The sequence below is a fragment of the Pseudomonas sp. WS 5011 genome (assembly GCF_012985775.1).
GTDB classification, from domain to species: domain Bacteria; phylum Pseudomonadota; class Gammaproteobacteria; order Pseudomonadales; family Pseudomonadaceae; genus Aquipseudomonas; species Aquipseudomonas peli.
Genome location: NZ_JAAQXA010000023.1, coordinates 1 through 48,158, shown reverse-complemented (window position 1 = coordinate 48,158; position 48,158 = coordinate 1). Strand labels below are relative to the sequence as shown.

General features: G+C 57.7%; 43 protein-coding genes and 3 pseudogenes. 25 read left to right on the top strand and 21 right to left on the bottom strand.

Going from position 1 to position 48,158, the window contains the following annotated elements; genetic code table 11:
- Positions 1 to 282: 282 nt before the first annotated feature.
- Entirely contained in the window at positions 283 to 825 is a 543-nt protein-coding gene (locus HBN63_RS18935; protein ID WP_170050481.1) for a hypothetical protein, read from the top strand.
- Positions 826 to 833: 8 nt separating this feature from the next.
- On the opposite strand, the gene umuC is transcribed toward HBN63_RS18935, so the two are convergent.
- The 6 genes and pseudogenes from umuC to HBN63_RS18905 all read right to left on the bottom strand — a co-directional run bounded on the left by umuC (position 834) and on the right by HBN63_RS18905 (position 4,806).
- Complete coding sequence (umuC, locus tag HBN63_RS18930) at positions 834 to 2,108, bottom strand: translesion error-prone DNA polymerase V subunit UmuC (protein WP_170050480.1); 1,275 nt, start codon at positions 2,106 to 2,108, stop codon at positions 834 to 836.
- A complete protein-coding gene (umuD, locus tag HBN63_RS18925) occupies positions 2,101 to 2,538 on the bottom strand; it encodes a translesion error-prone DNA polymerase V autoproteolytic subunit (protein WP_262499031.1) in 438 nt (145 codons plus the stop codon). Before umuD ends, umuC begins: the two co-directional genes overlap by 8 nt.
- Before the next feature lie 284 nt (positions 2,539 to 2,822).
- Complete coding sequence (locus tag HBN63_RS18920; RefSeq protein ID WP_170050479.1) at positions 2,823 to 3,077, bottom strand: hypothetical protein; 255 nt, start codon at positions 3,075 to 3,077, stop codon at positions 2,823 to 2,825.
- A complete protein-coding gene (locus HBN63_RS18915; RefSeq protein ID WP_170050478.1) occupies positions 3,070 to 3,255 on the bottom strand; it encodes a hypothetical protein in 186 nt (61 codons plus the stop codon). Before HBN63_RS18915 ends, HBN63_RS18920 begins: the two co-directional genes overlap by 8 nt.
- Positions 3,256 to 3,335: 80 nt before the next feature.
- A pseudogene (locus HBN63_RS18910) lies at positions 3,336 to 3,917 on the bottom strand (plasmid pRiA4b ORF-3 family protein).
- Between the two features lie 13 nt (positions 3,918 to 3,930).
- Complete coding sequence (locus HBN63_RS18905) at positions 3,931 to 4,806, bottom strand: WYL domain-containing protein (protein WP_170050477.1); 876 nt, start codon at positions 4,804 to 4,806, stop codon at positions 3,931 to 3,933.
- 174 nt (positions 4,807 to 4,980) lie between these two features.
- Between HBN63_RS18905 and HBN63_RS18900 the strand changes: the two genes are divergently transcribed.
- The 17 genes from HBN63_RS18900 to HBN63_RS18820 all read left to right on the top strand — a co-directional run bounded on the left by HBN63_RS18900 (position 4,981) and on the right by HBN63_RS18820 (position 30,510).
- On the top strand, positions 4,981 to 6,042 hold the full coding sequence (locus HBN63_RS18900; RefSeq protein WP_170050476.1) for an ADP-ribosylglycohydrolase family protein: 1,062 nt from the start codon (positions 4,981 to 4,983) through the stop codon (positions 6,040 to 6,042).
- A 14-nt stretch (positions 6,043 to 6,056) separates the two neighbouring features.
- Entirely contained in the window at positions 6,057 to 6,434 is a 378-nt protein-coding gene (locus HBN63_RS18895) for a hypothetical protein (RefSeq protein ID WP_023127674.1), read from the top strand.
- Positions 6,435 to 6,615: 181 nt separating this feature from the next.
- Positions 6,616 to 7,512: a WYL domain-containing protein gene (locus HBN63_RS18890; protein ID WP_170050475.1), complete on the top strand. Its 897-nt coding sequence runs from the start codon at positions 6,616 to 6,618 to the stop codon at positions 7,510 to 7,512.
- Positions 7,509 to 8,279, top strand: coding sequence for a hypothetical protein (locus HBN63_RS18885; RefSeq protein ID WP_170050474.1), 771 nt, complete (start codon positions 7,509 to 7,511; stop codon positions 8,277 to 8,279). The genes HBN63_RS18890 and HBN63_RS18885 overlap by 4 nt, the downstream gene beginning before the upstream one ends.
- A complete protein-coding gene (locus HBN63_RS18880) occupies positions 8,272 to 8,817 on the top strand; it encodes a BREX protein BrxB domain-containing protein (protein ID WP_023127677.1) in 546 nt (181 codons plus the stop codon). The genes HBN63_RS18885 and HBN63_RS18880 overlap by 8 nt, the downstream gene beginning before the upstream one ends.
- 63 nt (positions 8,818 to 8,880) lie before the next feature.
- On the top strand, positions 8,881 to 12,345 hold the full coding sequence (gene brxC, locus HBN63_RS18875) for a BREX system P-loop protein BrxC (RefSeq protein ID WP_170050473.1): 3,465 nt from the start codon (positions 8,881 to 8,883) through the stop codon (positions 12,343 to 12,345).
- Complete coding sequence (locus tag HBN63_RS18870; RefSeq protein ID WP_170050472.1) at positions 12,345 to 15,854, top strand: N-6 DNA methylase; 3,510 nt, start codon at positions 12,345 to 12,347, stop codon at positions 15,852 to 15,854. Before brxC ends, HBN63_RS18870 begins: the two co-directional genes overlap by 1 nt.
- 2 nt (positions 15,855 to 15,856) lie before the next feature.
- A complete protein-coding gene (locus HBN63_RS18865; RefSeq protein ID WP_170050471.1) occupies positions 15,857 to 16,834 on the top strand; it encodes a DUF932 domain-containing protein in 978 nt (325 codons plus the stop codon).
- A complete protein-coding gene (locus tag HBN63_RS18860) occupies positions 16,831 to 18,618 on the top strand; it encodes a DUF262 domain-containing protein (RefSeq protein ID WP_170050470.1) in 1,788 nt (595 codons plus the stop codon). The genes HBN63_RS18865 and HBN63_RS18860 overlap by 4 nt, the downstream gene beginning before the upstream one ends.
- A gap of 51 nt (positions 18,619 to 18,669) precedes the next feature.
- Positions 18,670 to 19,944: an ATP-binding protein gene (locus HBN63_RS18855; RefSeq protein WP_170050469.1), complete on the top strand. Its 1,275-nt coding sequence runs from the start codon at positions 18,670 to 18,672 to the stop codon at positions 19,942 to 19,944.
- Complete coding sequence (locus HBN63_RS18850; RefSeq protein WP_170050468.1) at positions 19,944 to 20,543, top strand: hypothetical protein; 600 nt, start codon at positions 19,944 to 19,946, stop codon at positions 20,541 to 20,543. Before HBN63_RS18855 ends, HBN63_RS18850 begins: the two co-directional genes overlap by 1 nt.
- On the top strand, positions 20,540 to 22,858 hold the full coding sequence (gene pglZ / locus HBN63_RS18845) for a BREX-1 system phosphatase PglZ type B (RefSeq protein ID WP_170050467.1): 2,319 nt from the start codon (positions 20,540 to 20,542) through the stop codon (positions 22,856 to 22,858). Before HBN63_RS18850 ends, pglZ begins: the two co-directional genes overlap by 4 nt.
- 6 nt (positions 22,859 to 22,864) lie before the next feature.
- Complete coding sequence (gene brxL, locus HBN63_RS18840; RefSeq protein ID WP_178093486.1) at positions 22,865 to 24,907, top strand: protease Lon-related BREX system protein BrxL; 2,043 nt, start codon at positions 22,865 to 22,867, stop codon at positions 24,905 to 24,907.
- 113 nt (positions 24,908 to 25,020) lie between these two features.
- A complete protein-coding gene (locus HBN63_RS18835) occupies positions 25,021 to 26,160 on the top strand; it encodes a hypothetical protein (RefSeq protein WP_345940501.1) in 1,140 nt (379 codons plus the stop codon).
- A complete protein-coding gene (locus HBN63_RS18830; RefSeq protein WP_178093481.1) occupies positions 26,157 to 26,756 on the top strand; it encodes a hypothetical protein in 600 nt (199 codons plus the stop codon). The genes HBN63_RS18835 and HBN63_RS18830 overlap by 4 nt, the downstream gene beginning before the upstream one ends.
- Positions 26,753 to 29,527, top strand: a complete 2,775-nt coding sequence (locus HBN63_RS18825) for a hypothetical protein (RefSeq protein ID WP_239655475.1) — start codon at positions 26,753 to 26,755, stop codon at positions 29,525 to 29,527. The genes HBN63_RS18830 and HBN63_RS18825 overlap by 4 nt, the downstream gene beginning before the upstream one ends.
- A complete protein-coding gene (locus HBN63_RS18820; protein ID WP_170050465.1) occupies positions 29,524 to 30,510 on the top strand; it encodes a hypothetical protein in 987 nt (328 codons plus the stop codon). The genes HBN63_RS18825 and HBN63_RS18820 overlap by 4 nt, the downstream gene beginning before the upstream one ends.
- Positions 30,511 to 30,609: 99 nt before the next feature.
- Here HBN63_RS18820 and HBN63_RS18815 read toward each other — a convergent pair whose 3' ends face one another.
- The 4 genes from HBN63_RS18815 to HBN63_RS18800 form a co-directional block, all read right to left on the bottom strand.
- The gene (locus tag HBN63_RS18815; protein ID WP_170050464.1) at positions 30,610 to 30,792 is read right to left on the bottom strand and encodes a hypothetical protein; all 183 of its coding nucleotides are present in this window, start codon (positions 30,790 to 30,792) and stop codon (positions 30,610 to 30,612) included.
- 10 nt (positions 30,793 to 30,802) lie between these two features.
- Positions 30,803 to 31,300 (bottom strand): DNA repair protein RadC, encoded by a 498-nt coding sequence (gene radC, locus HBN63_RS18810; protein ID WP_126525539.1) that lies wholly within the window; start codon positions 31,298 to 31,300, stop codon positions 30,803 to 30,805.
- Complete coding sequence (locus HBN63_RS18805) at positions 31,272 to 32,222, bottom strand: hydrolase or metal-binding protein (RefSeq protein WP_170050463.1); 951 nt, start codon at positions 32,220 to 32,222, stop codon at positions 31,272 to 31,274. The genes radC and HBN63_RS18805 overlap by 29 nt, the downstream gene beginning before the upstream one ends.
- 91 nt (positions 32,223 to 32,313) lie before the next feature.
- On the bottom strand, positions 32,314 to 33,318 hold the full coding sequence (locus HBN63_RS18800; RefSeq protein WP_170050462.1) for a lambda-exonuclease family protein: 1,005 nt from the start codon (positions 33,316 to 33,318) through the stop codon (positions 32,314 to 32,316).
- A 156-nt stretch (positions 33,319 to 33,474) separates the two neighbouring features.
- Here HBN63_RS18800 and HBN63_RS18795 point away from each other — a divergent pair, with 156 nt between their 5' ends.
- Both HBN63_RS18795 and vapC read left to right on the top strand, forming a co-directional pair.
- Complete coding sequence (locus tag HBN63_RS18795) at positions 33,475 to 33,705, top strand: AbrB/MazE/SpoVT family DNA-binding domain-containing protein (protein WP_003285520.1); 231 nt, start codon at positions 33,475 to 33,477, stop codon at positions 33,703 to 33,705.
- Positions 33,705 to 34,109, top strand: a complete 405-nt coding sequence (vapC, locus tag HBN63_RS18790; RefSeq protein WP_170050461.1) for a tRNA(fMet)-specific endonuclease VapC — start codon at positions 33,705 to 33,707, stop codon at positions 34,107 to 34,109. The genes HBN63_RS18795 and vapC overlap by 1 nt, the downstream gene beginning before the upstream one ends.
- 86 nt (positions 34,110 to 34,195) lie before the next feature.
- Here vapC and HBN63_RS18785 read toward each other — a convergent pair whose 3' ends face one another.
- Together HBN63_RS18785 and HBN63_RS18780 are read right to left on the bottom strand one after the other, a co-directional pair.
- Positions 34,196 to 35,164: a DUF932 domain-containing protein gene (locus tag HBN63_RS18785; protein ID WP_017940254.1), complete on the bottom strand. Its 969-nt coding sequence runs from the start codon at positions 35,162 to 35,164 to the stop codon at positions 34,196 to 34,198.
- Between the two features lie 97 nt (positions 35,165 to 35,261).
- Positions 35,262 to 35,591 (bottom strand): hypothetical protein, encoded by a 330-nt coding sequence (locus HBN63_RS18780; protein ID WP_037005353.1) that lies wholly within the window; start codon positions 35,589 to 35,591, stop codon positions 35,262 to 35,264.
- A gap of 196 nt (positions 35,592 to 35,787) precedes the next feature.
- Between HBN63_RS18780 and HBN63_RS18775 the strand changes: the two are divergent.
- A pseudogene (locus tag HBN63_RS18775) lies at positions 35,788 to 36,110 on the top strand (transposase); the annotation flags it as partial.
- Here HBN63_RS18775 and HBN63_RS18770 read toward each other — a convergent pair.
- From HBN63_RS18770 to HBN63_RS18750, 5 genes and pseudogenes are all read right to left on the bottom strand, one after another.
- Positions 36,109 to 36,491: pseudogene (locus tag HBN63_RS18770) on the bottom strand (transposase); the annotation flags it as partial. The pseudogenes HBN63_RS18775 and HBN63_RS18770 sit on opposite strands and share 2 nt — an antisense overlap.
- Before the next feature lie 173 nt (positions 36,492 to 36,664).
- Complete coding sequence (locus HBN63_RS18765) at positions 36,665 to 38,431, bottom strand: protein-disulfide reductase DsbD (RefSeq protein ID WP_170050460.1); 1,767 nt, start codon at positions 38,429 to 38,431, stop codon at positions 36,665 to 36,667.
- Between the two features lie 152 nt (positions 38,432 to 38,583).
- A complete protein-coding gene (locus HBN63_RS18760; protein WP_096827186.1) occupies positions 38,584 to 39,042 on the bottom strand; it encodes a DUF411 domain-containing protein in 459 nt (152 codons plus the stop codon).
- 25 nt (positions 39,043 to 39,067) lie between these two features.
- Positions 39,068 to 39,340, bottom strand: coding sequence for a heavy metal-associated domain-containing protein (locus HBN63_RS18755; protein ID WP_083729378.1), 273 nt, complete (start codon positions 39,338 to 39,340; stop codon positions 39,068 to 39,070).
- A gap of 73 nt (positions 39,341 to 39,413) precedes the next feature.
- Entirely contained in the window at positions 39,414 to 41,735 is a 2,322-nt protein-coding gene (locus HBN63_RS18750) for a heavy metal translocating P-type ATPase (RefSeq protein ID WP_170050459.1), read from the bottom strand.
- Between the two features lie 89 nt (positions 41,736 to 41,824).
- On the opposite strand from HBN63_RS18750, the gene HBN63_RS18745 reads away from it, so the two are divergent.
- Positions 41,825 to 42,376 (top strand): LysR substrate-binding domain-containing protein, encoded by a 552-nt coding sequence (locus HBN63_RS18745; RefSeq protein WP_339733536.1) that lies wholly within the window; start codon positions 41,825 to 41,827, stop codon positions 42,374 to 42,376.
- A gap of 255 nt (positions 42,377 to 42,631) precedes the next feature.
- On the opposite strand, the gene HBN63_RS18740 is transcribed toward HBN63_RS18745, so the two are convergent.
- Together HBN63_RS18740 and HBN63_RS18735 are read right to left on the bottom strand one after the other, a co-directional pair.
- Positions 42,632 to 43,666 carry a GGDEF domain-containing protein gene (locus HBN63_RS18740; RefSeq protein ID WP_170050457.1) on the bottom strand — a complete coding sequence of 345 codons (1,035 nt, stop codon included), beginning with the start codon at positions 43,664 to 43,666 and terminating at the stop codon, positions 42,632 to 42,634.
- Between the two features lie 195 nt (positions 43,667 to 43,861).
- Complete coding sequence (locus HBN63_RS18735) at positions 43,862 to 44,197, bottom strand: YegP family protein (RefSeq protein WP_003118434.1); 336 nt, start codon at positions 44,195 to 44,197, stop codon at positions 43,862 to 43,864.
- Between the two features lie 487 nt (positions 44,198 to 44,684).
- Here HBN63_RS18735 and HBN63_RS18730 point away from each other — a divergent pair, with 487 nt between their 5' ends.
- The 3 genes from HBN63_RS18730 (at position 44,685) to HBN63_RS18720 (ending at position 45,610) form a co-directional block, all read left to right on the top strand.
- The gene (locus tag HBN63_RS18730) at positions 44,685 to 44,930 is read left to right on the top strand and encodes a type II toxin-antitoxin system Phd/YefM family antitoxin (RefSeq protein WP_034021179.1); all 246 of its coding nucleotides are present in this window, start codon (positions 44,685 to 44,687) and stop codon (positions 44,928 to 44,930) included.
- A 126-nt stretch (positions 44,931 to 45,056) separates the two neighbouring features.
- Entirely contained in the window at positions 45,057 to 45,329 is a 273-nt protein-coding gene (locus HBN63_RS18725) for a CopG family ribbon-helix-helix protein (protein WP_017940300.1), read from the top strand.
- Positions 45,317 to 45,610 carry a type II toxin-antitoxin system RelE/ParE family toxin gene (locus tag HBN63_RS18720; RefSeq protein WP_010953434.1) on the top strand — a complete coding sequence of 98 codons (294 nt, stop codon included), beginning with the start codon at positions 45,317 to 45,319 and terminating at the stop codon, positions 45,608 to 45,610. The genes HBN63_RS18725 and HBN63_RS18720 overlap by 13 nt, the downstream gene beginning before the upstream one ends.
- On the opposite strand, the gene HBN63_RS18715 is transcribed toward HBN63_RS18720, so the two are convergent.
- Both HBN63_RS18715 and HBN63_RS18710 read right to left on the bottom strand, forming a co-directional pair.
- Positions 45,604 to 47,013: a site-specific integrase gene (locus HBN63_RS18715; protein WP_170050456.1), complete on the bottom strand. Its 1,410-nt coding sequence runs from the start codon at positions 47,011 to 47,013 to the stop codon at positions 45,604 to 45,606. The genes HBN63_RS18720 and HBN63_RS18715 overlap by 7 nt on opposite strands.
- A gap of 633 nt (positions 47,014 to 47,646) precedes the next feature.
- Positions 47,647 to 48,158: ATP-binding protein (locus tag HBN63_RS18710; protein WP_170050455.1), on the bottom strand; the 512-nt coding region annotated here is incomplete at its 5' end.

Here is a 48,158-nt window from a genome sequence, read left to right as displayed (position 1 = left end):
TCATTTCCATACTGATCACCCTGTGTTCTCCTGCTCAAAAATTGAGCAGAAGCAGTTGAACACCTGGGTCAGTTTTCAGTCGGCAGAACAGCCTCTACTGGGTCAGTTTTCGGTCAGCGGCAACACTGCAGGGGCTCGCTGCCTGCGTAAGGGTGCTCTGAACCGTTTCAGTCGCTAGACAGCGCTGAATACAGATTGATGAGCATTAATAAGCGCTGACCTGGCTGTCGTTAGATATTGTACTTTAAACATGCCAGCAGGTCGGCGAAATTGGAGAGGGTTATGGATTCGCTGCTCAGGGAACAATTGGCGTTTGTTGCTATTAGGCGGTTGATGCAAACGATTTTGGGTGAGCGTCAGCGAGGTTTTCTGGTTGCGGATGATGACGTGGGATCAAATCCTGCACAGGTTCTGAGCAGTAACGGTGGCTTTTACGGCTGCTTTCCTGATCCCATGACTTGGAATCAGCTTTATATGCGTGGCATGGATGCATGCCCATACGTGGATGCGTTCTGGCGAGCTTGCCATGACGTAGGTCTTGAGTTCAGTCCGTTTGGCGTCATCGGCTTTGATGAGAGGCTTGAGCGGTACATGTCTTCTGAGGAGGTTTTTCAGCAGCTGGGCGCGCGAATTCATTTCCACTGGGGGCGTACCGAGTTGCCTCTTGTTGGTAACCCTTCATTTTCACCCGACAGAGTACCGAAACAGAGTTCCATAACCACGGGCTCCATGCTTATCAGTTGTGTCCCAATACTGGGTTATGTAACGGCGGCGACTCTCAGAGACTTTTCTGATTTGCACCAAGGCCGCACCATCAGATTCTGACCTGATGCTCAACGAGCTTTCGCAACCATCAGCTCAGACCAGCGAGTGGTGTATGCGGGGGAGAGCAATTCTCTGCGCATAGCCCACTCGGCTGGCTTGGCTATGCGTCCTGGCTGCAGTGTGCCGCGTCCCCAGCGATTATTTATTGCGTCCAGAGTGCTCATCAGTCGCTCGGTTTTCACGGGCTGCTCGGGGGAGAACAGATCCGGTGTGTACTCATTCTTGCGACACAGATCCAACAGCATCACCTGAGCCTTGGCGTAGCTGAAACCCTCTCTGAAGACCTGCAGCAATCCAGCCTGTACAGCCTTGATGATCAGTCGGCTGTCGTCGGTCGGGTAGGGCAGTTGGCAGAGAACGCCGTTGGCGTATTTGGCTTCAGTAGGGTTGAACATTCCGGTACGCAGGCTGACCCGAACTTGCCTGCACAGCGACCCTTGCTTGCGCAGCTTTTCAGCAGCGCGCGTCGCATAGCTGGTGACGGCCTCTTGGATAGGGGCTAGTTCACGCAAGCGCTTGCCGAATGAGCGACTACTGCAGATCTCTTGCTTGGGTTCGATTTCGTTCTCGATCTCCAGGCACGCTACCCCGCGCAGTTCGCGCACGGTTTTCTCGACCACGACATTGAAGCGCTTGCGCAGCGTCCAGGCGTCCATCTGTGCTAGATCCCAGGCGGTCTTGATTTGCATGCCTTCCAGGTGTGCACTCATCCGGGGACCAACCCCCCATACTTCCTCGACAGGCATGGCCTTGAGCAGCTTGTCACGACGAACCGGATCGCGGATGTCTACGACGCCACCAGTTTGCTTCTGCCAGCGCTTAGCAGCGTTATTGGCGAGCTTGGCCAGTGTCTTGGTGGTGGCAATGCCAATGCCGACGGGGATACCGGTCTTCTGCCTGATCTCTGCCTGCACCTGGCGGCCTATCGACTCCAGCGGCTCGGGCAGCCCGGTCATATCGGCAAAGGCCTCATCGATGCTGTAGACCTCGATGCTTGGAAAGCAGGCCTCTAGGATCGTCATCACACGCTCGCTCATGTCGCCATAGAGGGCGTAGTTGCTGCTGAAGGCGACGATCCCATGGCGCTTGAGGTCGCCCCTGATCTCGTGGAAGAGGGCGCCCATTTTCACGAACGGCTTAGCATCTGCAGAGCGAGCAATCACGCAGCCGTCGTTGTTGCTGAGCACCACGATGGGCGTGCGGAGCAGGTCGGGGCGGAATACTCGCTCGCAGCTTGCATAGAAACTGTTGCAGTCCACCAGTGCATAAACCGGCTCAGCCATGGATGAGGTGGTTCCGCAGGCTGTGAGTGACGACTCCCCAGATCATCAACTCATCGTTCTCCAGGATGTAGCGTGGGGAGTAGGCTGAATTTTCAGAGCGCAGGATGAACTGGCCTTGCTCTTGGGCCAGACGCTTCACAAAAACGTCGCCATTCAGGCATGCAACGACTACGTGGCCTTGGCGTGCCGGAAGGCCCCGGCTGACGATCAGGTGGTCACCATCGAATATGCCGGCTCCGGTCATGCTGTCGCCGCTGACCGAAACCACGTAGGTGTGGGAGACGTGCAGGTCCAGCAGGGTGTCTAGGGACAGATGCTGTTCCATGTGATCCAGCGCAGGGCTGGGAAATCCCGCTGGGACACTCGCGTTGTAGAGGGGGAGGTGCATGCTGCTGGGCTGCAGCAGTCCCACGATCATTGCATTGCTCATACGAGGGCCTCAAGCCAAAAATCTGTATATAAATACAGTATTTGGCTTTCTGGGCACTCTGCAAGCAACGCTCGTCGCCGGACGATTCGATGTGTCTAAATTGTTTACGTACGAAAAGTAGTCAGGTCGCGATCTGTGGTTGGCTTGGATAGGGTTGGCTCAACCAATAAGGAGACGCCGCCATGATCCTGCTGACATCGGTTAACGACTATCTGCCCATGATGGGCCTCGTGCTGGCCATGCTGGGCTTGGCGCGAATCGCGTATTTCGGTGATCCGGTCTAGTCAGAAGACCAGGCCTTTCTGGTCAGGCTGCCACTGGTCCATCTGCAGGGTGGCCTGCCCGATACCGAGCTTGCGCAGCCACTTGCCGCAGGCATCCAGGGTGACCCACTGGCGGATTTCGCCTTTCCCCGTGAGCAGCACCTTGCTGCCGCCTTGGATTTTAACCTCAAGGTGCAGATGGCTACCTTGACCGACGATGGTCATGCCCTTGATAGCGCCGGCTTCCAGCAGCAGCTTGAGTTGGCTCTCATTCATGCTCGGCATCCCCAAACAGCTCCGTTTGCTCCGGTATGGAAATGCCCTCGCGCTCACAGTGCTGACGGATCAGCAGCTCAATGAGGTTGGCAATGCTGCGGTGTTCTAGCAGCGCCGCGATGCGCGCCGCCTCTTTGAGGTTGGGGTCAATTCTGAGGTTGAGTGTGGCCGTTTTCATGCGTAAATCCTTGAATACATCTGCGTTACATTGAAACGCAGATGATGGCGGGTGGCCACTGCCGGTCGTCAGCTGTTGAGCTAGCCCCAGAAGTTGTTGCAGATGCGTTGCACGGCCGCGTTGGCTGCCCGGCAGTCAAACAGCTCAGGATCGAAGTGTTGACCAGTCCAGGCCGGGAACTCTCGATCGGCCTCGGTATCGGATTGCTGGATCGCTTCCAGAAGCTGCAAATAACCGGGCACGCCACCGGAGTCTTCCGGCGGGCAGGCTCTCGCGCCGTCCAGCACTTCACACCAGCTACCGGTGATGTCTGTCGGTTCGATACGCTCGACGGCGATCACATGCTGCCAGCTGTCGCCAAAGTCGTAGAGGTAGCGAAGGCGATCTGAGTCTTTCAGTACTCGACGTAGCTTGGTCCTGCGGTCATCCAGGGCGTTGTCGTACATGTGCATGAACTCAGCATCCAGCGGCAGCTAGCGGTTCAGACCTTTTTCAAACTCATGCAGATGGCTGCTGCTCCAGCCAAAAGCGGCCTGGATGAAGTGGTGCAGCTTGCGCAGGGTGCAATCACCACTCACCCGGATGCGTCGCCAGATCGGAGGATTGAAATGCAGCGGCTCCAGCTGGATATGCAGGGTGTACAGTTGAGGCTGAGTAGCCATGGGAACTCCGCGTTCAGTGGTACAGCCAGGGCTGCAGTTCATCGAGGTTGGCGACGACGATCTGCTGTGCGGTGGCTTTGGCATGTACCTTGGTCGGGTCAATCTGATAGCGCTGCAGCATGTATTGTACCAGCGCACCACGCGTATCGATCACCAGCCTGCCATGCTGCATGCCGTAGTCGGTCTCGATGATGGCTTGCTGTTCGGGCTTGAGGCGCGAGTCCGGCGCGATGATCACCTGCACCGGGGTGTTCCAGCCGCTATCGGCATCCCGCGCGTGTGTAGAGCGGTCATCCATTAGGTCGGGAACGCCGCGAAAGCGACTCAGCACAAAGTCGCGGTAGTCGGCATTGCGCTCGCAATAGGCGCGCACATGCCAGCGCGTGCCGGTGAAGATCAGCGTATGCGGCGCGATCAGGCGGGTTTCGCCGTCCGGCGTCGTGAAGGACACATACTCGCACTCCAGTCGCAGCCCATCGCGGCAGGCCTTCAGCAGTGGGCGCAGCACCTCAGGGCGCACTGAGCGATCCGGCACATCCAGTACCTCAGTGTGTGCATAGGCCAGAGCCAGTCCCTCGACATACGGTGAGCGGTCGTGATTCTGGTTGAGCAGGTGCAGGTAGGCGCTGGCGCTGTCATCGATAAACAGCGGTTTGAAGTGCCGGCTCGGCACATAACCCTTCAAATGCTTGTCGTATTCGAGGTTCTTCGGCGCGTAGTCGGTGATGTAGGAATTGATGTCCTTCGACGCCTGCTGGCGGCTGATGCCGAAGCTCTGCATCAGATGGCCCGTGGTTAACCGGCCTTCCCACCAGGCTACCGTCTCAATCAAACGGTAGCGCAGCGCCAGATCCCAGCGAACCGACGTGATTTCCTGCTTACGCTTCATAGCCTCTCCATCTGCTCGAAAACTTTACCTGTACGGGCAAACACCGTAGATACGTCGCTCAAAACTACATATCGTGATAGCCAGAGACAAGCAGGCCGATGTCAGTTAGTTCGGGGCTGTAGCTAGTCCAGTACACAAGTTGGATGTGCGGTTCCTGATTGGAGGGGCGTGAAGATGAATCAACTGGATCGAATTCGCGGTTGCCTGCTTGCCGGTGCGGCTGGTGATGCACTGGGCGCGGCGGTGGAGTTCATGGACTGGCCGAGCATCCGGCAGAAGTTCGGTGAGTGGGGCATTCGGGATTTTGCCCCCGCATTCGGCAAGCTGGGCGCCGTCACCGACGATACCCAGATGATGTTGTTCACTGCCGAAGGCCTGTTGCGGGCCTGGGTTCGGCACAATTCACGTGGTATCTGCCATCCGCCCTCGGTTATTCATCATGCGCTGCTGCGCTGGTACATCACCCAGGGCGGCAAACCAAAGGCTGAGGTCACGCAGGATGGCTGGCTAATCGGTGTGAAAGACCTGTGGGCGAGCCGCGCGCCGGGCATGACCTGCATGAGTGCGCTGGGCGCCAGCCAGGCGTTTGGCGACAAGGCCAGCAATGACAGCAAGGGCTGCGGTGGCGTGATGCGTGTAGCACCGCATGCGTTCTTCCCGCAAGCCTTCGAGTTGGCGGTCGAAAACGCACACCTGACCCATGCCCATCCCAGTGGATATCTGGCAGCGGGCCTGTTTGCCGACATTCTGCAGCGGATCTTCGAGCAAGGTTGCGACCTGAAAGACGCCATCCGCCAGAGCCTGGCCGAACATGGCCAGAAACCGGGCATGGCGGAAACCCGTGAGATGGTCGAGTACGCCCTGCGCCAGAGTGAGGCCGGTATCGCGCCTACGCCCGAAGGGATTGCCGTGATGGGTGGCGGTTGGGTGGCCGAAGAAGCCTTGGGCATTGGCCTGTGGTGTGCCCTGATGGCAAGCAGCTTGGAGGAAGGTATCTGCTGGGCGGTCAATCACACCGGCGACAGCGACAGCACGGGTCTGATTGCCGGCAACCTGCTGGGTATCCAGTTGGGGCCTGATGCCATTCCCGAGCGCTGGCTGGAGTCGTTGGAGTTACGCGAGGTGATCGAGCAACTGGCGCATGACATCGAGTGGGTACCGCGTACCTATTGCGGGGATTACAGCTCAAATGTGGCTGAGGATGAACGCATCTGGGCGCGCTATCCCGGGTCCTGATAGGGAGCAAGACCATGAGTCGCAGAACGAAAAGTGATGCCCTGCAATGGCTGGCCGCTGGATTGGCGGTGTTCTTGCTGGTCAGTGCCCAGGCTCAGGACCGAGACCTGGATAACGACGGACTCTGGGATTACAACCGCGGCGGCATCGACCGGGATGTCGATAACGACGGCACGTGGGATTACGACAAGGGCGGCATTGACCGCGATTTGGATAACGATGGGACTTGGGATCATGGCGCCGGAGGCATTGATCGGGATGTCGACAATGATGGCAGCTGGGACCATGACGCCGGCGGGATTGATCGTGACCTCGATAACGATGGCCTGTGGGACGAGTCGGCCGACGGCATTGATAGGGATCAGGATAACGATGGAGTGTGGGATGAGTGAGTCGCTGATCATGGCTGTCTGTGCTGAATTGACGGTCGATGGGGAAAAGGGGCCATACATGCCTCAGTTGCTAATAAATGCCTGATGCGCATTGCGAAAATGCTACTGGTTCGCTGTGTCTCACTTAGTTATCATCATTTTTAGCAGGATTGCTTGACCCATTTGGAATAGGCCCCCTCGTATGCCCGATATCGCGCTAAAAGACGCTTCGCCTAATCAGCGCGAACGACTGTGGCAGATCGACTTTCTGGTGCGTTTTCGTGGGCAGGTGAGCCGGCAAGATCTGGTGCAGCGTTTTGGAATCGCACGGTCAAACGCAACACGCGATTTCACTCTTTACCGGCAGTTAGCACCGGACAATCTCGACTATGACCATCGCGAAAAGGTGTATCGGCGTACCTCGGTGTTTAAGCCGCTTTTCACCTACGACTGTGAGCACACCCTGCAAACTCTGACCCTTGGCCAAGGCGTCGGCTTAGAAGCTTGCGCTCAAGTCATTGTGGTTGACGCTGCGCCTACCCTGAATCAGCCAGATCTTGAGACGCTGGCTTCGGTATCTAGAGCCATTTATGCCGGCAAAGCGTTGAGGATCAGTTATGTGTCAGCCAGCAGCGGAGAGGCCAGCCGAGAAGTTGTTCCGCACAGTCTCGTCAATACAGGTCTGCGCTGGCATGTCAGAGCGTACTGCAGGACTCATGCGCAGTTTCGCGACTTTGTACTAACCCGCATTACCTCGAGCAATGAGGTGCCCGGCGGAATAGACGAAGCGGTTGAGGCCAGAGGGCAGGATAGAGAATGGAATCATGAAGTGGTTTTGGAGTTGGTACCTCATCCCAACGCTCGTTATGCCCGCGCCATTGAGCTGGACTATGGGGTGAAAGCTGGCCAATCCATCCATGTATCTGTACGGGCTGCTACTGCTGCCTACCTCTTGCGCCGCTGGGGCGTCGATTGCAGTCCTGATGCACGCCTGAATCCAGATGAGTACCAACTGGCACTGCGCGATCCTAACGGTGTCGCCAAGCAGGTCAACCTCGCCATTGCCCCCGGTTTTACCCTGGAGACAGTCCATTCATGACTGCACAGCAGAAGTTTGGTTTCAAATTTGGCCGCAACGGCGCGCACTCGGCACGCACCATGATGCTGGCTGAAGTGACCGAGCTGTTTCATGGCCGTGGCGTTGATGCCAGCGCAGCGCAGTACCAGGAGGATATTGAGCTCTTTAATGTCCTGCATAAGCCCACTGAAAAAGCCCGGAAATTGACGTGGCGTCATTTGGTCGATTTGTACGCCATGGATAAGGAGGTCGTGCTCTTTCGTACCTTCCGCCGCCTGTGGGAGAGCGATGAGCGTGCGCGTGCTTTATTGACCTGCCAAATGGCCCTTGCTCGCGATCCACTGCTGCGACTGTCGCAAAAAAAAATCGTGGGATTGGCCCCGGGCCAGCTGCTGCCGCGTGAAGAGATGGAGCAAGCTTTCGAAGAGCAGTTTCCTGATCGCTACAGCCCGGCCATGCTCAAGTCCTTGGCTCAGAACGTGAACGGTACCTGGACCAATGCGGGCTTCTTACAAGGTCGCAGTAAAAAACACCGTACCGAGCCCGATATTCATCCGGTCAACGTCGCCTTTGCACTGTTTCTTGGCTACCTGCAAGGCGCCAGTGGCAACCGCCTGTTCAACACCGAATGGACCAAGCTGTTTGGCTGCCGCCTGGAGCGCTTGCTAGAGCTGGCCCGTCAGGCCAGTTACAGCGGTCTGTTGAATTTCAAACACTCCAGTGAGGTCGTGGAAGTCACCTTCCCCGACTACCTGACCAAGGAAGAGGAGGGCTGGCTGCATGAGTAACCGCCTAAACCGTCTGCTGAAAAGCTACAGCAACCACATCAGCCTGCCGTGGATCAGCGGTCTGGCCAACGAGCAGCGGGTGCTTTTTGCCGTCTATCACAAGGAAGACGAGCTCAGGCTGCGTGCCCGTATCGAAGAGTTTCGGCTGGCTACCGAAAGTGCCGGCCACCCATGGCTGGAGCTGGACATCACTCGGTTGTTTCCAGACTGGATGGCACAGCAAAAGTACCGCGAAGACTATTTCGAAGACCCGGACAGCCTCACCCCGAAATACAAAACCTTCGCTCGCCAGTCGGTAACGGACTTGGCTGAGCGCATCAAGGATCAGGCCGACAGCAACACTCTGGTGGCCTTGGTTGGCTGCGGCACCCTATTCGGCTTTGCCTCGGTCTCCGATTTCGTCAAACAGCTGGCCGAGCATGTGCCGGGGCGCTTGTTGGTGCTATTCCCCGGCGAGTACGTCAACAACACCTACCGCCTGCTGGATGCCCGCGATGGCTGGGGCTATCAGGCCACCGCCATTACTGCAGACAACTGAATACCGGCACACATTGCCGTTTTGAATTGAATAGCGCCAATGCGCACAGGGAGTACGCCCAGGATGTTGAACCGCGAGATTTACGACCTAGACCCGCAACAGAACCGGCTGGAAAACAACGGCGTTGCCGAGGTCAAAGACGACCAGTCCCAGCAGGCCCTGAAAACCCTGCGCTATGAATTGCAGACCTTTGTCTGTGACGGCGAATACCAGGCGGGTCTCGATAAAATTCTCTCCGCCTACCTGCGTAACCTGGGTGACGGCCATGAACAGCCCGGCGTGTGGATCTCTGGTTTCTTCGGTTCGGGTAAATCGCACCTGGCTAAAATGCTTCGCGCTCTTTGGACCAACCAGGAGTTCAGTGATGGCGTAGCTGCTCGTGACATTGCCGATCTGCCTCAGGAGATCAAGGATCACTTCAAGGAGCTGAGTATCCAGGCCAAGCGCCACGGTGGCCTCCACGCCGCTTCGGGCACTTTAGGTGCCGGCGCCAACAACAATGTGCGCCTGGCGCTGCTGAACATTGTGTTCAAGTCCGCCGGCCTGCCGGAGCAATACCACCAGGCGCGCTTTGTGCTGTGGCTGCATAAGCAGGGCATTTTCGATCAGGTTAAAGCCCACGTTGAAGCAGCAGGCGACAACTGGGATGACGAGCTGGAAGACCTCTACGTTTCCAGCAGCATTTCACGTGCCTTGCTGGCTATCGACAGCACCCTGGGCGATGACGTTAAACAAGTGCGCCAGCTGCTGCGCGAGCAGTACCCCAATGTGCAGGATGTGACCAACCAGCAGATGGTCGACGCCATCTATGACGCCCTAGTGAAGGACGGCCAGTTCCCGCTGACACTGGTGGTGCTCGATGAGGTGCAGCAGTACGTCGGCTCGGACTCGGAGAAGGCCCACCAGGTACAGGAAGTCGTCGAAACCTGCTGCAAGAGCTCCAAGTTCAAGAGCAAGATGTTGTTCGTGTCCACCGGGCAGAGCGCACTGTCAGGCATGGCTAACCTGCAGCGTTTGCTCGGCCGTTTCCAGATTCCTGTGCAGCTTTCGGATACCGATGTCGAATCGGTGATTCGCAAAGTCATCCTGCGCAAAAAAGCCTCGGCTCGCCCGCACCTCGAGCAAGTCATGCAGTCCCATCTGGGCGAAATTTCCCGTCAGCTTCGCGGTACCAAGATCGAGCACCACCGCGACGATGAAAAGGTCATGCTGGCCGACTATCCGCTGCTGCCGGTGCGCCGGCGCTTTTGGGAAAAGGTCCTGCGTATTGTTGATACCACAGGCACTGCCTCGCAGCTGCGTAACCAACTCAAGGTCATCCACGAGGCCGCTCAAGCCACGGCAGATCAGCCTCTGGGGCACGTGGTCGCCGCTGACTTCATCTACAACCAGATCTCGGTCAACCTGTTGCAGACCGGAGTGATTTCCAAAGAAATCGCTGAAACCATTGGCCGCTTGTCAGCCGGTGATGCTGACGAGAAGCTCAAATCCCGCATCCTGTCCCTAGTGCTGCTAATTGGTAAATTGCCCACTGACCCAACTGCAGACTGTGGCGTACGCGCCACCGCCGACATGCTCAGCGATTTGCTGATTGATGATCTTAACCAGGGCAAAGACGCCATCCGTACCCAGGTACCCAAACTGCTGCAGGAGCTGGCAGACGATGGTCTGGTTATGCCCATGCAAACCAGCACTGGCACCGAATATCGGCTGCAAACCCAGGAAAGCGCCCAGTGGTACGACACCCTGCGCCAGGAAGAGGCCGACCTGCGCGGTAACCTGCAGCGGGTAGAAAACATCCGCGTGGATCTGCTGCACAAGGAACTGCGCCGCCAGATCGCCCAGGTGCGCCTGACCCAGGGCAAATGCAACGAACCCCGCCAGGTCATTCCCTGCTTTGATCCCGAGCTGCCAAAAGACGCCAGCGACAAGATTTACGCCTGGGTGCAGGATGGCTGGGCGCTGGACGAAAAAAGCTTTATGACCGAGGCCCGCAGCCGCAACCCCAGCGAGCCGACCATCTTCATCTACGTTCCGGCACGCAACCGTTCCGAGCTGACCAACGCCATTGCCGCTGAGCACGCCGCCCAGGCCACCCTGGACAAGCGCGGCATCCCCAACACCGATGCCGGCAAAGACGCCCGTAGCGCCATGGAAACCCGCCACCGCGATGCCCAGAAACAGGTGCAAGCCCTGCTGCGTGAAATCTTCGAGGGTGTACAGGTGTTGCAGGCCGGCGGTAACGAGGTAGACGGCAACAGCATCAGCGACCGGGTCGAAACCGCTGCCAAGGCCTCACTGGTTCGCCTGTATCGGGAGTTCGACCAAGCCGACCACCCAGCCTGGGGCAAGGTCTACGAGCGTGCCAGCAAAGACGGCGGCCAGAACGCCCTGGAGCTGCTTGGTTACAGTGGCGATGCCGAACAGCATCCCGTCTGTGCCGCCATCAAGCGTTTTATCGGCGTCTCGAAAAAGGGCAGTGAGATCCGCGAGCACTTCCTCGCCGCGCCCTATGGCTGGCCGCAGGACGCCATCGACGGCGCGCTCTATGTGTTGCTTGCCAGCGGCATCCTGATCGCCAGCGACAGCCGCAACAACCCGGTCACCGCCAGTGCCTTGGAACGCAAGCAGATCACCCAGGCCAGCTTCCGCCCGGAAAGCATCACCATCCGCCCGGTGGACCTGATCAAGATTCGTGGCGTACTCAGTGCCAGCGGGATTGATTGCCAGCCAGGCGAGGAGGCCAGCAAGCTACCGCTGTTGGCTGAAAAGGGCCGCGAGTTGGCCAAGCGTGCCGGTGGCGCGGCACCCTTGCCGGCAGTACCGGATACCAAGGTCTTTGATGAACTGGCCCGTCAGTCCGGCAATGCCCAGCTCAAGCAGGTGCTTGATGAGCAGGAGGCCATCAAACAGGCAATCAAGGACTGGAGCGATACCGCCCAGCGCATTGAAGCCCGCCGAGGTGACTGGACCCTGCTGACCAGCCTGCTCGACGTCAGTCGCGGCCTGGCCTTCCACGCGCCCATTCAGGCCGAAGCCGATGCCATCAGTCAGCACCGCTCCCTGCTGGATGATCCCAACCCGGCCACCGGCTTGATTCAGCAGCTGGTTAGCAAACTGCGCGACGCTATCCAGTTTCATGTGCAGGCCTATCTCGATCAGCACGCCAAGTGCCTGGCCCAACTCCAAGCTGACAGCCACTGGCAGCAACTCAGCGACGAGCAACAGCGCGCCATTCTGGAAAAACGCAAGCTGCTGACTCTGGAGCAACCCACTCTCAACGATGCCGAGGCGATTCTCGACAGCCTCAGCGAGGTCAGTTTGGAGCAGTGGACCGATCGCACCGACTCCCTCGCCAGCAAGTTCGACAGCGCCCGCCTGGAAGCCGCCGAACTGCTGCAACCCAAGCTGCAGCGCATCAACTTGCCGCGCAAAACTTTTGAAAGCGAAGCCGATATCGATGCCTGGCTGGCCGAAGTCAAACAACAGATTCTCAGCAAACTCAACGACGGACCGGTGACCTTCTGATGACCCAAGCCACACATCGCCAGCCCCTCGACAAAGCCCTGCGCCGTGCGCTGGAAGCTACCGTCGTCAAAGCCCGTGACATCGCCGAAACGGCCGCCAGTCAGGCGCTAACCCGCCTGAGCGTGGGCGAAGCCAAAGCGGCTGATTACCTCAATGACCAGCAACGCCAGCTGCGTACCCGTCTGCGCGCCCATGGCCGCCAGTTGGGTGACTGCAAACAGGCCAACGGCCAGCAAAGCCTGAATAAGCTGATCACCGAAGTTGCCTACGAGCACTGGCACCGCATGTTGTTCGCCCGTTTTCTGGAGCAGAACCATCTGCTGATGTATGACGAGCACACACCGCTGACCTTGGCCGAATGCAGCGAACTGATCCAGGACCCGGACACTCTGCGTGATGAGCTGGAGCGCCGATGCAACAGTGGCTGGGAGCTGGCCGGCGTGCTGGCCTCGAAAATGCTGCCGCAGATCTTCCGCATCGACTCACCGGTGTTTGCCCTGGAGTTCGCCCCCGAACACCAGCGCGAACTGGAGAAGCTGGTCACCGGCCTGGCCCCGGATACCTTCCAGGCCCAGGACAGCCTCGGCTGGGTCTACCAGTTCTGGCAAAGCAAGCGTAAGGAAGAGGTCAACAAGTCTGAGGTGAAGATCGGTGCCGACGAACTCTCGCCCGTCACCCAGCTGTTTACCGAACCCTATATGGTCAGCTTCCTGCTGGATAACAGCCTGGGCGCCTGGTGGGCGGGTCAACGCCTCACCGACCACGACTGGAAAACAGCCCACAGCGAACAAGAGCTACGCGAAAAAGCGGCCATCCCCGGCGTACCGCTGAGCTACCTGCGTTTTGTAAAAGACGAGCAAACTCAGCAATGGCAACCTGCCTCCGGCGCCTTTGACGCCTGGCCCAAGCACCTCAGTGAGCTTAAAACCCTCGACCCCTGCTGCGGCTCCGGCCATTTTCTGGTCGCCGCCTTCCTGATGCTGGTGCCCATGCGCATGCAGGCCGAGCAGCTCAACGCCCGCCAAGCCATTGACAAGGTACTGAGCGAAAACCTGCACGGCCTGGAGCTGGATCAGCGCTGCGTCGAGCTGGCGGCTTTTGCTGTGGCGCTGGAAGCCTGGCGTTACCCCGATGCCGGTGGTTACCGCACCCTGCCAGAACTGCACCTGGCCTGTAGTGGCCTGTCCATCGCCGCTGCGCGCGACGAATGGAAAGAACTCAGCCGCAAGGCCGGTAAGCAGAATCTGACCATTGCCCTGGACTGGATGTACCAGACCTTTCAGGATGCCCCGGTACTCGGCAGCCTGATCAATCCACGCCGCAGCAAGGCCGCGCAGATCGCCCAGTGGGGTGAATTGCAGCAACTGCTGGGTGAGGCACTCAGTCAGGATCAGGCCAACCAGCAAAGCCAGGCCGACGGTGAAATGTCTGCCCTGACCAATCGCCTGGAGGCCGGCATTGTCGCCCAAGGCTTGGCCAAGGCCGCTGAACTGCTGTCCGGCCAATACACCTGGGTGATCACCAACGTGCCTTACCTGGCGCGCGGCAAGCAGCACGACACCCTCAAGGATTACTGCGAAAGCTATTACCCCGAAGGCAAGAATGATCTGGCAACGGTCTTTCTCGACCGTTGCCTGGAGTTCTGTGAGCAGGGCGGTACCGCCAGCATTGTGTTGCCACAGAACTGGCTATTTCTCACTAGCTACCGCAAGTTCCGCGAAAAGCTATTGCAGAACGACAGCTGGCATTTGATTGCTCGCTTGGGAGCGCAGGCATTTCAGACCCCCATGTGGGACTTCAACGTGCAACTGCTCACCCTGAGCCGTGGCAATGCCGCAGGCCAGTCGGCGGATCTGCTTCACAGTGGCGAGCAGGGCAACTGGATTCGTGGCGTGGATGTGTCCGAGCCGCGCACGGCGGCGGAGAAGGCTGCGGGGTTGTTGGCAGATGAAGTTAAGAGTGTCGAGCAGGGGAGGCAGTTGGAGAATCCTGATGCTGTCATCAGTTTAGATGCTCTTAACAACAGCGGCATGCTGTCTGACTTTGCTGACTATGCGCACGGTATGGCGCCAGGTGATACAAGTGCCTATACAAGGAGATTTTGGGAGCTTACTCAACAGCAAATTAATTGGCTTTACATGTCTTCCACGCCAAGCTATGAAAGCTTTTCATCCGGCAAGTCATCTCGAATATTAAATCCTGAGCTGATTGCAAAAAAAGAATGTAAGGGTTTTCGCTTTGATGGCCGAAATGCTTGGGGTAAAAAAGGTATTGTAGTAGGAAAGATGAAAGATCTTCCAAAAGCCTATTACCATGGCGAGATATTTGACGACAACATTCACGCTATTATTCCTAAAGAGACGCGATTTATTCTTCCAGTTCGTGCATTTTTAGAGTTTGGTGATTTTGCAACTGAGGTGCGCCGTTTTAATCAAAAGCTGGCGATTACATCTAGTGCGGTTGTCAAGGTTCCGTTCGACCTGAATCACTGGACTGAAGTTGGCCGAGAGCAATACCCCAACGGCCTACCCCAGCCCTACGCCAACGACCCCACCCAATGGATCTTCCACGGCCACCCCTGTGGCTCGGTAATCTGGGACGAAGACAGCAAATGGACCGCGCATGGCGAGCTGCGCGTCGATGACAGCGTACTGCAAGTCGCCGTCGCCCGCCTGCTCGGTTACCGCTGGCCGGCAGAGCTGGACCCGGAGATGGAGCTGGCCGCCGAACAGCGTGAGTGGGTAGAGCGCTGCGAGGAACTGGCCGGTTTTGTCGATGACGACGGCATTGTCTGCCTTCCGCCGGTGCGCGGTGAAAAGGCCGCCGATCAGCGCCTGGAAGCTCTGCTGCAAGCCGCCTATGGCGATGCTTGGACCACCCCGCTGAAAAACCGCCTGCTTGATGCCGTCGGCAGCAAATCCCTCAGCCTCTGGCTGCGCGACAAGTTCTTCGAGCAGCACTGCAAATTGTTCCAGCATCGACCCTTTATCTGGCACATCTGGGACGGCCTCAAGGACGGCTTCAGCGTACTGGTCAACTACCACAAGCTCGACAAGGCCGGCCTGGAACGCCTGATCTACACCTACCTGGGCGACTGGATTCGCACCCAGCAAGCGGGCCTCGCCAATGGCGAAGACGGCGCCCAGGAACGCCTCGCCGCAGCGGAAGCACTGAAGAAAGAACTGGAAGCCATCCTCGAAGGCGAAAAGCCCTACGACATCTTCGTCCGCTGGAAGCCCCTGGCCGAACAACCCATCGGCTGGACCCCCGACCTCAACGACGGCGTGCGCCTCAATATCCGACCATTCCTGTATGCCCGAGACGTCAGCAAGAAAGGCGCCGGCATCCTGCGCTGGGGCCCCAACATCAAATGGACCAAGGATCGCGGCAAGGACGTCGAATCTGCCCCCTGGTATACGCTCGGCCTGCAATACGACGAAGGCGAGGGCGCACGGATCAATGATCATCACCTGAACTTGGCTGAGAAGCGGGCGGCAAGGAGCCATTAAACATGGAACGTAAATGGTCCGCGTTGGATCCTGCGGTAGCTTTTTTCCCTGTCGAGCTGAGGCCGGTTTTTATCGAGGCTTCAGCTCAAGGTAACGACCTGTTTGCTGGAGGCGGGTATCAGGCGCTTCCTCGTCACCAAGCGGTGGTCGATGTAGAGGGTAACCATGCCTTTGCAGTGGTGACCGAGGATTATCGCTTGGTTACTAATCGTCAGGCGTATGACTTAGCCGCCGATGCACTTAAGCAGGTTTTTGACTTTACCTCGATGGAGGATATGGCCTGCCTAAACGTGACCATGCCCAAGTCGCGATCGTTCTGTCATATCGACCTGATTCACAAAGGAAGCGATTTTGAGCCCTGGCAGAACGACCGCTGGGTACCTTTTGTGCGTATTACCAACAGCTACAACCGCACCCGCCGTCTGCGCTTTGAGGTCGGCTTTTGCCGGTGGATCTGCCTGAATGGGCTGATCTTTGGCGGTAAAAGTGTCGAAATCAGCTTTGCCCATACCCGGCAGTTGCAAGATGAAATGCGCCGTTGGCATGAGAATCTCGCTGGTATCAAGCTGCTAGAAAAACTCTTTGTGGCCAAGCTGAATAATTTACAGCGCTTTCATGTGCCTGCACGCTGGATGCTACCGCTCGCGTGCAAGGTATTTGACGTGCGCATTGCCTCTGATACTCCCATCAAACAACGCCGGGCTGATGAGCTGGTTAAGTTCCGCCAGGCCATTGCGGATCTGGCCAGTGATTATTTTGTGTCGATGGGGGAGCACGGCTATGCCGCCCTCAATGTGCTGACAGATTACGCCAGCCGGCCTGTAGGGGTTATCGCCCCAGAAACCATGATTGATGGCTTTCAGCATAAGGCTGGTGACTGGATCGATGAATTTGTTGAGCAGATTGAAAAGCGTGATTTCACGTTTGAAGCCTATCTGGGCGAACACCTGAAAACAGCAGAGGCTATCGCCAGATTATGATCAAGTCGGTTTATAACTACCCAGTCTCCACTCTGCTCGATATTGAAAGTGGCGTCATCTACGCCATCCCGCGCTACCAACGTGAGTACACCTGGAGTCGAGCACAGTGGGATGCGCTGTTCGACGATTTGCTGGAGAACGAGCCGAATTATTTTCTTGGCTCGATCATTTGCATCAATCAGTCGCAAGACGCTTTGTCGGTACAAAGCCTGGAGCTGGTGGATGGTCAGCAACGCATGACTACTTTGTCGCTGTTGCTAGCTGCGATCTACCAAAGCTTCAGAGTGCTGCCCAACCTGGGCATGGAGCAGCAGATTGAGCTGTATAACCTCAAGCACAAGCTGGTGCTGAAGAAAAAGTCAGACCAGCCTCGTTTGATCCCCCAGGTGCAAAACTACAACCAGCAGGATTACTTCGCGGTGCTCGGCAAAGCCGGGATTTTGGACGATGTGGAGCAAGTGCAGCACGCAGGTAACCGCCGTGTGCTGAAAGCCTACCGGCACTTTCTGTGGCGTATTGAGCAGTATCTGCAAGAGCTCAGTGAGCCAGTCGCGGGCTTGCAAGCGCTGCTAGAAAAAGTGAACACCGCCACCCTGGTCAAGATCGAGGTCGCCGGTCATTCGGATGCCTACACGCTGTTTGAATCGCTGAACAATCGTGGCGTGCCTTTGACGGCCATTGATCTGATCAAGAACAAGCTACTGGCTGTGCTTGAAGCGAAGGACTCTGGCAGCATCGACAAGCACTACAACCGCTGGAAGAAAGTCATCGATGCCCTGGGAGATGACTATGCGGTGCAGGAGCGATTCTTCCGTCAGTACTACAACGCTTTCAAGCCTGATTTGAAGGACATCGTCTCGGTGCCGGTGGCGACCAAATCCAACCTGATGCAGGTGTACGAGAAGCTGATCGCACATGATGCTGAGAGCTTCCTGCAGGCAATGATCCGGCTCTCTGCCCATTACGCTCAGATCGTGGGTTACCGCGCCGTGCCTGAGCAGCCAAAGCTATCCGGTCTGCTGTTGTCGCTGGATCGTATCCAAGGTGCCGCAGCCTATCTGTTGTTGATGGTGCTGTTTGAGCGTAAGGACACCCTCGAGCTTGAGCAGGAGCACCTGGAGCAGGTGGTGCATTTCCTCATCGCCTTCTTTGTGCGGCGCAACACCACCGACCTGCCGCCTACCCGAGACCTAACCCGGATTTTTATGGATGTGGCCGAGACAGTGTTGGCGTTAAAAGGCCAGGCAGTGGTCAGCCATATCCAGCAACGCCTGACAGGCGAAAGCGCCAGTGACGAGCAGTTTGAGAAGAGCCTTAAGGGACCTGTCTATGAAGACAACAAGGCCGTTTGCCGCTTTGTGCTTTGCGCTCTTGAAGAAAGTCGTATGACCCTTGAAACCCGGGTTGATCTCTGGGCCTTGAAAGGCAAGCAGTACGTATGGACGATCGAGCACATTTTCCCTCAGGGTGAAAACATCCCCGATACCTGGGTACAGATGATCGCCAACGGCGACGCTGCGCTAGCGGAACAACACCGCCAAACCTACGCCCACTGCCTGGGGAATCTGACTATCTCTGGCTACAACAGCGCGCTGGGTAACAAGAGCTTTGCTGAAAAACAGAGCCGGCTGGATAGCCAAGGGCGCAAGGTGGGCTACAACAATGGCCTGCACTTGAACCAGGCGTTGGTCAACGAAACTAGCTGGACCGTGGATAAGCTCAAGGCACGCACGGATCTTTTGGTGCAAGAGGTGCTGCAGAAGTATCCTCTGTCGGTTTTGTGATCATGGATTCACCCTTGTTTTGCCCACGCTGCCACTTTACCGGAGTAGAAAATGCTTAAAGAGCTCAAGTTGACCCATGTGGGACCTGCGCCTTCGATGGAACTCGAGTTTGGCGAGCGGCTGAATCTCATCACCGGTGACAATGGGTTAGGAAAGAGCTTTTTATTGGATATCGCTTGGTGGTCTCTGACCCGCAAGTGGCCTGCAGAGCTGAATAGCCGCCTGACAGTAGGTAAAAAAGTCAGGCCGCACGCAAAGCAGGAAGGCGAGATCAGCTTTTGCTTTAGCGGCAAGAGCAAGGACGAGCGTTACATCAGTAATTACCAGCCGCGCGAAGAGGCCTGGACAGGCCGCTCTGGCCGCCCGGCCAATCCCGGTCTGGTGCTTTACGCCATGAGTGATGGCAGCTTTGCAGTCTGGGACCCAGCGCGGAACTACTGGCAAACCAAGAATGATGTAGACGTCCAGGAGCGGCGCCCAGCCTTCGTGTTCAGCTCATCAGAGGTGTGGGATGGCCTGGTTGATGACGGTAGCGTGCTGTGTAATGGCCTGATCCAGGATTGGGCGACTTGGCAAAAGGAAGATGGCGAGGCCTTCAAGCTGCTGAAAAGCGTCCTCAAGGTGCTCTCTCCTAGTGCCAGGGAGGCCATGCTGCCGGGCAAGTTGGGCAAGCTGAGTCTGGATGATGTGCGGGACATTCCCACCATCACCATGCCCTACAAGCAGGATGTGCTGGTGCTGCATGCCTCCTCAGGCATGAAGCGGGTGATGGCCTTGGCTTATTTCCTCGTCTGGGCTTGGCTTGAACATCGCAAGGCGGCGGATCACCTGGGTGAGGATCCGACCCACCAGGTGGTGTTCCTGATTGATGAGGTCGAGTCCCATCTGCACCCTAGTTGGCAGCGAACTATCGTGCCGGCGCTGTTGGAGGTGATGAAGAAGCTGACAGCCCGCCCGGATGTGCAACTGATTACGGCAACCCATTCCCCGCTGATCATGGCATCGGTCGAACCGCTGTTTGCTGAGCGCAAGGACGCCTGGTTTGACCTGGACCTTGAACAGGATGAAGTGGTGCTGCGCAAGCGAACGTTTGTGCGCCAGGGCGATGCGTCCCGCTGGCTCACCAGCGAAGCTTTCGACCTTGGTAGTGCCAGATCGTTGGCCGCTGAACAGACCCTTGAGCAAGCTGCCAAGATCCTTTCTGAAGAAGTGATTGATGCTGAACTGGCCAAGAAGCTTGATGCCAAGCTGCGTACCTTGCTGGGCGATACGGATCCATTCTGGATTCGTTGGCGGTATGTGGGTGAAAAGCAGGGGTGGTTGTAATGATCCCTGTTGCTGCGCAACCAGAGCCTGCTGATTTTGATGTGAAGGTACGCCAAAAGGGCTTGACGCATCTCAAACGAAATGGAATCGCTCTGGATCGGCCTCTGCCGCCAAAAACAGAGATAGAGCCCTATTGGCGAGCCTGTTTAACAGATCTACACCAGGCTTACAGCGGTATTTGCGCATACCTGGGAGTGCATTTTGAGCGTGTGATGGGCGGTGGGAGTGTCGATCATTTCATTGCCAAGTCCGCCGATGCGGGCCTCGCCTATGAATGGAGCAACTACAGGCTGGCATGTTCGACGATGAACAGCCGCAAGCGAGAATACAGCGATGTGCTTGATCCGTTTTATCTCGCGCCGGATCTGTTTCGGTTGCAGCTTTCAACGGGGCACATTTACCCAAATCCACGTCTAGCTGCTGCACCCATGCGTTTGGTTGAGCAAACCATTGAGCGTCTTGGTTTGGACGATACGCAGTGTCGTGATATGCGCGCGAGCTGGTATCAGGATTATCTGGAGTTCGGGTTGCCAGCAGAGTATCTGAAAAAGAAATCACCTTTTGTCTGGTACGAAGCCAACCGCCAGGGATTGCTATGAAACTGATTGATTTGCTGGCCGATGAAGTCCGCGCCAGTGCCGCTTACAACTCGAACGTTCAAGCCGCGCCCAATGTCATTCTCTGGACTGACAAGTTGCGTCAGTGGGAGTCGGCATTACCCATGTTGCAGGCTGCTCTGCCGGAACTGATCGTGCTGGGCAACTATGCCCCTGAACGCAAAACAGGTCCGGCGATCTGGATTAAATGTGTGGTCGAAGGTGTCTTGCCAGATGTTGAGTTGCCAGCTGGCCGGACGCCTATTGTCTATCTACCAGGTTTTGAACGACGTGATTTGCGCGCCATTGCTGCCTGTCCTGACTCGCTCAAGCCGCTGGCTGAATTGCAGTACCGGGGCTGCTGGTGGATCTATAGCAATGCGGGGCGTGACTGGACGGTGAATGCCTTCCTGGTCTCCAGTAACGGCGGTGCCGGGCTTGATGTGGCCAAGGATGAGAAAACCCAGCAGGTCATGTTGCGTGTATTGCCCGAGATTCTCGAGAGCGAACGCGATGACTTGAGCAATCGACGCCTTGAAGCAGCGGACTTCAACAAGCTGGTCAGCAGCGATCCGGTACGTGATCTGCTCAGCTGGATGAACGACAGCCAGGCCTGTCGTGAACGCTGGGAGTCTTCCCGATGGCAAGCCTTGGTCGGTATTTGCGAAACCGAATATCACTTCAATCCAGAGCTGGATGGCGAACTCACGGCGGCTGAGCTGCTATGCCAGCGTCAGGGTGTCTGGGAGGGTGTCTGGCAACGCTTTTTGGAGTCATGCACGCATTACCCTCAGTTGCCGCAGCTGCTATTGAAGGTGCAGGCAGATTTGGCGGCCAACGGTGCCAGTTACCCTTCTATCAATGCCATTGAAGAGCAGCAGCTTGAACGTGATCTAAACGGACTGTTGCAGCTTGATCCGGCGAAAGCGCGTCTGAGCATCGTTCAGCTTGAGAGCCATCATGCGGAGCGCCGTAACTGGGTATGGCATGCCCTGGCTATGGCTCCCCTGGCAGGAGTGCTGGAACATCTGGCTGAGATCGCTAAAGCCACCACCAATACATTCTCTGGAGCAGACCCTGAGGAAATGGCGAGCCAGTATCGCGACTGCTATTGGCTTGCAGATGATCATGCGCTGCGCGCAATGGCTTATCCGCTGTCACCTGGTCAACAGGCATTGGTGCAAGGCCTATTGGATCTGATTTACACCCCCTGGCTGGACGGTGTGACACGCAACTTCCAGAACCTGGTGCGTAGTAAGGGCTATCCAGGCAATGATCAGATCAATGAAGCTACGGCGGAGTATGCCGTGGCCGGCGAGGCGGTGTTTTTTGTCGATGGCCTGCGCTTTGATACGGCGCAACGCTTAGCGGCCAAGCTGCAAGGCCTGGGCGAAATTCAGTTGGACTCGAACTGGGCAGCATTGCCTTCGGTAACGGCTACAGCCAAGGCGGCAGTAACGCCGGTGCATGCTCGGCTGACCGGCCGACTAACAGACCGGGATTTTGAACCGAGCCTCGCGGATGATGACAAGGACTTTTCCTCGCACTACCTGCGCAAGTTCCTCGACGAGAAAGGCTGGCAGTATCTGGAAGAGGGGGAGTCAGGTGACCCTGCCTCGAATGCCTGGTTGCAAAGTGGTGACATTGATAAGGAAGGCCATGTTAAGGGCCTGAAGCTCGCAGCACGCATCGATACCTTACTCGACGAGGTCGTCGAGCGTGCAGAGGAACTGATCGCTGCGGGTTGGCGCAAGATTCGAATTGTGACTGACCATGGTTGGATACTGACTCCCCGGCCTATGGCGAAAGTGGACTTGCCCAAGCATCTGACCGAAACGCGCTGGGGCCGTTGTGCGGTGATCAAGGATTCTGTGGATTCGGGCTATCAGCAAGTGGGCTGGTATTGGAATAGTGCCGTCAGCATCGCCATGGCGCCTGGCGTTTGCAGCTTCAAGGCCGGTCAAAACTATGACCACGGTGGCCTGAGCTTGCAGGAGTGCATGACGCCGGTGATTCAGATACGCAATACCAAGGCGGTCACGGCCGTATCTGCGTTGACCGCGACTCTGTCAGATATTCGCTGGTTGGGCCTGACCTGCAAGATTCAGGCTGAAACTACGGCTGAGGGCGTATTGGCAGTGCTGAGGACTCACCCAGCCGATCCAGATTCTGAAATCACCAAACGCAAGCCGCTAAAAGACGGCAAATGCAGCTTGATGGCTGATGACCAGTTTGAGGGCTGCTCAGCGGTGCTGGTGCTGCTGGATGATCAAGGTAATGTGCTGGCGAAGAAGCCGACACTGGTAGGAGACGAATAAGTGGAAATGGATACGCTGGACCACAAGGCCGCAGCAGCATTTGAGGGTTACCTGGTCCGCAAGGATCTGGTGCGAACCTTTGCCCGCCAGTTTCCGGTACCGACCTATGTGGTCGAATTTATGCTGGGCCGCTATTGCGCCTCGACCGACCCTCAAGAGATTGAAGAGGGGCTTGAGATTGTGCAGCGTCAGCTGGCCTCTCGCACTGTGCGCGCCGGCGAGGAGGAGCTATTCAAAGCTCGGGCCTACAAGGATGGTTCGGCCAAGCTGATCGATATTGTCAGCGTGCGGTTCGTGGAAAAAGAGGGTGGTTACCTGGCCAGTCTGCCAAGCCTAAACCTCAATCGGGTCCGCATCCCCGACAAGATTGTCGATGACAATGAGCGGCTGTTGACCGGTGGCTTTTATGCCGAGGTCACTCTGGAATACGACAGTGTGATTGCTGAAGAGAAGGGCAACGCCTTTGGCATCTCGGAGCTGCGACCAATCCAGATGTCCAAGCGCAACGTGCTGGATATCCTGGCGGAGGCACGCAGTAACTTCAGCAGCGATGAGTGGCGCGACTTTCTGGTGCGGTCCATCGGTCTGGAATCCAATGCACTGACCCAGCGTGCCAAGGATGCCATCCTGCTTCGGATGGTGCCCTTCGTGGAGCGCAACTACAACATGGTCGAGCTGGGGCCGCGTGGTACTGGTAAGAGTCACCTGTTCCAGCAGGTATCGCCTTATGCGCACCTGATTTCGGGCGGCAAGGCGACCATTGCCAAGATGTTCGTCAACAACGCCAGCGGGCAGCGCGGTCTGGTCTGCCAGTACGATGTGGTCTGTTTTGACGAGGTTAGCGGGATCTCCTTCGATACCAAGGAAGGGATCAACATTATGAAGGGCTACATGGAGTCCGGTGAGTTCAGCCGTGGCAAGGAAAGCATCCGTGCTGATGGCTCCATGGTGTTTGTTGGCAACTTCGACGTGGATGTTGAGCACCAGCAACGTGTTGGCCACCTCTTTGGCCCACTGCCCGCCGAGATGCGCGACGATACGGCATGGATGGATCGCATCCACTGTTACCTCCCAGGCTGGGATGTGCCGAAGATGAACAAGGATCTGACCACGGACCACTTTGGTTTGGTTAGTGACTTCTTCTCGGAATGCATGAGCCGACTTAGATTCGAGAGCCGCGTGTCAGCGATGCAAAACCGCGTTCACCTGGGCGGTGCCCTTAGCGGCCGTGATACGAATGCCGTTAACAAAACGGTTTCTGGTCTGCTCAAACTGATGTACCCCAACCAGGATATGCCCGTCTCCGACGAGGATCTGGAGTGGGCAACCCGTTTGGGCCTTGAAGTGCGCCGCCGCGTAAAAGAGCAGCAGAAGCGGGTAGGGGCTGCCGAGTTCCGTAACACCCATTTCAGCTACTTCATCGGCGACGATGGCGTCGAGAAGTTTGTTGCCACGCCCGAACTCAGAGCTGACAACGAGATTGGTGACGATCCGCTGGAGCCAGGCCAGATCTGGGCTATCAGTGAAGGCGGCGCTGACATCGACGACAATGCTGGTCTGTACCGTATCGAAGTTAACGGTGGACCAGGCTCCGGGGTGAAGATTCTCAACAATCCCGCGCCGGCGGCGTTCAAGGAGTCGGTACGCTATGCCGAGCAGAACCTGTATTCACGGTCTGTTCAGCTGGTTGGCGATCGAGACCCTCGCTCTCACGAGTTCTCCATCCAGCTACGTGCATTCGATGCTGCAAAACGAGGTTCCAAGCTGGGCATGGCAGCGTTGATCGCCATGTGCAGCAGCCTGCTGAAAAAATCAGTTAAAGGCGGACTGATCGTTGTCGGCGAGATCAATTTGGGCGGCTCTATTGAGCCCATCAGCAACGCAGTAAATATCGCTGAGCTTGCGGTTGAGAAGGGCGCGAGCGCACTGCTCATGCCTGTTACGGCGAGGCGTCAGCTGTATGACCTGTCAGACGACATGGCGACCAAGATCGATATCCAGTTTTATCAGGATGCACGGGATGCGTTGTTGAAGGCGATTGTGGAATAGCTAAGCACATGGCTAATCCACGCTCTCTGGTATTCGCCCTTTATAGCCACTGGCCGGTGGTCGAGTGGCTGGTACAGCGCACTCGAGAGATTCCAGCATTTGAATCAGAGCAAGTGCTGGCGCTGATCAGTAAGGTTGATCCAGGCATGCTGCGAGACGCCCGTGAGAATGTTCTGCGAGCGCTGATCAACACCGAAATTCTTCGTGTCCTCCCAAGGGATGAACTGCTGCAGCTCAATCCCTTGGTGCTTGAATTCGTCCGTGGCCTGAACAGAGAGCATGAGCTTGGGCTATCTGCAGTGCTCCAGGCCCGAGTGCAAGGAATTCGCGATGCTACGGAGCGCTTGAATGAGGCGATCGAGGGTAATGACCTTGATCTGCTGCGTCAGTCCGCCGTCCAGCTTACTGAGTTGTTTCGCCAGATTGCCCAGCAGCTGGATCAGGATCGCCACGCCATTCTCGAAATTGCCGAGAAAGCCAAGAGCACTGAGGCCCATGTGCCTGCCGAGCGGCGTTACCGGCAGGTGCTACAGGCCTATGATGATTACATCGAGCCAATGGCGGAAATGATGGACAGCGGCCCGTCCGGCAGCTTCTACCGCCTGCTGGAGGAGGCAGAGCGGCAGATTGACTACTGCCAGGAGAAGCTCGCTGTTCAGGGGGCGCTTTACACCTTGCGTATGCTGGTACGTCAGGCCGGCTTTCAGGTCAAAGAGCTTCGTCGGCTTGGCCGGGAGGTGCTGAAGCAGTGCAGCGATACGCTTTTACCGTTGCGAGAAGAGCTCAGGCGGCATAACAGCCTGTCTGCTGCCGTCAGCCAGCTTCTTGGACAGGTGCGCAAGCGCGGCTTGTCGCGCACATTCCGACAACCAGACTTCCCTGTCTGGCGCGCAGAGCGTCCCCGGCGGGTAACGGTTGGCGATGAGGTACTCACCATCATGGCTGAGGGCCTGGCATATGAGCCTGTGAGTCAGGCCTTCCCCGATGAGGCTCCAGCTGAGTCAGCAACAGAGCTGCGGTTCGTCGATGGTGTCGAACTGCGCGAGCGCCTGGCTGCCAGTGGCTCTGTGCCTAGCTTGCTTGACTGGCTTCGGACGAACTACACCTATTTGGATGATGCCACTGTTCTGCGCCTTTACCACGAGCTTGTCAGGGAGCCTGAGTGGGAGTTCCAGCAGGACGACCAGAAACTCAGTACTGACCTTAATTGGCTGCGCGTCACTCACTACCCTCATGGAAGATCCGCACGATGAATCAAGCAGTCACACTTCATCTGGGGCGTTTGCCGAGCCTTGGCGCGCTGTTCGAGTTGTTCAATGCGGGCAAGCACCTGAATCATATTGCAGAGCCCGTTCTGTGGGCTGAGCTCGAGAAAGAGCAGGAGCAGTACCAAGAGCTGTTCGGGCGTCTTGGCTTCACACTGCGCGTGGATAGGCGCGGGTTTGCCTGGTTCCACTTCGACAATGCGAGCAGCAACGTCAGCCGCACCACACGCCAGCTGGCGCTGTTGTTCATGCTGCTGTTCGAGTTGAAGGCCGACGAGGGGATGCACCTGCACCGATTCGGTGACTGGATCATTGATCGCGCTGTGCTGGCAAAGTTGCTTGAGCGCGGTCATGACTTGCTCTTGGCTGAGGGGTTAGATGAAGAGTCGCTCGTAGGGCTGCTCGATCGCGCGTGTGCGTATGGGTTTGCTGAGTCAGCTGCAGGAGGATGGCGGCTACTGCCTGCCGTCTGGCGGTATCTGGATCATTTTGTGAAGCTGGCCGGGGAGCAGGACGGCGAGATTGAAGAGGGTGTTGATGTTAGCGAGGCCATCGAGACCACTGAAGAGGATGAGCCAGCATGATGGATTATGGATTTCAACGGCTGGTGCTGCTTAACAGTGCAGGCTACGAGCGCGCAGAGTTACCTTTGGATGCGTCTGTATCGTTGGTGGCTCCGAACAATACAGGCAAGACCAGTCTGATCAATGCCTTGCAGTTCTTGCTGATCATCGACCGGCGGCGGATGGACTTTGGTCCACACGACGTAGAACGCAGTCGGCGCTTCTATTTCCCCAACAACAGCGCCTACATCCTGCTGGAGGTGCTGCTTCCTGAGTCGGGCAGTGTGGTGCTGGGATGTGTTGGCAAGGGTGTCAGCAACGACTACGAATACTTCGCTTACCGTGGCCAACTGAACCTCGATGACTACCGGCGCGATGACGGCTGTCTGGTGGCACAACCGCAGCTGCTGAGTCATTTAGCCACTCGCGGCTTGCTCGCCCAACGCTATAGCGGTAGCGAGTTCACCAGCATGGTGTATGGCAACAGTCGGCGGGGGCGGGGAGAAAACGGTGACTTCACAATTTTCCGCCTGGAGCAGGCCCGCCACGCTGAGGTATTCCAACGGGTGCTCACCCGAACTCTGCGCTTGGACAAGCTGCAATCCAAGGAGGTGAAGGACTACCTGTTGCAGATCTTTCACCGAGATCTTTCGGACGCGGGCATCGACTTCAAGCAGGAGTGGGACAAAGCTTTCGCCGATGTAAATGCCGACCGAGAGCAGTACCAAGCTGCCCAAAAGCAGCTGGAACGGATCGGCCGCCTCGAAACGCTGTATGAGGAGCGCTTGCAGTTGCGCGGCAAGTTGTTTCACCTCCGTCCGCTGATCGATCAGGCGCTGCAGGACTGGCAGAGCTATTACCAGTCTCGCTCAGCTGACCTGCAACAGACCCGCGCCGGCATCGAGCAAGCCGAAGAGCAGCTGCAACATGACCGGGTAGAGTGGTCTGCTGCCCGTGAGCGCAGCCTGCAGACTGAGGCTGCGCTGAAGCGCGAGGGTGAGCGGCAGGCTGAACTGGAGCGCCGGTTCACGCTGATCGACCGACGCGAGACGCTGGAGCGTAGCATCGAGCATGCGCGTGCAGCCTACGAGGCCCAGGTTGCGCTCGTTGCCGGAGTACAGGGTCGAAGCCCCAATGAGATTGTTCGCGATCGCAACAGGGTTACGCAGGACGTGCAGCGGCTCAGTCGCGAAAGAGCAAGCCTGGCGGGCAACCTCTATCAGCATCTGCAGCGGGAGTTGAACGCGGAGCAGCTGGCTGCCCTGAACCGGCTGTTCGCACGGGAGGTTATGACGCTGCCGGAGAGCTGCTTCCGTCTCAACGGCGAGCAACTGCATCAAAGCCTTGAGAAATGGCTCAGCCAGGCTGGCCGCCTTGAACTGCCGGGACTGGATCTGCAGTTGGCTGACCTGCCCGACCAGCACCGTCAGCGCAGCGCTGAAGAAATCGATCAGGAGTTGTCTGACCTTCAGCGCCAGCTGGCTCAGGTCGATGAGCAGCTACAGGCTGCGGAGCAAATTCGGGCCGCTGAGGCACTCAAGCTTGAACGAGAGCATGACTACCAGCAGGCCCTGCGCGAGCTGGAAGCCTTTGACGATCTCGCCATCTTGCGCGAGCGCGGAGCTGAGCGCGAGCGATCTCTGTTGGACTGCCGGAGCGTCTTGGCTGATTTGGAGGCCAAGCTGAGAGGAGTCCAGGCCGAGGTGCAGCGTCTTCGAGAACAGCTGGATGGCATACGTAAGCAGCAGGATGAACTCGACGGCCAGCACGGGGAGATCTGTACTGGCCGCGATCGGCGCAGTGATGGTGACCCTATCTTCAGCTATCTGGCTGATCTGCCGCATCACACGTGGGTTGGGGCTGCAGAGCTGGCTATTGAGCAGTTGGCCGAGCACCTGCGAGAGTATCAGCAGGACTGCCGCCGGCTGCTGAGCCTTGAAACTGATGTACGTGGGTTGCTCGCCGAGCTGCATGCGGATGGTTTGACCAAGTTCCAGACGGCCGACGATCCTGACGAAGAGATCCGCCTGATGATCGAGTTTGGCCGGCATCTGCCCCAAGAGTTCGAGGCCATCGAGCGTAAGGCGCGCACAGCGGTGGTCAACGTCACGGCGTGCCTGCGGCAATTGCGAGGCAGCCTGAACGATTTCAAGGCCAAGATGCGCCAATTCAACCAGCTGATCGGCCGGCGTCGGTTGTCCGACCTTTCGGTATTCAAGATCGAGCCTGAAGACGAGCGGGAGCTGGTCTGGGCGATCGAGGCGCTTATCAGCACAGCGGAGCAGGTGGATTCAGGCCAGAGCTTTGAGCTGTTCGACCACGGAAGTGTGCTCGATGATGAGAGTCTCACACGGGCAAAGGCCCTGCTGATCCGAGAGGGTGATGCCCGAGGCGGTCTGGCTGTTGAGCATCTGTTTCGTCTGAGCTTCATCGTCGGTAAAGAGGGCCAGAAACCTGAGGCCTTTGCTGATATTGATGGCGCTGCCTCCAACGGCACGGTGCTGATGGCAAAGTTGGTAACGGGGCTGGCGCTACTGCACCAGATGCAGGACAAGCGCTATTCGGTTCGGGCTGCCTGCTACTTGGATGAGGCGCTGGCGCTTGATGGGCCAAACCAGACGAGCTTGATCGACACAGCTGCTGAGTTCGGTTTTGCGCTTATCTTCGCCTCTCCCGCGCCGCTGGCAACCGTTCGTTACTGCGTACCAATCACTCGCCACGGCGGACACAATCACGTCAGCCGCAAGAATTGGCAGGAGTTGGAGCCGCGCCTGGCGGGGGCTGGTGCGTGAGCCGTTCACTGGCCGATGCACTGGAAAAGCTGCTTGTTGCTGGCGGTAGGCTGGCTGCCAGCCAACTGACAGCTGCCCAGCGCGGAGCGCTGGAGGAGTTCGCTCGGAGAACCCTGGCGGTGCGGTTGTCAGTTAGTGGTCGCGGCAGTCTGTATCAGATTGCCGCCCTAGAACAGGTTCAGGCCCACCTTGCTCAGCTAAGGCCGGGACACACGGAAAATGCGGCCAGTGTGATCCCGCAGCGCGCCCTCAATATGTCGCGGAACCGTGACAGTAAAAGTGGTAGTGCGCGGCACTCGGTACAGTATCTGCTGCTTAAAGCCGTAAACGACGGGCAGTACTGGCGTGATGGCAAGGGCCAACTACTCGATGTATCGCAGCTGACGCAGACCTGCGGGGCTGCCGCTTTGGCTGTGCAGAGCGGCGATGATTGGCACACGGCTTCGCCCTTGTGGCTGATCGAGAACCAAGCCCTGTTCGACGATATCAGCTGGCTGCCCGCCGATGCGAGCGGCACCTTGTGCTACTACTCCGGACAGCTGAGCGGCCTGCTGCTGTACTGGTTGGCCAAGAGACCGCGGGCTTCACAGGTAATCCTTTTCCCCGATTACGATGGTATTGGGCTTCAGAACTTCGCTCGACTCTATGAGCTCATTGGGGGCACGTGCAAACTCTGGTTAATGCCGCATTGGCAGGAGCGGTTGAGGCTGTATGGCAATCAACGGATTTGGCAGGACAACTTAGCGAACTATCAGGATGCGGTAAGTCGACTTCGGTCGTTGGGCATGCCCAGCGAGTTGGCCGAGCTGTGTGATGCTCTGCAAGGAATGGGCTTGGCATTGGAGCAGGAGAGTGTGTTTTTACGGCGGGGAATTTCTCAGCAACCGGTGAATAAAATGCTTTCAGAAGACCTTGAACTGACCGAAATTGCTAAGTCTCGTTCAAGTGAGACAGCCCTCCCAGTCAATCTGGATGACTTATAGGTTTGGTCTATGACCTACGGTTGCAGTTCAATCCAAAAAAAGAAAGTTGGCCGGATGATTGCGGACGGATAGCCGCGTGGCTACCCGTCCTGGTTAAGCTTATTCTAGGACCTTTTGAGATGACTTCTGTAGTCGACTGAGAAGCCAGCAAGCGACAAGCACAGCGATCAGCAATGGCGGAAAACGCACCATCAGGATCACCAGCAGCAGTAGCGCCAGGTAGCCTGCCAGGATCCCGGCAAACATAAATACCGCGGCAACAGTCCGTAACAGCAGTTTCATTGGCACCTCCTTACAGGTAGCCCAGTTCTGCCAGTGACACGCAGCCTTCGTTCCCCACCACAACGTGATCGAGCGTTCTAACTCCGACCAGATTCAGCGCGTCCTGCAGTTTTGTGGTGAGATTGCGATCCGCCATGCTGGGCTCAGGGTCACCCGAAGGGTGGTTATGCACCAGGATCAGGGCGGCTGCGTTGTGCTCCAGGGCGAGCTTCACGACCTCCCTGGGGTAGACACTGGCGCCGTCCAGGGTGCCGCGAAACACTTCCTCAAATGCAATCACTCGGTGTCGGCTGTCGAGCATGAGCAGGGCAAATACTTCATGCTCATAGTTGGCCAGCAATGTTTGCAGGTGGCAGAACACGTCCTTGGGGGAAGTCAGTGCTCGGCCCTTGCGCAGGCGCAGACTGGCCAGTTGCTTGGCCATCAGCAGGATGTCGTTTTCCGTCACCGGCGACTCGACCAGGTAGGTGCCTGTCGTGTCACTGGCTTTCAGCTTGTGCAGGCGCATGGCGGCCTCCTTGGTTTTGGTCTGTGGGTGGGGTTTGACGTGCAGCCTGTGCATCGAGCTTTTCAGCCAGGCTGGGTTTGGTGGGGTTGAGTTGAGACATTGTTGCTACAGCAGTGGCTTCACCCTCGGGGTAGAACTCATCGACGATGGCGCCGACATCCTCCTCGCTGTCCTCGAACGCACCGTTGCCGAAGCCACGTCGTGCTGCCTCATCCAAAGCGGCTTGATCGAAGCCTGCAGCCTGACGCCGTGAGTCGAGTTCACTGGCGGTCACCAGTGCTTCAGCCATGTCCATGCCGCCGCGTACCGTCAGGTCGGTGTAGAAGATCGGCGTGCCATGACTCTGGCGTGTCGACTTGCCACGCAGACGTAGTTCCAGTGGCAGGCAGGCCAGGCGGTTGCCCGAGATTGCCTGGAAGTAATGCAGGCGAGCCGCCAGGGTGCGGATGCTGTTGAAGCCGGTGGTGCGAAACACGAAGCTACCCAGCGAGTCCTCATCGCCAATGACCACGTTCAGTCGGCCATAGGGCTTGCAGGCACCGCCTTTGGCCAGCGGACAGGCATCCGGTGAAGGGCAAGGCAACGACTGCATGCCGTCCTGGGTAACCCGCTTGCAGGTCTCGCCATTGCCGACGCAAACAGGTCGGCCCGATTGCCGGTCGAACAGCGTGTAGTCAGCCCGGAAATTCAGCTCCGGTTCGTTGAACAGCAGGCGTACCGGAATGCTGCGCAGCTTGTCGTCCTTGCCCTGACGTAGCTCGTCATTGAGCGGGTGCAGCAGCCAGCCGTCCTTACCCTGCACCTGGGATGTGATGGTGAATTGGTCATCCTTCTCCGGCAGCCGTTTGCCGTTCTTCTCGATGACCTTACCGATGGAAATCCGCCCGAGTACCGGTGGAGTGATAGCCAGACCTTTGAGCATGGTAATTCTCCTGGAAATGAAAAAAGGCCAGCCACGCAGTGCGAACTGCATGGACTGGCCAAGGGGAGGGAAGGGATGAATGAGGTTGGTTTCAGCCGACCAGGAAGCGCCGTGCACCTGGTTTCAGCAGTGGGTATTTGGTCTGCAGGTAGGGCTTGTCCTTGAGCAGTTGAGCGACATCGAGGCCGATGCTGTCCTTGGCTTTGCGCCAGCTGACATAGCCGCTGGAAAACTCCGCTCTGCTGGCATCGCCCATGGCCTGCTGCAGCATCTGCTTTAGCTCAGCCTCGCGTTTTTCCTTGTCGGCAATCGACTGACGAACTGCCCTCAGCTCGACGTAAGCCGCGCTGAGCCCGGCATGCTGGGTGAAGTCGACGACTTGGCCGTTGTCCTCCGGGTAGAGGCAGCGCAGTGCTGACTCTGCCGAAGCGGTGCCATCAGCCGGTGGCGGCGTATCAGTCTCCACGTAGTGCCAGAACTGGCGCTCCAGCTCGATCAGGCGAGCGATCATCTGCTCATCCCGCTCGATGCGGTGGATCTCCAGCGTCTGACCACCCAGCAGTACCGCCACATCCGCCGCCTGCTTGCCGGTGACGGCGAGCTGGTGCATCACCTGCAGCTGCACATACTCCGGCACGCCATCTTTCCAGAGGCGTGCCCCGTTTATGCCGGCTGTCTTACATTCGAGGATCTGCACATCGTCGGCCCCGATCACCTCGCGGTCGATGTTGGCCAGCATCCAGGGCAGCTCCGGATCCGCGTGCTGCAGCACGGCGTTGATGCGCCGTACCTTATTCCTAGTGCGCTTGCTGTAATGCCAGGCCACGATGGGTTCCAGCACATTGCCCCAGTACATCGGGCTTTCCTCATCCTGAGGATCAGCCTTGGGCATGCCAGCATCGCGCCCGGTCTTTTCCAGCCACAGCTCCAGCTGCGATTTATAGGGATTCAGCCCTACTGCCGCAGCAGCGTCCGAACTGCCGATGCCTTGCTTGCGGATCTGCAACCAGTCCTCGCGTGGCAGCTCCTTGGTGCTGACCAGACGCAGGGCCGGGCGGGTTTTGCTGGTGCTGCGATTCAATGAAGTAGCTTTCATCATGTTTCTCCTGCAGGCATAAAAAAGCCCAGCCAGCACAAGGCTGACCGGGCGTAGATGGTGGTAGGTGGATGGCTAGTTAGGGATATGCCTTTGACATATCCCGCTTGATTGGCACAATGGGCTATACGCAAGGCATATCCCCAGGAGGTTTCCATGGAACAAGGTGCAGTTTTTCAGAGCAACCGCAGTCAGGCGGTGCGTTTGCCCAAGGCGGTTGCGCTGCCTGAGGATGTGAAGCGGGTGGATGTAGTAGTAGTTGGTCGAGCCCGAATCATCACGCCGGCAGGCGAGGCCTGGGACGTCTGGTTCGATGGCGAAGGTGTGACCGCTGACTACATGGCGGATCGCGAGCAGCCTGCAGATCAAGAGCGGGATGCGTTCTGATGCTGAAGTACATGCTTGATACCAACATGTGCATTTTCACGATCAAGAATCGCCCTGAGCAGGTGCGGGAAGCCTTCAAGCGCCATTCAGGGCAGCTGAGCATTAGCACTGTCACCCTGATGGAGCTTATTTACGGCGCCGAGAAGTCCGCTAATCCCGAGCGTAATCTGGCGGACGTTGAAGGTTTCGCTGCGCGCTTGGAAGTACTGCCTTACGACGCTCAGGCAGCGGCTCATTCCGGGCAATTGCGAGCTGAGTTGGCTCGTATCGGCAAGCCTATTGGCCCGTATGATAAGATGATTGCAGGACACGCACGTGCCCAGGGACTGATTCTGGTCACGAATAATCTTCGTGAGTTCGAGCGAGTCCCAGGTTTGCGCGTCGAGGATTGGGTGAACGCCTGATTAAGGGCGATCATTTAATGCAGAGCAGCTGAACAACCCCTGATCACCCTTGTGGCGATCAGGGGTTGTGTTTATGCCGCATTAGCTTAAGCGGCGAGCTGCAGCGCTGCGTCCAAGGCGCGTTGCTTGATCTGCGCGCCCTGGCCGAACCAGGCAGAGTCCAATCGATACTCAATGCTGCGCGCCCGGCGTTCGTGATCGACGTACTCGGTCACGGCATTGAGCAGGCCCCAGGCAGTGCCGCGTGCTGAGTCCAGCTGGCTGCCCCGGCCACGGCCTTCGTACAGCTCCTGAACTTTGCGCAGAGCGCGCTCGTTCGGCAGCTGTTCAGGAAGCGGACCGGTCGGGCTGGTCTCACACATCACGTTCATGAAGAAGCCCAGTGCCTCATGCCACTGCACCTTGCGTTCAGCCAGATGGCGCATGCGGTACATGAAGTCGTCCCATTGCGAGACAGCAATGCCGAGCTGCTTCTTGACCAGATCGCCGTCGAAGCGGGTGCTGTGCGGCACCTTGATCGCACGGCTGATGCCGTCCAAGGCGATGGTCAGGGTGTTGTTGCAGACAACGCGAATGGTGGTGGGGGTTGCTGTGGTGGCCAGGGTGCCGTCGCAGGAAGTGGCCAGCAGCAAATAGCCATTTACCTGATCATTGCCCTTGAGTGCAGCGCCCTGTCCGGTACGCGCCAACGCCCAGAACTTGCGCCCGCCCTTGAGCACGCCAGCAGTTTCCAGCTCGTAACCGGAAACCTCGGTCAGGTCCCGGTAGAACTCCAGCACATCCTTGGGCTGCACGGTGTGGTAACGCTGCGAGACCACCGACAGCGGTGCCTTGGTGTCTGAGCGGTAGAGCACTTTCTGCTCCGGGAACGAATGGATCGCGCCCAGGTGGCCGATGGCGTCCGACTTGAAATGCACAGGGCTTTCCAGGATCTGCCAGTCCATACCGGCTTCGCGTTGCCAGACCTCGATGGGCTGTTTCTGCGGCAGGTTGTTGCCCAGGCCGTGCCACGGAGTAGCGCCAACGTAGGCCATTTGTTCGATTTGATGAGCCATGACGAATTTCCTTTAGGTGCAGGCCGGCATAAAGCGCCGCGCATGGCGCAGCACCGGCAATCATTGAGGGATAAGGAATAGGAGAGCGGTGGCCGGATCAGGTCGGCAGGTTGAAGCGATGACCGCAGAGCAGGCAGAGGTTGTGGGCCAGGACGTGACGGTCGAGTGACTCGCCGAGCTGAGCGCCGAGCGCACAACCACCCACGCTTCCGGCCAGGCCACCGAGAATGGCGCCGGATACTGAACCGAGTGTGATGCCGACAGGGCCGGCGATTAAGCCGAGTGCTGCACCGGCCTTGCCGCCTGCCAGAGCAGCACTGATGCCTCGTGCGAGACCACCGACAGCGCCGATGGCCGCGCCAGCTTTCATGGCGTGATGGAAAGAAGCGACTTTGGGGGAGTGGCAGCGAGGGCACTGCAATGACATGGGAAGATCCTCCTTGGTGCTGATGTCATTGCGGTAATGTGTGGCTGAGATTTTTTTGGATCGAATGGCTGCTTTGCAGCAGCGCTAACTGAGTGCGAACAGGCTGGAGTCGGCCAATAGCGGCCCTTTAGGGAAACTCTGAAGAAGACTTCCAGATTTTGGCAAAATACCCGGATTCCACCCGCTGAGTTTCCCCATGAAGCAGATGACCTTCGCTGACGCCGAGTACGCCGGTAAGCGCAAACAAACCCGCAAAGAGTTGTTCCTGATCGAGATGGATCGGGTGGTGCCGTGGAAGGGTTTGATTGCCTTGATCGAGCCGCATTATCCCAGGGTGAAGGCGGTCGTCCGGCCTATCCGCTGATGGCGATGCTGCGCGTGCACCTGATGCAAAACTGGTTCGGTTACAGCGATCCAGCGATGGAAGAGGCGCTGTACGAGACCACCATCCTGCGCCAGTTCGCGGGGCTGAGCTTGGAGCGTATTCCCGATGAAACCACCATCCTCAACTTCCGGCGTAGTAGCAAGACCGCACCACGCCGAAGGCTGAACAGACCACTTCCACCGACTCCCGCTCACTTAACTGGTCTATCAGCGCGTACGATTGAACTCGTCCGACATCAAGAGAGCGGTAGCCTTTTTTAGGATCGCTTTCTCCCGTTCCAGTCGGTCGATCCTGGCTTCCAGCTCCTGGATTTTCTGCTGTTCGGGCGTCAGTGCTTTGCTCTTCGGGGTAACGCCCACGCGCTCCTCTTGAAGCTGTTTTACCCATCGGCGCAGGGCCGACTCAACCACTCCCAGTGAACGAGCTGCTTCGATATGGCTGTAGCCCTGATCGAGCACCAGGCAGGCGGCCTCTCGTTTGAACTCGGGCGTAAAGGAACGACGTTGCTTGGTCATCAGACACCTCTCTATGGCGAGCATTCTCGCCCTAAATGGGTGTCCGGAATCAGTAGACCACTACACACCGCCGGCTGCTCTGATGACAGTAGGCTGTAGCGGCGATTGCATTTCCGTTAGCCTGCTGGCCAGCCAGGGGTAGAACACGCCCCTCCAGAAGTGGAGGGGCTAATCTAGATTCGGCCGTTGGCTTGGTGCAGGCGTTTGACGAAACTCTCAGCGTCGGTTTCGCCAACAGTACGGAGATCTTGCCATTCTTCGCCATTGGGAGCGAATAACTGCAGTGCCGGTGGGCCGAACAGCTGGTAGCGGTCGAGCAGGGCGCGTTGCTCGGCATCGCTACGAGTTATGTCGAAGCGCACCAGTCGGTAACCGGTCAGTTGCTCACGCACGGCGGGTGCTGCCAGCACTTCTCGTTCAATTACTTTGCAACTGATGCACCAGTCGGCGTACCAATCCAATAGCAGTGGTTGGTCGGCATTTTTTGCTGACAGCAGAGCGGCATCCAGAGCAGCTGGTGTATCCACGGTCTGCCAGCCGGCGTTAGCGCCGCTCGGAAGTACGGCTTTGGCGTCCAGCTGACCCAGCGGTCGCAGCGGATCGGATTGACCTTGCAAAGCGCCGAGCCAGGCGCTGACACCGTAGACCAGTAGTGCCACACCGAGTAGTTGGGCGAGCCTTTGCCGGCCGGACTTGAGGGTGAACTCCAAGGCACCGAGCCAAATCGCGCTGCCAACTGCCAAAAGGCCCCACAAGGCCAAAGTCACTGGAGCGGGTAGCACGCGTTCTAGCAGCCATACAGAGACAGCCAGCAGCATCACGCCGAAAGCTTTGCGCACACCGACCATCCAGGTGCCAGACTTGGGTAGCAATGCTCCGCCGCCGATGGCGAACAATACCAACGGCGCGCCCATGCCCAACCCGAGGGCAAACAGCTTAAGGCCGCCACCCAGTGCGTCGCCGGTGGTGCTTATGTAGAGCAGTGCGCCGACCAGAGGGGCAGTCACACAGGGCGAAACCAGCAGGCTCGACAGTACGCCGAGCGTGGCGGCGCCCAACATTGAACCCCCGCGGGCCTGGCCGGCTAGGAGATCTAGTCGTTCGGTGATAAAGCGCGGCATGCGCAACTCGAATACGCCGAACATGGCCAGAGCGAAAACAGTGAAGAACATCGCAAAGGGCACCAACAGCCACGGTGACTGCAGGCGCGCTTGTAGGTTGAGGCCAGCGCCGAACATGCCCATTAGCGCACCAAGCAGGGCGAAGCTGGCAGCCATGGGGAGTACGTAGGCAAGCGATAGGCGTAATCCACGCGTTCCGCCGAGTTGTCCGCGTAATACCACGCCAGACAGAATTGGCAGCATCGGTAGCACGCAGGGTGTGAAAGTCAGGCCCAAGCCCGCCAGGAAGAACAGCGCCAGACTACGCCAGTCAATGGCGACCCCTTGTTGCAGGGCTGCAATGAGGGGGGGGGCACCTACCTCGAAGCTGCGAATCTCTGGCGGATAGCACAGCCCCAGATCAGCGCAGCCCTGATAGCTCACCTGTAAGGTGAACGGTGTGTTCTGAGGGTTATTAACGGGTAGCAGCAAGTCGGTAACGCCGTAGAACACCTCGACATCGCCAAAAAATTCATCGGTTTTCGGTTCGGCCGCGGGCCATTGCGGGGTGCCAATTGACACTTGCGGGTGGTCGCTGGTGAATGCGAAGCGATGTTTATAGAGGTAATAACCCTCGGCATTTATGAAGCGCAGGCGGACGCTGTCCTTACCGGTTTCCAACAGGTCGAGGCGGAAGGCTTTGTCTACCGGAAGGAAATCCTGGCTGTTGTTCAGCGGAGTGCCGAACAGAGCCGACTGAGGACGCGAAGAATCAAATATCTCGGCGTTGGCTGGCAAGGCAAGCAGTAGCAGCAGCAGATACGGCAGGAGGCGGGACATGACCATCTCGCGGGCTAATAACGAAAAGGAGGTCTATTTCAGCTTGTTAACGGAGCCGGGATTTTTGAAGTGCGGGCTGGGGGGATGGCCTCCGCTGCGATTCAGTGCATCGCAGGATGCCAGCCAGTACCAGCCCGCCCGGCGAGTCGCTATTAATGCGCGGCTTGTTCCAGCGGATAATTGGCAATGACCTTTTCTCGGCCAGTGCGGGTTATTCCGATCACCTGGTACGGGTGTTTGACGTCGCCATACTCCATGCCTGGTGAGCCAGCCGGCATGCCTGGCACGGCGATGCCCAGCAGGTCAGGGCGCTTGCGAAGCTCCAGGATCTGCGCCACGGGCACGTGACCTTCAACGAACTTTCCATCGATCACGCCTGTATGGCAGGAAGCCAGACGCGGTTTCACGCCGAGGTCTTGCTTGACTGTGTTCATGTTGCGTTCGACGTGGTCGCGGACTTCGAAGCCGTTGTTCTCCAGGTAGGTAATCCAGTCCTTGCAGCATCCACAGTTGGCGTCGCGGTGCACATCAATGATCAGGGGTTGCGCGGCCTGGGCGGCGCCACTTAGCAGCAGAGCGGCGAGCGCCGCGGTAGTCAGTCTTCTGGACATAAAAAACCTGTTTTCAATGGTTTGCTCATTTGCAACAGCAGCCGCTGCTGCCACTGCATCCGGTTTTCTTCGCAGTGCTCGATGAGGCCGCCGGACTGCTCAGTTGAGCGGGGTATCCAGCATCACCCAGAGCGGCGACAAGCACATCGCTGTCGCACTCTCCGCTGACCCGCACACGGGCCGCTTGCAGGTCGACATCAACCTCGGTGACGCCTTCAACTGCGTTGAGCGCCTCGGTGACATGCAGGACGCATGAGCCGCAGCTCATGCCTTTGACGTTCAATTCAACGGTGCTCATGGCATCTCCTTGCGAGGTTGCTGTTGGGGTTGAGGCAATTCTCAACCTTGCCAAGGTGGCAAGGTCAAGAACCTCAATCGATTGATACTTTGCGCAGTCTCAAGGCGTTGAACACCACCGAAGCGGAACTCATGCTCATCGCCAGCGCTGCGATTATTGGTGACAGCAGGAGGCCAGTCAGCGGGTAGAGCAGGCCGGCTGCCAGAGGGACCCCCAGGGCGTTGTAAAGAAAGGCGAAGGTCAGGTTCTGGTGCATGTTGCGCACGGTGGCCACCGACAGGCTGCGCGCGCGCAGGATGCCGAGCAGGTCGCCCTTGACCAGCGTGACCTGGGCGCTGTTCATCGCCACGTCGGTGCCGGTGCCCATAGCAATGCCGATATCGGCGCGCGCCAGGGCCGGGGCGTCGTTGATGCCGTCGCCGGCCATGGCCACGCGGTGTCCTTGCTGTTGTAGCGAGGCGGTCAGGCGTTCCTTATCCTGCGGCTTGACCTCGCCGTGCACCTCCTCGATACCCAGTTCGCGGGCTACTGCTCGAGCAGTCGTCAGGCCATCGCCGGTGGCCATGATCACCCGTATGCCGTCTGCCTGCAGGCGCTGGATCGCCAGTTTTGAGGTCGGCTTGATCGGGTCGGCAACCGCCAGCAGACCGGCCAGCACGTTGTCCACCGCCAGGAACATGATGCTCACGCCTTCGCCGCGCAGTTGTTCGGCATGCGCCTTGAGTGGGCTGGCATCCACGCCGGCATCATTCATCAGCGCGGTGTTGCCCAACTGCAAGTCGCGGCCGTCAACCTTGCCACGCACGCCGATGCCGGAGGCCGATTCGAAGGTTTCAGGCGTGCTCAGCGCCAGGCCCTGGGCACGGGCATGATCGACGATGGCGTGGGCCAGGGGATGTTCGCTGCCCTGATCCAGGCTGGCGGCCAGTCGCAGTACCTCGTCCCGCGTGAAGCCGGGCGCCGCCTCGACGCTGTGGAAAGCAGGGCGGCCCTCAGTGAGCGTGCCGGTCTTATCGACGATCAGCGTGTCGATCTTGCGCAGGTTTTCTATCGCGGCAGCATCGCGGAACAGCACGCCGCTGCCGGCCGCCTTGCCGGTGGCGACCATCACCGACATCGGCGTGGCCAGGCCCAGGGCGCAGGGGCAGGCAATGATCAGTACCGCGACTGCGTTGATCAGACCGAACACCCAGCTCGGCTCCGGACCCCACAGGCCCCATACCACGAAGGTCAGGATAGCAATGGCGATGACCGCCAGCACGAAACGCCCGGCAATGACGTCGGCCAGCCGCTGCATTGGCGCCTTGGAGCGCTGCGCCTGGGCCACCATCTGGACGATCTGCGCAAGCATGGTCGAGCTGCCGACCTTTTGTGCCTGCATCACCAGGCTGCCGTGGCTGTTGAGGGTAGCGCCGATTAGGCTGTCACCGGCGCGTTTCATGATCGGCACCGGCTCGCCGGTCAACATCGACTCGTCCACCGCGCTTTCGCCTTCCACCACCAAGCCATCAACCGGCACTTTTTCGCCTGGGCGCACCCGAAGCTTGTCGCCGCTGTGCACATGGGTGAGGGGAATGTCCTCTTCGCTGCCATCGGCATTGATCCGTCGCGCGGTCTTGGGCGCCAGGCCGAGCAGCGACCTGATCGCCGCCGAGGTCTGCGAGCGCGCCTTGAGTTCCAGGATTTGGCCGAGCAGGGTCAGCGAGATGATCACCGCTGCCGCCTCGAAGTACACGCCGATGCGTTCACCCTGCATGAAGTGGTCGGGGAATACGCCGGGCGCCAGGGTGGCGATCAGGCTGTACAGGTAGGCGGCGGAGGTTCCGAGGCCGATCAGCGTCCACATGTTCGGGCTACGGTTGATGAACGATTGCACGCAGCGCACGTAGAAGGGCCAGCCAGCCCAGAGCGCCACAGGGGTGGCCAGTGCCAGTTCGACCCAGTTCTGCGTGGCGCCGTGGAACGGACTGAGGGCATGCCCGCCCATGGCCAGCACGGTGACAATCACGGTGAACGGCAACGTCCACCAGAAGCGTCGAGAAAAGTCCCTGAGCTCCGGGTTGTCCTCTTCTTCCAGTTCGGGCATGACCGGCTCCAGGGCCATGCCGCATTTGGGGCACGTGCCTGGGCCGATCTGCAGTATTTCGGGGTGCATCGGGCAGGTGTATTCGGCGCCGTGATCGACGGTCGGCGTCTCGCCATGAGCATGCCCGGCATCCAGATATCTGCTTGGCTCGGCAGTGAATTTTTCCAGACAGCGCTGGCTGCAGAAAAGCAGTTGTTGGCCGGCGTGGCTGGTCTGATGCGGGCTGTCGGCTTTGACCGTCATGCCACAAACAGGGTCACGATCCGATGGGGTCTGAAGTGTGGGGTGTGGCTGATTGGCCTGAGACATTACCGCTCCTGTTAAACCCTGCGCGCACTCGGAGATATTTTATATAGAGTACCCGCGAACGGCTGACATTGGCCTGACCCAAGCATTACATTTCTGTAAGCCTGTGGCATCGGGGGGACGCGGACCTCGCGATGATCTCCTGCCGCGAACCTGAAGCCGGTGTGGATTTCCACCACCTGTTCCGGTCGCGGCTGGTTGCGCTGGTGGCAAACGATCATCCGCTTGCCCAGAAGAGCTACCTGGAGGCGCAAGACTTCAATGACGAAACGTTGATCACTTACCCCGTCGAAGAGGACATGCTGGATATCGTCCAGTTGCTGCTCAAGCCGGCGGGCATCACACCCGCTCGACGAACAACCGAACTTACGGTCGCCATCCTCATGCTTGTTGCCACGCGGCGAGGTATCGCCGTGCTGCCGAGATGGGCCGTGCAGCACTATCTCCAGCGGCAATACGTGACGGCAAAGCCGATCACACGCGATGGCTTGTTTGCCGACATCTGGGCGGCCACGCTCGAATCGGAAAGCTCCAAGCCTTACATCGTCGAATTCATCGAGCTGATAAAGGAGACCAGTGCGGTGACCCTCACGGATATCGAGTTAACGACAGAGGTGCAGCGGATGGCAAAGCCAACTGCCTGACCGGCTGCTTTTGGCCGACTCTGTTGAAAAAGTTGGTTTCTGATGGGACTGCTTTTCGGCAGCTCAAAAATCGCTCGATTTCGGCGTAGCTAAGTAAAAACCAACACAGCTACGTCTTCCGAGCGAACCAGATTTCAACGTCGCTAACGCTCTTTTATGGGCAAAAATCACAACAGGACTTTTTCAACAGAATCGGCCAAAAGCCGCCATCCGAAATCTACAAAAGTAGGGGCGATTCACTTTGCGAAATGTTTTCTACAACCTTTGACGCTTACGCTGCTGTTTCACCTTGTACATCTCGCGGTCTGCCAGCATGACGGCCTCGTCCGCAGTCATGCTGCCGGGCATCACCGCCACTACACCCACACTTGCTCCGGCATAGTCGATATCGCCAAGATCTTGCCCCAACCCATATCGTCCTATCGTCGCTTTAGTAAGGCGATCCTGCATTAGCTCGGCGGCATATTGCATATCGCTTGCCAGGTCCAGATGTTCGGATGGCGTGCTCACGGCGATTACGATGAACTCGTCACCACCAACACGCCCGACGGTATCGCTGGTTCTGAGGCCATGCTGCAGTTGGATGGCTACGCCACGTAGAAATTGGTCTCCTGCCTGATGGCCGTAGGTATCGTTGATGAGCTTGAAGCCATCCAGATCGACGACACCGACTAGCACGTACGTGTTCTCTCGCTGGGCCAGGGCGAACAAGCGAGCGACATCGTTGAGGATGGCGCGCCGGTTGGACAGACCGGTCAGGGGATCTGTCAGCGCCATTGTGGCCAACTCGGCGTTAGCGACCTGAAGCCGCTCAACCAGCAATTCACGTTCAAGGGAGTAGCTCAGCAACCCTGAGAGCAGCATCAGCAATGGCTCCACGTCAGGAGCGCGGGCCACCTGACCCGAGCTGGCGGCACAGACTGTACCCAGCACTCGGCCATCCAAGGATCTGATTGGCGCGCTTACATAGGTCCTGATGCCCAGAGCGGCTGCGGCCTCTGAATCACCCCAGCATTCGGTGACGTTGTCCGAGTACATGCGGTTCTCGTCCAGCGCCCGCTTGCACAGCGTATCTGCCCAGGGCACGACCAGCCCTTCAGGAATCACCATTTCACCGACGTTGCGGGCGAACTCGATACGCTGGACGCCTGCCTCGGTATCAATGGTTGTCAGGTAGGTCGATTCCATACCAGTAACCTTGCTGAGCAGAGTCAGCAAGGGCCGCGTGAGCTGCTCCAGAGTTCGGGCTTTGGGGATGGTTTCGGACAGAATAGAAAGTATTTGATCCATTTTGGCGCGCCGGCAGCGAAGGGGCAGATCGATTGTCTACCAATCAGCAGGGTAGTAAACAGTACGGACTTTCACCAAGCGACACTGTCGGCCAGAAGCGGTCGATCACATCCGAGCAGGGAAAAGCGGCTATTAAGAATACTCAGCCGCCCATCTCAACGAAATGCCCAAGTGATTTTGAACAGACTGAAGCGATTAATTGCCCACCTCAACAACCTTAGCGTCGGGTGCGTGGTTTTTCACCGACTCGATACCCTTGTCGCGTGAGGCTTCGGAGGCATATGACTGGCTCGTCCCGACTACTTGGTGATTACCCGCCTTAAGGTTGAACATAAACTTGTCAGCCCCGCTGGCCTTACGCTCGTAGCGTGCATCATCAGGCGCATTTTTTTTGACTGACTCGACTCCATTTAGACATCCAGACTTATCCTTGTAGCCCTCGCTGGCCAGAATTGCTTGGCCATTGTTGGCTTTGAGCCGAAAACGAAATTCACCCGCTTTGTCGTTGTATATTTCAAACGTCCCAGACATATAGCTATTCCTTATTTTTGGCTTTCATGAGATCCATCGATATCGCTGCGGTCCAAAAAATGACTGTTTGCCCATTAGAAATATGGTTTCTGTGTGATGCTAGCCAGGCAAAATCGATGCTCCAGCTTCAGTAGAACTGCATGACAAATGCACCATAACCCAAGAGCTAAACCAGATTTTTGAACAGTCAAAGTATAGACACAGATCTCAACACGGCTCGATTTCTTCGTCGAGTGAAGAGCCCAGCTTTTGCAGAGATATCCGAGCGGCTGCTTTTGGCCGGTTTCTGCCTGTTGCTACCGGCTGCTTTGTTGCTGGCTGTGGATGGTCATTTTTCTCTCGTGCAGAACTCTGCCCAGTCCGCCATCAGTGTCCGGCTCAGTTAACAAATAAAAGTTTGGCCTATCTATATTTGAAAGGCCGTGTGGGCTTCAAGCTAATCCGGGGTAGAACCCACCCCTGGGCAATAGGGGCAAAGAGGTTTTCTATGCAAAACATCTTCTCTGAGGCAGCAGTCAGCATTTCTGAGCTGAAGAAAACCCCATCCCGCATCTTGGCTGAAGCCGCATGTGCCCCTGTAGCCTTGCTCGACCAGGATCGTGTTATGGCATATCTGGTGCCAGCAGAGCTGTACGAACAAATACTGGAGCGCCTGGACGATTTCGAGCTGTCTGCATTGGCGAAGGCTCGGGCAGCTGAAAAATCCATCCGGGTGTCCTTGGATGACCTTTAAGCAGCAGATGCTCGGGCTTGGATTCGGCCATCCAGTGTTTTGCCCATCGGCGTCTTGATAGGCAGCACAGTTTTTTCTCTGCTACGATATTCAAAGGTAATACCCTTAGATAACGGAGGGCTGACCATGGCCACTTCCATCAAAATTGACGACGATCTGAAAGGTCGCATTCAGCATTTGGCTGGTTTGCGGCAGCGCTCATCTCACTGGATCATGCGTGAGGCGATCACCCAGTACGTCGAACGTGAGGAGGCCCGTGAGAGCTTCAAACAAGAAGCGCTGGCATCTTGGGCTGCATACCAGGAAACCGGCCAGCATTTGACCGGCCAGGAGGCTCGCACCTGGCTTGGTAGCTGGGGTACAGATGCTGAGGCAGAGTTACCCAAGTGCCACGATTGATTGTCACTGAAGGCGCGGCGAAGGGCTTGGAGCGTTGCCGGCGATTCCTCTCTGATAAAGATCCGCAGGTCGCACGCCGTGCTGCACAGGCAATCGAGCGACAATTCGCTCGATTGGAGGAAAGTCCGGAAGTAGGGCGTCCATTTCCTGATCTGCCGGAGCTGCGTGAGCTCATCATCGAGTTTGGTGACTCAGGTTACGTCGCGCTGTACCGCTATGAGCGCGCCGATGACACCGCCTATGTCTTGGCCTTTCGCCATCAAAAAGAAGCTGGCTACTGAGGCTGGACAGCAGCTACCGGGCTCTCGGCAAGAATCGACTCTAACCTCTCGCCCAACAAGCGCCAGGCTTCGGTTTTTTCCTTGGCGTAATCGTGGTGCAGGTAATGTCGACGTACCTTCGAGCCGCCCAGCAGATGGTTCTGGCAGCGGTCGATTATTTCCAGTGTTACACCCAGCTCCTGCATCATCGTCGCGCCCGTGCGGCGCAGGTCATGCGGGGTCCATTCACCCTTGGTTCCCTTGCTCAGTACCAGTGAGTCGTCATGATGCCGGCCGGCTAGTGGCTTGCTGCGGTTCTTGAACCGACACTGGCGGTCTCCGATGAGCTTGCTGACAGTCTTGGTATCAACGTGGCTTTTACCATCCTTGCTGGGGAAGCAGAACGGCGTATCACCGGTTTCTTTTTGAAGGCGTTTGAACTGCGCAATGGAAAACGCTGACAGGAACACGTGGTGATCTTGGCGCTTTCCTTTATGGCCCTTTGTGGCCTCGGCCGGGATGAACCAGGTGCCTTTCTTCAGGTCCAGGTTGCGCCACTCGGCCTTAAGCAGCTCGCCGATACGACAGAGGGTGCTCAGGCAGATCCACAGAGCACACTGTACTCGCGTGTTGACCGGGCGAATGCCTGAATACTTCTGTCCAGCAGGAAGCTCTTCGTAGTCTTTCTCCAGGCGTTCGAGGATGTCACGCAGTTCTCGAATCTCGTCAGGGGAGAGCAGTCGATCCCGCTGTTCTTCGTAGTCATGGTCGAGCAGCTTGTTGACGTCTATCAGGTCGGCCGGATTGCCGTCAGCCATTAGGCCGCGCCATGGTTTGCGCTTCTCGGCCCAGCGAAGCATCTGACCGATATCTTTGCTGCGGATGACAACAGTGCGGTTCAGGCCACGAGATTTCACCGATCGCAGGACGGTGAGCAGATCCTTCTCGCCCAGGTTGCGCAGCGGCTTCTTGCCAATCAGCGGCAGTACGTCCTTCTTGAAGCTGCGGATCAGCTCGGCGTTACCGTCCTGACGGGAGACGCCGTCACGTATCCACTCATCAAAGAGGTTGGAGACTGTCTTGTTTTCTGCGGCTTCACGCTCTGCTTCAGCAATAGTGGTGGCGATTGCCGCTTGCGCCTCGATCCGTGCAGCTTTGGCGGCAAGGGTAGGGTGCAGGCCTTTGGTGACGAGTACCCGGGCCTCGTCGCGCTCAGACCGAATTTGCGCCAAGCTTTTCTTCGGCCAGCTACCCAAGCGCTTCCTGGTTCGCGCTCCATCCAGCTTGAATTCATAGCTGAACTGAACTGTGATTCCGCGAACCCCGGCGCGCACCTCGGCAACCAATCCTCCATCCTCACGGAAGATCTTGCCGTCATCTTGGGCTGTCAGTGCCTCTAATTGCTTAATCGTTACCTTGGACACTCTCTACCCCTAGTACAATTCCTCGCGCCCGAATTTTGTGCCACTTTTGTGCCACCGAATTGCATAGCTGGTGGTGTACGGTATTGGACGCTGTTGGATGCAAGATTAGCCTGTAAGCCCCGTATTTACTAGGCTTAAGCCTGTCTAGTAGTGTCCGATAGGATCTATGGGAATCCACTAAATAAGCGCATGGGGTGCTAGGGGTCGAGTGTTCGAATCACTCCGTCCCGACCAAAAAACCCTAGAAAATCCAGCCACTTAACGGTGACTGGATTTTTTTATGCCTGTAGGTTTTTGATGCTAGTGCTATTTTTATCTTTCTGGTTGCCAATTGGTTGCCAATTGAGATTGGCTAGGCTGTGAGGGCTTCCGGCAACCTGACGTGCTTGGCGCTACTGGAGCGGGGGACGCCATCCGAGCATTGGTTTGGCTTGGCGAGGCAAGCGCGGGGGATGCAGTTTCCAAACTTCATGAGCTGCTACCCGAGAGCGAATGGGGTGCTCTTGTGTCAGCTCACCGCTCGTTACCTATCTGGATGGCGAATGCAATCTGCGCTCAGTCGAGTTGCACCTGCACCCACCCTGTCAAGTTGGGCTAGCGGTTAGCTGTAGCCTACTTACCGCCAGACCGGCATTATCTGGGATGGGGCAATTCGATGTGAAAGCCCGTGAGGCTAGCCGCTGAGGTGCACCAGATGCGGCCTTTGTGAGCCTCAATGATGGATCGGGTGATTGCAAGCCCGAGCCCGGCGTTGCTCGGGCTGCCCTCCCGCCGAGCGGGGTCAACCCGGTAAAAGCGGTCGAAGAGCTTCTCTAGATGCTCTGAGCTGATTGTGTCCCCTGGGTTCTCGATACTGAAGGTAGTGGAGTCCTCTGTCTCGCGGATCAGAACCGAAATTGTCTGTCCCGCCGGCGTGTAGCGCAGCGCATTGGACAGCAAGTTGGATAGCGCGCGATCAAGCATCAGCCGATCTCCCAGCACTTGGCCTTTGCCTGTGAGCGATAGCTCAATGCCGCGCTCTTCGGCCAGAAGGTGGTAGTAGTCAAACAGCTTGAAGACTACGTCAGCCAGTTCGATCCTGGCCTGCTCGGGGATGATCAGGCCATTATCAGCCTTGGCCAAGAACAGCATGTCATCAATCATCC

Coding starts and splice junctions, on each gene's coding strand:
- HBN63_RS18805 (WP_170050463.1), bottom strand. CDS start 32,222: ATGCTCAAAGGTCTGGCTATCACTCCACCGGTACTCGGGCGGATTTCC.
- HBN63_RS18915 (WP_170050478.1), bottom strand. CDS start 3,255: ATGAAAACGGCCACACTCAACCTCAGAATTGACCCCAACCTCAAAGAG.
- brxL (WP_178093486.1), top strand. CDS start 22,865: ATGGATACGCTGGACCACAAGGCCGCAGCAGCATTTGAGGGTTACCTG.
- HBN63_RS18830 (WP_178093481.1), top strand. CDS start 26,157: ATGAATCAAGCAGTCACACTTCATCTGGGGCGTTTGCCGAGCCTTGGC.
- HBN63_RS18870 (WP_170050472.1), top strand. CDS start 12,345: ATGACCCAAGCCACACATCGCCAGCCCCTCGACAAAGCCCTGCGCCGT.
- HBN63_RS18765 (WP_170050460.1), bottom strand. CDS start 38,431: ATGTCCCGCCTCCTGCCGTATCTGCTGCTGCTACTGCTTGCCTTGCCA.
- HBN63_RS18730 (WP_034021179.1), top strand. CDS start 44,685: ATGCAAAACATCTTCTCTGAGGCAGCAGTCAGCATTTCTGAGCTGAAG.
- brxC (WP_170050473.1), top strand. CDS start 8,881: ATGTTGAACCGCGAGATTTACGACCTAGACCCGCAACAGAACCGGCTG.
- HBN63_RS18855 (WP_170050469.1), top strand. CDS start 18,670: ATGCTTAAAGAGCTCAAGTTGACCCATGTGGGACCTGCGCCTTCGATG.
- pglZ (WP_170050467.1), top strand. CDS start 20,540: ATGAAACTGATTGATTTGCTGGCCGATGAAGTCCGCGCCAGTGCCGCT.
- radC (WP_126525539.1), bottom strand. CDS start 31,300: ATGCGCCTGCACAAGCTGAAAGCCAGTGACACGACAGGCACCTACCTG.
- HBN63_RS18860 (WP_170050470.1), top strand. CDS start 16,831: ATGATCAAGTCGGTTTATAACTACCCAGTCTCCACTCTGCTCGATATT.
- HBN63_RS18865 (WP_170050471.1), top strand. CDS start 15,857: ATGGAACGTAAATGGTCCGCGTTGGATCCTGCGGTAGCTTTTTTCCCT.
- HBN63_RS18880 (WP_023127677.1), top strand. CDS start 8,272: ATGAGTAACCGCCTAAACCGTCTGCTGAAAAGCTACAGCAACCACATC.
- umuD (WP_262499031.1), bottom strand. CDS start 2,538: ATGAGCAATGCAATGATCGTGGGACTGCTGCAGCCCAGCAGCATGCAC.
- HBN63_RS18740 (WP_170050457.1), bottom strand. CDS start 43,666: ATGGATCAAATACTTTCTATTCTGTCCGAAACCATCCCCAAAGCCCGA.
- HBN63_RS18900 (WP_170050476.1), top strand. CDS start 4,981: ATGAATCAACTGGATCGAATTCGCGGTTGCCTGCTTGCCGGTGCGGCT.
- HBN63_RS18760 (WP_096827186.1), bottom strand. CDS start 39,042: ATGTCCAGAAGACTGACTACCGCGGCGCTCGCCGCTCTGCTGCTAAGT.
- HBN63_RS18935 (WP_170050481.1), top strand. CDS start 283: ATGGATTCGCTGCTCAGGGAACAATTGGCGTTTGTTGCTATTAGGCGG.
- HBN63_RS18890 (WP_170050475.1), top strand. CDS start 6,616: ATGCCCGATATCGCGCTAAAAGACGCTTCGCCTAATCAGCGCGAACGA.
- HBN63_RS18735 (WP_003118434.1), bottom strand. CDS start 44,197: ATGTCTGGGACGTTTGAAATATACAACGACAAAGCGGGTGAATTTCGT.
- umuC (WP_170050480.1), bottom strand. CDS start 2,108: ATGGCTGAGCCGGTTTATGCACTGGTGGACTGCAACAGTTTCTATGCA.
- HBN63_RS18750 (WP_170050459.1), bottom strand. CDS start 41,735: ATGTCTCAGGCCAATCAGCCACACCCCACACTTCAGACCCCATCGGAT.
- HBN63_RS18795 (WP_003285520.1), top strand. CDS start 33,475: ATGGAACAAGGTGCAGTTTTTCAGAGCAACCGCAGTCAGGCGGTGCGT.
- HBN63_RS18725 (WP_017940300.1), top strand. CDS start 45,057: ATGGCCACTTCCATCAAAATTGACGACGATCTGAAAGGTCGCATTCAG.
- HBN63_RS18905 (WP_170050477.1), bottom strand. CDS start 4,806: ATGAAGCGTAAGCAGGAAATCACGTCGGTTCGCTGGGATCTGGCGCTG.
- HBN63_RS18780 (WP_037005353.1), bottom strand. CDS start 35,591: ATGTCATTGCAGTGCCCTCGCTGCCACTCCCCCAAAGTCGCTTCTTTC.
- HBN63_RS18920 (WP_170050479.1), bottom strand. CDS start 3,077: ATGAATGAGAGCCAACTCAAGCTGCTGCTGGAAGCCGGCGCTATCAAG.
- HBN63_RS18885 (WP_170050474.1), top strand. CDS start 7,509: ATGACTGCACAGCAGAAGTTTGGTTTCAAATTTGGCCGCAACGGCGCG.
- HBN63_RS18850 (WP_170050468.1), top strand. CDS start 19,944: ATGATCCCTGTTGCTGCGCAACCAGAGCCTGCTGATTTTGATGTGAAG.
- HBN63_RS18825 (WP_239655475.1), top strand. CDS start 26,753: ATGATGGATTATGGATTTCAACGGCTGGTGCTGCTTAACAGTGCAGGC.
- HBN63_RS18895 (WP_023127674.1), top strand. CDS start 6,057: ATGAGTCGCAGAACGAAAAGTGATGCCCTGCAATGGCTGGCCGCTGGA.
- HBN63_RS18785 (WP_017940254.1), bottom strand. CDS start 35,164: ATGGCTCATCAAATCGAACAAATGGCCTACGTTGGCGCTACTCCGTGG.
- HBN63_RS18800 (WP_170050462.1), bottom strand. CDS start 33,318: ATGAAAGCTACTTCATTGAATCGCAGCACCAGCAAAACCCGCCCGGCC.
- HBN63_RS18755 (WP_083729378.1), bottom strand. CDS start 39,340: ATGAGCACCGTTGAATTGAACGTCAAAGGCATGAGCTGCGGCTCATGC.
- HBN63_RS18815 (WP_170050464.1), bottom strand. CDS start 30,792: ATGAAACTGCTGTTACGGACTGTTGCCGCGGTATTTATGTTTGCCGGG.
- vapC (WP_170050461.1), top strand. CDS start 33,705: ATGCTGAAGTACATGCTTGATACCAACATGTGCATTTTCACGATCAAG.